Source organism: Tychonema sp. LEGE 07196, from assembly GCF_963890365.1.
In the GTDB taxonomy this organism is placed as follows: domain Bacteria; phylum Cyanobacteriota; class Cyanobacteriia; order Cyanobacteriales; family Microcoleaceae; genus Microcoleus.
The window spans coordinates 1-57,671 of sequence record NZ_CAWPRX010000145.1; the positions used below are offsets into that span (position 1 = coordinate 1).

A 57,671-nucleotide genomic window follows, 5' to 3' on the forward strand; every position below is an offset into this window, starting at 1 on the left:
CCCTCTCCCATTCTCCCATTCTCCCATTCTCCCCCTCTCCCATTCTCCCCCTCTCCCATTCTCCCCCTCTCCTTATGGCGTATAAATTAGGTTGAAGTAAATGCCGTTATCTTGCAAATTGTCGCCTTTATCGCTAATTCTCACCAAAGGAAAAGCGTAATCTACGCGCAGGTTCACCTGCGGTATCGGTTGCCAAATTACCCCCAAACCCACACCACCTAAAAATCTCTGATTCGTTAATTTATTAGGATTGTTGGGATTATTCCACACCGTACCCGCATCCAAAAAAGGCGCTAATTGAAGTTTGGGATTTCCCGAAGCATCGCGCTGCAAAGCAATCCGATCCTCGACAGACACTCGGAAGCCGTTATCGCCAGAACGGGCATTTTGGCGGTAGCCGCGCAAAGATTGTCCGCCACCAATTACAAATTGCTGGGAAGGTAACAAACTATTAGCAGACAACTGTAAATCTGATTGCAAAATTAATAAATGTTTGTCGTTCAATCGCTGTACTCGCTGCACTTGACCAAGCCAACTCAAAAATTGTCCGTCAGGGACAGAACCTTCGTTTTGAGTAGCATCAAACAAGCTAGTGCCGATCGTAAATTGCGATCGCAAGGCCCAAGCACCCTGCGGGTCGCGCCGAATGTAGTCCTGTCCCAGCTTAATTGCAGTGGTAGTGCTGACACCCTTGGAGTCCGGGCCGATGCCAAAAGGAAACGGTTCGCCGGCGAGAAAAGTTCTGCTTGTCTGATAAGTAACACCGGCAGACAGGGCAAATTCTTCGATCGGCGTTCTCAGCAGCGGCTGGCGGTAACTTAATTCAAATAAATGCGATTTTCCTGAAATATCAAAAGCGTCAAAAGGTGCTTGTACAATACTGTTGCGGTTCGGTGCCGCCCTCAGTTGCAAAGTGCCGTTCATGGCATTTAGCGGGATGCGGTAGCTGAAATCGAACAAGTCTGAATCGCCTAGCGATCGGTAATAAGCCGCCGCCAGTTCGTCGCCATTTCCTGTGATATTGCGGTGCCGCACACTCACCCCCAATCTTTCGGAACCGACGCTCGGAGGCGAGTAATTGTCAAAGCTGAAACTAGATTGAAACGGATTAGCTTCGGTAACTCTGACGATCAGAATGCTCTCGGCTGCATTATCTCCAGCCCGCAGGCTGGCTTCTACATTGTCGAATAAAGGATCGACTCGCAGCAGCCGGAGTTGGTTTTCCAATGAAGATGTGCTTAAAGGTATTCCGGCACCGAGTCGAATTCGGCTGCGGATGTAACTTTTATGCACTCTTTTATTTCCTTCTACCTCAATTCGGGCTAGCTTGCCTTCGATCACTTGAATTTTGACTACCCCAGCGGTGATAGTTTGGGGCGGCAAGATGGCTCTGGAAGTGATGTACCCGCGACTGAGGTAAATTTCGGTAATTTTGTCGGCGATTTGTTGGATCTGTTCTAGGGTGGCATAACGGCCCTCAAACGGCTTGATTAAGGCGTTAATTTCGTCTTCACTTAATATGGTGCTGTCAATTACTTCAATTTTCTGCACCTGAATTATCGTATTCGGCAGCGGCTGCGGAACTGGTGACGGGGGTTGGGGCGCAACTGTTGGTGGTGTTTGGGGAGGTTGTGGGGAAGGCTGCGGGGCTGGTTGCAGAAATCGATCGCGATTTGGATCGGGTTGAGTCGGGGGCGGTGGCAGGTTTGGAGGTGTCTGGGGTTGGTTTTGGGCTACAACATTGCAATCTAGGGGGTTATGACATTTTGGCTGGCTGTCTGCGAAATTTTTGGCTTCGGGCGACAGTCGCGTATCACAATCTGTTTGATTAATTGTAGAACAGCGATCGGGCTGATTCTCGATCGGGCTGCTTTCGGGAAAATCGGGGAGTTGATTTAAGTTTGTTGCAGTTTCATCTTGTTGGATTTCCAGTTTTTGGAGTGCTAATGCTTCGTTGTCCGTATTTGCTGAGTTGTCAGCGGCCGAAAACTGAGAAATATCATTTGTTTGGGATATAGCTTTATTGGTATAAAAGCAAGCGATAGGGAGCGCTGTTAGAAGTGAAATTCCCAACCGAAATATTGCAATATTTGCTCTCGGGCGCATAATTAATGTTTTTTGTAAAATAAGTTTGTCTTCTGCTTGACTCTGCAAGTTTACCATTTAGTATTGGGCGCAATTTTACTATAAAAATTTGAACAGTCCGGCTTTCAAGAGGCAAGCGAAGCAGAAATGCTCGCGAGCACAAAAATTTGAATTTATTCAGGACGATCGACAAACAAACCCCCAACACCCCAAAATCATCTGTGGCGCTGGCAGATACCGCCCTCGAAACCGGGTTTTTGGTACGCCGCGCACAAATAGAATTATTTTTTGGTTATGGGTGTTAACTCACTGGCGACTAATGGTGCTTGGGCGATTTTGCCGAGTTCGACCGATCTCAACACTTCTGACCACTTGGTGGCTAAACTGCTATCGCTGGGAGACTCTAGGCGCAGTTGAGCTAGAGTTGCCAGGTACTCGTACCAGAGACCTTGTTGGGCGAAGATGCTGAGCTTGGCGCGACTGTCGGGCGATCGATCCAACTGTGTTTTCACTGTTGGGGCGAGTGCGGTGCGGTTGATCCACCCGGACACGAGAACATCATCTGTATAGCTTTGCGGGCTACATTTGATAGTAAAGTACCATTGATAGTTTTTTCCCACTTCCAAGGCTGGCGCGTTGCCGTCGGAGCCGAGGCTGACACTAACGATACCGCCACGGCTAGTTACCATCCGAAAACTTTTTTTGTATACTGTTTTGTCCCTTTCGTCTGCTAACTCAAACTGAACTGTTTTGTCAACGGCTGCGGGAATGTAGTAGAAAAATGTCGGCTTTCCTGATATGGTTTGCCCCATAGTTGATTGGGGAATCAAGGCTGTGATCGGAGTGGGGCAGACTAAGCCCCTGGTTCCTCCCCCTTCCCGCCTTCCGGGTACTCCCTGTTCCGGCGGTTGAAAGTTATTCCAAGCGGCTCCGGGTTGCTTGCTGTTGGTTCTGTTTCCCGTCTGTCCGGGGGGTTGAGCTGTTTGTAAGTTGAGGGGTAGCTGCGGTGTTGAGGAGCGGTGGACGCTTTTTGCGGGGCTGTCGATCGCCTCGGCTGGTATAAAGAAACTACCGGTGCCAACTGCCTGTAAAGACAGAATTAAGGAAAGGGCGCTGGTATTGAGAGCAGACTTCCAAGCCATGATGAACCTGCCTTCTGATGAACCTAAGAACTCGATGCACATTTTTATTCTACCCAAGGTTTTGGCGGATATAGTAATCTGTTGTACTTAATTTATATCTTCAGCCAGATACGATTAGTTTTGCTGCTTCGATCGAATGGGAATTCTGTGTAGCGTTTTTCAGTGGTAGTTTAGTAGTTATACTTACTTCAATTCACAGCAGCAAGTTGGGTTGACCTTGTTACACCCAATTTTGACAATGACTAATATTCCGGGTTTTTTAACTGCGGCGACAGGCTAAAACCTGTATTTTCGTAAACAAACCCGGTTGATGCGTTAGTTTTGGAGACCGGGAATCTCGGTAATGAAGACCGGTGGATCTCAAGCGATCGGCTACAAGTCAAAAGTCAAGTTTTCTGTACAATACCGGCAAGAAATTTAGCATGAACCTCGATTCACCAGTTATCTCGGACAAACAGCCTTCGGGGCTGCGAATGGTCAGACCGATCGGTGTATCTGCACTGCACGGCATTGCTTTTTTGGGAAATCGGTTGTTCGCTGTCGATCGCGCCGAAGGGCTGCTATTGGAGATCGATCGAGAAACTGACAACACTACTGTTTTGAATCCTTATCAAACAGTTAAGTTTGCGGGCGCAACCGGGCTGGCTATTTGGGAAGATACTCTCTGGTTTGCGCGAGGTCAGGATATTTGTTGCTGTCCGGGTGCAATTCGCGATGGGGCGATCGCACAACTCAAACCGGAACATTTTGTTTCCCTTTCTTATCCAGTTGACGGGATTGCTATTTGGCAATCTACGCTTTACGTGACTTGCCAGAGATTGGGCTATATTCTGGTTTTTGACGGGAAAACTGGTCGGGAAATTACTCGATTTTTTGCTCCCGGTATCGGAGTAGAAAATATCACAATCCGGGATGAGGAAATTTGGATTTGCGACAAAACCGAGCAAACTGTTTACTGTTTGGAACGGGCCACAGGAGAAATTAAATTTAGCATTTTGACTCCCTTTGAATATCCTTCGGGTTTGGCTTTTCACAAGGATTCCCAGACCGGTGAAGAGGTTCTCTACGTGGCTTACGCGGGGGATGAGCTTTATATCCGGGATGACCCGAATTCGGAAGATCCTTTTCAGTTGACGAAGCGCGATCGCACTTTTATTCACCCTTTGTATTTTCACTACAATGAGGCAGAATGCTACGCTTTGTCAAACGGTTTTTTGATAGAAATGTCCTATGTGGAGGAACTGTCTCCTCTGGATGAGGTAGAAATCGACAATTTGGAGTGGCGGATTGCTTTACCTTCGGACACTCACCGGCAAAAGGTGAGGAAAATTACGCCAGTCGGGATGCCTTTTACTGAGGAAATTCAGGAAGGAGAACGGGTGGCGGTGTTTAAGTTCGATCGCCTGATGAAGGGGGAACGGCGAATTTTTGGCTGGAAGGCTTTGTTGGAAGTGCGATCGATTAAGTATCAATTGTCGCCTCGGGATGTGGAAAAAATTCCAAAACTGTCGCCGGAGTTTGAAGCTAAGTATTTGGTGGATAATGATAATTTGGCGATGGATACGGAGATTGTGCGATCGGCTGCGGTGGCCTCAATTGGCACAGAAACTAACATTCTCAGGCAATTGTTGAGCATTCGCAATTTTGTTTACGACCAACTTTCTTACGGGATCAGGCCTCACATAGACACACCCGATATTGTACTGCGGCGCGGCATCGGTTCTTGTGGCGAGTACGTAGGGTTGTTGTTGGCTTTGGCAAGGTTAAACGGGATTGCTTGCCGCACAATTGGGCGTTACAAGTGTCCGGCTTTTGCTGACAGAAAAGGTGTGCCGCTGGAACCAGATTTCAATCATGTTTGGCTGGAGTTTTACATTCCGGGCTTTGGCTGGGTACCGATGGAATCTAATCCCGATGATATTCAAGACAGAGGCCCTTATCCTTTGAGATTTTTTATGGGCTTAGCTTGGTACCACGTAGAAATTGGCAAGGGAATTCGGTTTCAAAGTCTCACCAGCGGGGGCGTTCCTCTGAAGAAGGAGGATGTTTCCGTGGGGACTTTGGCAATTAATCATGTCCGGTTTACAATTTTGGAAGAGTTGTTTTAAGGAAGAAGGAAGAAGGAAGAGGGAAGAAGGAAGAGGGAAGAAGGAAGAAGGAAGAAGGAAGAGGGAAGAAGGAAGAGGGAGGATTTTTCTGACCTCCCCCTCTCCTTCTCGCCCAATTCAAAACACGTCCGGTACAATAACGGTTATCAGGTTTGTAGTGAGGAATGCGAGTCTGCAGAGTTTGATGAGGACTTATATTCCTCGTTACAAGCCAATTTGATTAAATTATGTGCGATCGCACATAATCTCAAATCTAAGCCAAGCAGGAGGGGTTGTGGAATTTTCTATTGCTAATTTTCTCGTTTTAGTGGCCTTTGTACTGCTGGTGACTGTCACTGGCGGGGTTGCATATTTGACTTCGGTTGAGTGGCGCGATCGCAGGCGGTTAGATAAGGCTAAACGGAAAAAATAGTCGCTGTTTGCTATTGACAAATTGCATTTTTTATTAAATAAAATAAGACGACCCCAATAGGTCGTCTTGTTTTTTGGTTGATACCAATTTCATAAAGTAGCGCTAGATATTACCCCCCCCAACCCCCCCGCGATTTCGGGGGGGCTAAGAGTTCATCTATAGCACATATGAAAGAAAAATGGTATGAGGTATTTTGACCGCAGATTAACGGAGATTAACAGAGTTGACGCCGATCGACTATTGGTTAATTATCCATCCGCGAATCAGTTCGTTTACCTGTTCTGGTACTTCGTCGTGGGGACAGTGACCGGCTTTGATAAAGTGTTCTGTCAACTGCGGATAGTGTTGGCGAAATTTGGCGCTTCTGTCTGCAGAATTCATCCACGGATCGCCTTCTCCCCACAGCATCAGCAGCGGAGAGGTTAATTGACTCAGCAATAGGTCGATTTTTTCGCCTTGGGGCGTTCGGAATACGGAGGCGAATACTTTGGGGGCACCGGGATCGCAGGAGGGAAGGTAAATTTCTTCTACTAATTGGTCTGTGACGGCGCTTTGGTCGAGATACACTTTTTCTAGGGTTTTCCGAATTGTCGATCGCTGGCGCGCGTACTGGAACAGCAGAAAACTTGCCCAATCTTGCTGGAATAAGGTTTTAGCTACCACAGATATAGCTTTTTGCACGGGCGGGGCTTCGGGTGCGGGTTGGGGTTCGCTGAAGGGGCCGGCGCTGTTGATTAAGATGAGTCCGGCGGCTGATTCGGGACGCTGGGCGGCGACACACAAGGCGGCGTAGCCTCCGAGGGAGTTGCCGGCTAGGACGGCGGGCCGGCCGATGACGTTGGTGATGAAGTCGTGGAGTTGGTCGCGCCAGAGGTCGCCGCTGTACTGAATTTCGGGTTTTGCCGATCGTCCAAATCCGATCAGGTCGATCGCCCAGACTTCAAAGTCTTTGCTCAGGCCGCTGATATTTTTGCGCCAATGGTCTGTGGACGCGCCAAAACCGTGAATTAACAGCAGGGGAGGGCGTTCGGGATGCCGATCGCCGGATCGGACGTAGTATACTGAATGCCCCCGCCACTGCCAGTAAGTGCCGGCTATAGGGGCTGTGGTGATGGTTGGGGTGGTTTGCATAATGTAAAGAAATAATTATTTACTTTAACTATTGTATCGCGACGTTCAGATTTATAAAGTTCGGTAAACGCGCATGAGATTCGCCAGCAAAGGATTTGTCAATTTTGGCCGGTTGGGCGATCGCGGGCAATCTCACTCATTTGCCATAAGTTTTGTAACAAATATTGATTTAATCAAGACTACAGCCGTGCGATTTTTTTGCGCCGACCGGCATTGGAGGAATAGATCAGGTCTTGATGGCAACACACCTAGGTATGATGTTCGTGCCCTAAAGCGGCCAGATCGCTCTGTGGGGCGAGAGAGTCTGGCGCGATCGGCGATGGTTATAGGGATCCATGTTTTAATAGATAGTTTCCATTATTTATATATGGGGATCGTTTCGTGCCGCGACTGTTTACGGCTTGGGAGATGTCGCGGCGATCGCCCGTGAGTTGCCTCGCCCCGACATCAAAAATCTGGTGCAAGTGAAACTGATAAGTAAAATTACTGAGGGTTGCCGCTATTCGTTTCTGAGAATCGCAGAATATTTTGTGACGTTGTTTGCTTTGCTTAAATGCCTAAATACTCTAAGATAGAAATAGAGTGGCGCAGCTCAATTAATTAGCATTTTGAATACTAGGGAGCCAACTTATGCAGGGTGTGAAGTTCATCCACCTGAAAGTTAGGGAGTTTTCTGAGTGATTGCTATTTCAACCCGTCCGACCGGACGCAATTGGATTACGATTAGCTTCGCTTCTACCCTCTACCTTTGTCCTGTTTTGGATCTGCTCCTAGCAGAGGTTCCACAGCGGTGGCAAGCGGAATTGCGGTTAGGGCTTCAAGAAGCTTTGGTAAATGCGGCTAAGCATGGAAACAAGTTAGACCCCAGTAAAACAGTTGGAGTCCGTTTTTCGATCGTCCAAAACCAATACTGGTGGGTGATATCGGATGAAGGTGCTGGCTTTAAAACTCCTTGCGGTTGCGATCTTGATACCGATAATTTTGACAGTCTCATAGCAGAGGATGTTGCAGATAACTCTGCACTCCCCCATGTGGAACAAGAATGTGGTAGGGGACTGTTTATTCTTTACCAAATATTCGATCGGGTAGAGTGGAATTCTCAAGGTACAGAGTTACGGCTGTGCAAAGAAGTTTCCAGTCGCTACCGGCTGCCTCGCTTGCACTAGAAATGATGTTTTGCAGCAGTTTTAGGTTCGGCTAGACTGGCAAATTTTTTCGTTTCCCCGCTGAACCAGGGATTGAAAATTTGGATTATCTGGCTATTGATACTAGATGATAATGCAAAATTTGAGTTTTGAGTTAGAAAAGTATAAAATCTTTTTTAACTCGCAATCGCGCTGCTCGATCGAGCGGCGCGATCGTCTAATTTTTTAGCAACAAATCCGCTGTTCACCTCAAGACTCAGCGACTCACAATTATTTGCCGTGGGTGGGACAGGGAGGAGCAGAGATCGATCGATCCAGCCATCCTGCAGCTTGTTGTAAGCGTGGGAGAGCTTCTTCTGGCTGTTTTTTGAGCAAAAATACCAAAGCGGCCGCAGCTTGCTCGCCCGCGCGCGCAGAACGGTTGGCTTTGAGGCGGTGCCAATCTTTTTCGGAGATGGCGAGGCGCGCTGCTAGAGCTTGAGCTAGTTCTACCGTGCTAAGCTCGTTGAGGTTGACAGTTTGGGTTGTTTGTGCGGTTTCAAGCATAGGTGGCAATTATAGGGATTTGGCTAGGGTTTCTGAAATTTTTTAAATAACTGCACATAATAATAACAATTTAATTGGGAATCGGTTTTTTATTCTCGTCAGGTTTGCAGATCGAAATGCCTCAACAGCCGTCAGAGTTAAATCAAAAAGAGCAAGAAAACGAGTTTGTGCAGGCGCTCGCAGCAGTGGAGCGATCGCTCGCAGCCGTCAAAGAGCGTTACACTCAAATTCAGGTCGATCGACAGCGCCAAGACGAACTCGGGCACCGGCGCGAAGACGTGCGCCAGTCTCTGCGCCAAAATCCATTGCCGCAACTCAAGCAAGAATTGCGGGAAATTGAGCAAGAATTGGAAACGATCGAGTTAAATTTAGAAAGCAGCCTGTTTTCTTGGGGAAGCATAAAACAACCTTTTTGGCAAGCAGTTCGCTTTGGGGGACTCGGCATTTTGATCGGTTGGATTTTGAAATCCTACGCGGGTTGAATTATGTTGGGATTTATGATTTTTTTTACCGCAGAGGGCGCAGAGGGCGCAGAGGAAGAGAAAAGAGAGAATTTTGGTGCAAAATATTAAATAAACAGGAGTGGATATTATGACAAGTCAACGAATTGCAGCAATTTTGCGCGGTGGTGAACCGGGCGAAACTGTCACTGTTCAAGGTTGGGTTCGTACTAAGCGCGAATTGAAAGAATTCGCCTTTGTGGAAGTTAACGACGGTTCGGCGATGGCTAATTTGCAGGTAGTCATCAATGCTGATTTGCCGGATTTTGAAAATATACTCAAACAACTTAATACAGGTGCATCTTTAGAGGTGTCGGGCGTGTTGGTAGCGTCACCGGCGAAAGGACAGCGAATTGAATTAAAAGCTTCGCAAGTACAAGTTTACGGCGAAGCAGACCCGCAAACTTATCCGCTGCAAAAAAAGCGCCATTCATTGGAGTTTTTGCGGACAATCGCCCATTTGCGGCCGCGCACAAACACCCACGGCGCTGTTTTTAGAGTCCGCAATGCTTGTTCGGCGGCGGTACATCAATTTTTTCAGGAACGCGGATTTTTGTGGGTTCACACTCCGATTCTTGCTGCTAGCGACTGCGAAGGTGCGGGGGAAATGTTCGCTGTTACCAACTTTGATTTAAAGAATGTGCCGCGCACGGATTCGCAAGAGGTTGATTATGCGAAGGACTTTTTTGGAAAGCGCGCTTATTTAACAGTTAGCGGCCAGTTGGAAGCGGAAGTTATGGCGATGGCTTTCGGCAATGTTTATACTTTTGGCCCGACTTTTAGAGCGGAAAATTCTAATACTTCGCGACATTTGGCTGAGTTTTGGATGATTGAACCGGAGATGGCTTTCTGCGATTTGCAGGGTGATATGGATTTGGCTGAGGCGTTTTTAAAGTATATCTTTAATTACGTTTTGGAGCATTGCCCGGAGGATATGGAGTTTTTCAACGAACGGATTGACAAGACGGTTTTGGCTGCGGCTGAAAATATTATTAACAATCAGTTTGAGCGGATTACTTACACGGAGGCGATCGCACTTTTGGAAAAAGCCGACAAAAAATTTGATTTTCCCGTAAGCTGGGGCTTAGATTTGCAGTCGGAACACGAGCGCTATTTGGCTGAGGATTTGTTTAAGAAGCCGACAATTGTCAGCGATTATCCGGTCGGGATTAAAGCATTTTATATGCGTTTAAATGAAGACGAGAAAACCGTGCGAGCTATGGATGTTTTGGCTCCGAATATTGGGGAAATTATCGGCGGTTCGCAGCGGGAAGAACGGCTGGATGTGTTGGAGCGGCGCATGGAAGCGCAGGGTATGAATAAGGAGGAGTTGTGGTGGTATTTGGATTTGCGCCGCTACGGTACTGTTCCTCACGCTGGCTTTGGTTTGGGGTTTGAGAGGTTGGTGCAATTCATGACGGGAATGGGGAATATTCGGGATGTAATTCCGTTTCCGAGAGCGCCTTTGACTATTGATTTTTAGATGCAGACGGCGGTTGAAACCGCACCTACAAAAACAAAGTCCGCCTCTGCGGACTGAAGACAATAACATAATCTTCCAGCGTGTTCTTTAACCCGCAGAGGCGGGTTTGGTCTGTATAGACGCGGTTTCAACCGCAAGCGTCTTCTTTTCCCATCTCAAATCTAAAATCTCAAATGGTATGAGTTAATGGTTCTTCAAATCTTATCAAGTTCCACAACACCAAATGTCACTTGGGAAGCCCTACGGGCCGACTTTGTTTTACCGGACGATCCTGTGGAAAATATTCAACAACCGCCGCTTGCTGCTGCTCTCACCGATGCTCTGGGTGCCGCTGGACGCATTGAACAGATCGCCCCGATCGGTTCCCATTTTGGACTGGTAGCGACGGTAAATAAGCAGACTGTCGTCAAAGCACCGGATTGGTTTTTCGTGCCGCAAGTGCATGGAGTTGCAGAGGGCACGATTCGCCGCAGTTACACGCCGAATCTGGAGGGTGCGCCGGTATCGGTGGTGATGGAGTTTTTGTCTAATGAAGATTACAGCGAATTGTCCGTGCGATCGACTCCTCCCTACGGCAAGCTCTACTTCTACGAACAGATTCTGCGAGTGCCGACCTATGTGACTTACGACCCCTACGAACCCAAGCTGGAAGTGCGGTATTTGCTCAATGGAGCCTATGAAACGCAGGCTGCTGATGCGTCAGGACGGGTGCGGATTCCAGAGTTTGATTTGTGGCTGGGGATTTGGTCGGGGGAACGGCTGGGCCAAACTATGAATTGGCTGCGCTGGTGGGATGAAGCTGGAAATTTGCTGCTGTGGAGTTCGGAACAGGCGGAATATGAACGGTTGCGGGCCCAACAGGAACGTCAGCGGGCGGATTTATGGGCGGCTAAGTTGCGGGAGTTGGGTGTTGATATCGATCGGGTGACATGAATCGGGCGATCGGGCAAATCGCTACTCAATCCAAATTGACTATAGGGCGCTTCAAACCCAGGATTACTGCTTGAATGCGATCGGGTTCAAATTGGTATTATAGCGCGATCGCTTACCAACTAAGCATTAATTATATCGGCCAGATCGGGGGAAAGAAAGAAGTGGGGAAATAGTAAAGTCTCTAAATAGTGAAAGTTTATTCCATAAAGTTTTTTAATTTCTTTGATTTGTCCAATAATCTGCTCCTTATTGATACTGTGATTGCTTTTAATTCCCACAATCATTATATTCTTACTCGTATGTTCAGCAGCTATAAACTCAAAAACCTTAGTCTTATAGCCCGACAATTCAAGTAAAAGCGCTCTCAATCCATCAGTCACTATTTCCGATTGCCTCTCCAGCAAAATACCAGACTTTAGGAGATCCTTCAAAACCATATTCGGATGAATTTGTTTCCTAACTTGCTTGTGGCAGCATGGTGCTAGGATGATCAAAGAAGAATCAGACTGTATCCCTTTATAAATTGCATCATCTGTTGCAGTATCGCAGGCATGAAGTGCGATAGTTATGTCTGATTTTTCGGCGCTATAGTTACTGATGTTTCCTTGGTTAAAATGTAACCTTTCAAAATTAACTGATTGGGCAACAGAGTTACAAAAATCTACTAAATGTATTCTGCTTTCTATACCAATAACCGATGCTTCCTTGTCTAAAATATTGTTCAGAAAATCATATATTGCGAAGGTTAAGTATCCCTTGCCTGAACCCATGTCAACTACAGAAATATGACTTTTTTCTGCTAATTATGATGATTCAACTAAGCCATGTATGATTTCCACAAACTTATTTATCTGTCTGAACTTATCTTCCATCGTTCTTACGACATTACCTTGACTATTGGTAATGCCTAATGCTCTGAGGTATACATTATTTTCTGATTCAATATACCGTTTCTTCCTGCGGTCGTGTTGCTGCGGAGTCGTATCAACAGGATTGGTAAAAGTGGGCTTAATAAAATTAATTTTAGGGTGTTTCTTTTTCCCATATTCAAGTTGAACATCTTGCTCGATCGAGAATAATCTAATACTCATAAATTCACTGCCAATCAGGGTTTTGATTAAATCTAATCCCTCTTCGATTGGGTAATTTTTGACTGTTTCCTTAGTTTTGTAACTATAGGTAAAAGAAAGCTTTATGCTTGCTTTTAATTCTACAATTCTCACAATAATTTTAGTTAAACCGTCTTCTCCTCCTCTATACTTTCCTAAAGTTAATCTGATAAATTCTTGATTTTCTATACTAGAACCTAAAATTAACTCGAATTGCTCTTGCGTGTTGATATTCATTATATTATTCATTAGCCGTAAGGTTCGCACTCGAAAACTTATATCAAATTCGTTAGCATCGGAATAGTAAATTAACAGTTAACAGCTAACAGCTAACAGCTAACAGCTAACAGCTAACAGCTAACATTTAACATTTAACAGCTAACAGTTAACTGTTAACATTTAACATCATGTATGAGTGCAACCGCAATTGATATTACAAATTAGATTCACAATCTCACAGTGACACACCACACAATAGTCTGGTGCGTCACAGGAATCATCGATTAAGTCGCGGACGGAATTGTGATATCAACAGATTGCACTTTTACCGCCGTTCCCAAACTCGATAGTGGCGGTTGAATTGCCGCAGTATTTCCCACTACTAATGTTACCAAATTTTCCGGTTTCAAGTAAGTCTTGGCTACGCGCTGCACGTCGGCAATTGTGGCTGCTTCGATGCTGCGGCGGTAGCTAAAAATGAAATCTTCGGGATAACCGTAGTATTCGTAGCGCATTAGTCTCGACAAAGTTTGACTGGGATTTTCAAATTTGAAGATGAAAGAATTGAGGGTGGAATCTTTAGCAAAAGCTAATTCTTCGGCGGTAATTGGTTCGGTGCGGATACGATCGATCTCTGCGCGAATTGCCTTGATAAACGGTACTGTCGCGTCCGATCGCGTTTGGCCACCAGCGACAAACACCCCCGGATAGTCATATCTCGGACTCCAAGCGGCGTAAACTGTGTAAGCTAAACCTTGGCGCGATCGCACATTATTGAACAAACGCCCGCCAAAACCGTTCAAAACCCCATTCATCACGTCCAAAGCACCGTAATCTGGACTGTTGAGCATTCCGCCCAAATGTCCCATCTGCACGTAACTTTGACTCAATTGCGGCTGGTTTACAAAAAATACACCGCCCTCCTTTGCGGGCGATACCGTTGGTAGCGCTGGCACTTCTGCATTTTGAGTCGGTTGCCAATTCCCGAATTTTTGCTCCACGAGCGATCGCATTTTAGCAGTATCAAAGTCACCAGAAATACCCAAAATCATATTCTTGGGGTGGAAATACTTCTGGTAGAAACTCACCAAATCGTCGCGAGAAATATTTGCGAGGGTTTTGTATTCTACCGTGCGGGCGTAGGGACTGCGATCGCCATAAATTAACTTTTCAAACTCGCGCCCGGTAATATCGTTAGGATCGTCATTGCGGCGGGCGATCGCACCTTGAGTTTGATTCTTCGCTAAATCCAACTTTTCCTGTTCAAAAATTGGCTCTTGAATCACCTCCGCAAACAAGTCAAACACCGATTCCAAATCTTCAGCTAAAGCACTAAAATTAGCGCTACCAGAAGCAACATCAACCCCCGTTTCTACCGCAGCCGCTTGCTGTTCTAGCAACTGATTTAATTCATCAGCCGTATGCCGGCCCGTGCCGCCAGTTCGCATCACTTCTCCTGTCAAACCTCCCAGTCCAATTTTATCCGCAGGTTCAAAGCGATCGCCCGTGCGAAATAGCGCCGTTCCCCCGACTAACGGGAGTTCCCTGTCTTCCATCAGATAAACTCGGATGCCATTTTTTAGCTCGAAGCGAGTGTATTTAGGCAGTTTAATTTCTGGTACCGCCGGGAATGTTAATTCGTCATAGTGTTTTGGCCCTGCCGCGAAGGAAGGTAACAAATTAAACGTGCCCAATGAAACAGTAAAAATGCAAAGTGATAGCAGAAATAACTTTACTTTTTTTAGTTTCAATTTAGTCCTTGTCATTCTTTCTCCTAATTTTAATCTGTTGACAATTCGACGAGGTAGAGCGTCGGCATCTGCATTTCCAGGCAGAGCCTGAAAACGAGTGCTTTTTACCTTTTTAACTGGTTTAACTGGTTCCCTGGCTCTGCCTGGGAACCGATATCTAGAGGCTCTGCCTCGCTGATTTGAAATTCGACGAGGCAGAGCCTCGGGATCTGCATTTCCAGGCAGAGCCTGGAAACGAGCTAAGTTGGCAAGAAGGGGCAGAGTCGGGAAACAAATTTTCCTTCTTCCTTCTTCCTTCTTCCTTCTTCCTTCTTCCGACGGACTTACATCCGTTACATCCGTTACATCCGTTACATCCCGTACATTGCTCGTTGCCGAACTTCCTTCTTCCTTCTGATTAAAGCGACAAAAGCTTACCAATCGTGCGGTTTTCCGGGCGGAAAGTTGCCTGAGAAACTCGCTGAATGTCAGCAGGCGAAACAGCAGCGATCGCATCCAATTCCTTAAACAAATTTTTCCACGAACCAGTTTTTACTTGATAGTCCAGCAGGGAAAATGCCATGCCCATATTAGAATTGAGCGATCGCAACAAACCCGCTCTCGCCTGAGTTTTCACCCGCTCCAATTCCATAGCAGAAACCGGCTCATTTTTCAGGCGATCGATTTCCTTACTCAAAGCCGCAGCTACTTCATCAACCGTCTTGCCCGGAGCAGTTTGAGCATAAAATAACATCAAATTCGGGTACTTTTCCCCCGGATAGCCGCTGAAACCTTGAGCCGCTAGCGCCAGTTGCTGCTGCTCTACCAAAGACTTGTAAAGCCGAGATGTGCGGCCGTTGCTGAGCAAAGAACCAATAATTTCATAAATCGCATTGTCGGGATGATTCATCGCCGGCCTGTGATATCCTTCCAAATACCAAGGTTGAGTTTTTAACTTCAGCGTGACTTCCTTAGTTTGCGTTTGCGGAGGCTCCACAATTTCCAAGTCAGAAGGTGCTGGTTTCGCTTTGTAGCGGCCGAAATAAATTTGAGCGAGCCGCTTCACTTCCGAAGCTTTCACGTCTCCTACCACCGCTGCTGTTAGCTTGCTGGGGATGTAGTGAGTCTCAAAAAACTTCTGCACCTGTTCTCGTGTCAGGTTTTTAATGTCTTCGGTGTAGCCAATTACGGGGCGGCGGTAGGGATGAACCGAGAAGGCTGTGCTGGCAAAAGCTTCAACCATTTGTCCGATCGGAGAATTCTCAGTTCGCAGCCTCCGTTCTTCTAAAATTACCTGTTTTTCCTTGTAAAATTCCCGAAATACAGGTTCTAGAAATCGCTCTGATTCCAGCGACATCCACAGTTCTAATTTGTTAGCTGGGAGGCTGTAAAAATACATTGTCGAGTCGGTAGAAGTAGCGGCATTTAGTCCGACTCCGCCTGCTTGTTCGACTATTTTGCCGAATTCGTTGCGCTTGACAAATTGCCCTGCTTCTGCTTCAACTTTGTCCAATTCTGCTCTAAATTTGGCGACTTCTTCGGTTTTGCCGATCGCCTTGGCTGCTTGCATTTGCTCGAAGAGTTCGTCTTGTTTTTCTAGCAGCGGCTTTTCGGCTTTGTAGTCGGTAGTACCGATTTTTGGCGTGCCCTTAAAAGCTAAATGTTCGAGATAGTGGGCGACTCCGGTTTGACCGTCGGGTTCGTTTGCGCCTCCTACGTCAGCGTGAATTAAAAACGATGCTACGGGCGATCTGGGCCTTTCGAGCACCACGAATGTCATGCCGTTGTCGAGCTTGAATTCGGTGACTTGCTCGATTACTCGATCGAGCGACGGTTGAACAGACATTGCTGGAGAGCCGTTAGCGGGCATCTCGCGGGCGGAGGCGATTTGAGGGCAAATTCCCCACCACAGCATTACAGCAGCCAGCAGGGAGGCGATGAATCGAGTTGGGCGGGGCGATTCCCTAGGGGATAGCTTCGCCGCGCGTGGTTTTTGGAACTGCGGGGTCATTCGATTTTAGATTTTAGATTGGGGATTTTGGATTGTCAAACAAATAAATGTTGGCGATCGATGCCAGGGATGCTTTTCTAAGGATAAAGATTTTTGGAGGCATAAGCGATCTGTTGCGCCGCAGATGTTAGGCTGATACAGCCAATCTCAAAAAGAATCTGGATCTCGGCGAGGAGTTTGAAGTTTAAGATTAAAGCCGCGCACAACTTAAAACTTAACATTATTTCGCCCGCCCGTCCCAAACCCGCAATTCCAAGTCACCAATTACCGATTAAGCCATGCGAATTTTTAATCAGTCTCCTCCTTCAGAAACAGAAACCAAAAAGCGGATTTTACAAGCGGCTGTGCGGTTGTTTGCCCGCAGCGGATACGACGGTACGACAACTCGCGATTTAGCAGCGGCGGCAGGGGTGGCGGAGGGTACGCTATTTCGACATTTTGATAATAAAAAAGCGATTTTGATTCAAGTGGCGACGGAAGGATGGGTGGAAATACTGACAGATTTGCTGACAGAATTGAGTGAGATGGGCAGTTACAAAGCAGTGGCTCAGGTGATGCGCCGGCGGATGGTGAATATCCGCGCAAATAGCGATATGATGCGGGTCTGTTTTTTGGAAGCTCAGTTTCACCCGGATTTGCGCGATCGCATTCAGTTAGAAGTCATCGGAAAAATGAGCGTTGTGGCTGAGGCTTTTTTTGAAACGGCGATGGAAAAAGGAGTTTATCGGAAGATGAATCCGAAGATTGTCGCTCAGGTATTTTTGGGAATGTTTGCAGTAGCCGGTTTTAGTCAAAATACGATTGGGGAACCAAATGCTTCTCCGCAAGAAATGCAGGAAATGGCCGAAGGATTAGCAGATATTTTTCTGAACGGCGTTTTAGTTAAGGATTAGTCAGTAGTCAGTAGTCAGTAGTCAGTAGTCAGTAGTCATCTTGCCCGAAGAGCGAAGCCGAAGGGTGGTCATTAGTCATTGGTCATTAGTCATTAGTAGTTCGCGTCTTTTTTCCTTCTTTATTCTTCCATACATCCGTTACATTCGTTACATTCGTTACATCCGTTACATCCGTTACATCCGTGGAGCGAATCCGTTACCGAACTTCCTTCTTCTTATGAGCAAAGTTTTGGACTATTATATTCGGCCGCTAACGCAGGAAGACGAGCCTTTTCTGTGGCAAATGCTGTATGAAGCGGCGCACGTGGCAGAAGAAGGCGAATCAACGGTGGAAGCTGTTGTAAATCATCCTTTAATTGCTAAATATGTCAAGGATTGGGGACGTGCAAACGATATGGGCTTCGCAGCGATCGCCTGCAACAGCAGTCAGCCGATAGGAGCAGCCTGGCTGCGTTTATTTACAGGGGATGACAAGGGATTTGGCTGGGTAAACGATACCATCCCGGAATTGGCGATCGCGCTTCTTCCAGAATATACAAATCAGGGTATAGGAACGCAGTTGTTGGATCGTCTGTTGTCAGCAGCCAAAGCATCTTATCGCTCGGTATCGCTGAGTGTCCGAAGCTCAAATCTGGCCCTGAGTTTGTACGAGCGATCGGGATTTAAAGTAATTGAGGGAAACGAGACAATCAACCGCACGGGAGGGACATCATTGATTATGCAAATAGATTTTGATTGAGTGAATTATTCGTCGTTAAATTCGTACACTTGCTGTACCCAATTCTCCCGAATATCCTGCCATTCATCGGACAATACTTCCCAAGTTGTATTGCTTTCTAGTTCCAACAATAAACTTGATACTTCTTCCAGAGTCGATGCTGAATGACAGTCTTCTTTCCAACTTTTTCGGAGAAGTTTCCATTGACTCTGTACCGCTTCCCACTCGATTTCTGATTCCAATTCAATTAGATATTCTGCTAGCTGTGACGGTTCTACGGCTGCTTGCACTTCTCTCACCCAACTGTCGCGACGTTCTTTCCATTTTTTCGTGACTGCTTCCCAGGTAAGGTTGCTTTCAAACTCTAACAGTAACTGGTTCAGTTCTACCATATTAAATGTTTTATTGTTTGCAGTTTGTGCTATTTTATTACAAATTGTATTGATTTAGACTGTTTGTTTTTTATAAGGAGAGATGTGGCTTTTTGGGAAACGGCGATGCAAAAACAAGTTTATCGAAAGATGAATCCGAAGATTGTCGCTGAGGTATTTGTGGGAATGTTTGCAGTCCCGTGCTTCAGTCAAAATACGATGATGGAGCCGAATACTTGAGTCATTAGTCCTTGGGAAATCTTAGAGCCTGAAAACGCATATTTACAGGCTCTGAATTGTCGAAACTACTCCTTAAACTTGTGCATTTGCTGTACCCAATTGTCTCGATTATCCGACCATTCATCAGCCATAGCTTCCGAATTTGTCTGGGTTTCTAGTTCCAGCAATAAACTTGATACTTCTTGAACAATGGATGCTCCCAGACATTCTTCTACCCAACTGTTCCGACGCTCTTTCCACTGAATATCAAACGATTCCCCCTGCAAGTTGGATTCAAATTCAACTAGCAATTTTGCTAGATATGTCAGGTTAACTGATGCTGCCACATCGCTCACCCAACTTTCCCGGCGCTCTTTCCATTCTTTTGTGACTTGTTCCGATTTGACATTTCTTTCAAACTCTAAGAGTAACTGATTTAGTTCTACCATCTTAAATGTTGGATTTTTTGTAGTTTCTGCTACAATTATACCAAAATTTTCAATAAACAAAGTGTTAATTTTTTTTAAGATTGCGGTCGCAGTGAAACTACATAATAAATAACTGAATAATGAAGGATGAATTTACGTTAGATATGTTAGACTTTCCCAGCGCTTGGAATCGGGGGGAAGGCGACTGGGCGGGAATAGCGGCAACTATGAAGAGAGGAGAAACTGTAGAAGTAATTCAAGAAGTTGGTTCTACTTTGTGGCAAAACAGTTTACCAGACAATCATTCCTTGTATTGGGAAGGGGAAAATCTGTCAACTATCAAAGGGCGAATTTGGATTAGTTTCACCCAGAGAAGATTTGCACCGGAATCTACTTTACCAAAGGTTCAGTTGCACCCGCGAGTGTTGTGGGTAGGGATAGGTTGCGAAGGCGGAACGCCACGGGAATTAATCGAAACTGCGATTCAAAATGTCTGTCGGGGCGCTCATTTGGCCGAAAGTGCGATCGCAGGTATTGCTACTGTTGATACTAAAGCAGGTGAAGTCGGTTTGCTGGAACTTTGTGCTGGGCGAAACTGGCCGTTAAAAACCTTTGCTGCGGATATTTTAAATTCTGTCGAAGTTCCGAATCCTTCCAATGTGGTAGCGCAAAAGGTCGGGACTAAAAGTGTAGCAGAAGCGGCTGCACTTTGTGCGATCGCCCAAATTGTAACCGCCCGCCAACATCAAGAAACGCAGATATCCATCAGTCATCCGCGTTTATCTGCGTGTGGGGCTGTTTCCCATCCCCTCTTAGTTCCCAAAAAAATCTTTCGATCGGAAAAAAAACTAGGCTCTGTTACAGTAGCGGTTGCTGTTTGCCCGATCGACTATCTGGGATAATATCTTCCTAATCCAAAGTGCTCGGATTCACAAAACGACCAATCAACCCAGAAACAAACGACAAAACAATCGAACCAAACAAAGCAGGCCAAAAACCGTTAACTGCAAAACCAATATTGAATATACCCGCCAACCAGGAAGCCAAGGAAAGCGAAATTGCATTCACAACAAACAAAAACAAACCTAAAGTAATCACAGTCAAAGGAAGCGTCAGCAGTGTAATAATCGGCCTAACAACCGCATTCACCAATCCGATCACCACAGCAGCCACCATCGCCGCCGGAAAACTAACCACCGCAATACCTGGTACAATGTTAGCTGTAATCACCAGCGAAACTGCGGCTACTATCCAAGTTAAGAAAAAACTTAACATATCGCTTTTTTCATCTCCATCACTATTAATTGAGATTGTAACTGTTTGGTCGATCGACCAAAGTTCGGGATACACTACAAAATACCCACCTTGTGAGAATATCAGACTTATGAAACTCCGGCAACTAGCAGCATTCCTCTTAGCGCTAACTATCTTCATCCTCCCGCGGCCAGCCCTAGCTCAATCTAAATATTACGATCCGCCGCTGTCCTTTAGCAACGCCGAACTCACAAGACGCGATTTTTCCGGTCAAATGCTGCGGGCTGCTGAGTTTTCTAACGCTAATATGGACTTAACTAATTTTTCTAATGCCGATTTGCGAGGAGCAATTATGAGCGCTTCGGTGATGACTGAGGCGAATTTGCACGGCGCAAACTTAACTAATGCCATGATCGATCAAATTAAATTTACTAAGGCTGATTTAAGCGATGCCATTTTAGTGGAAACAATTTTGTTGCGTTCTACTTTTGATGGAGTTGATATCACCGGTGCTGATTTTACTGACGCAATTATGGATGGCGCACAAGTTAAAGAATTGTGCGCGAAAGCCAGCGGAATCAATTCTCAAACAGGGATTTCTACTCGCGATTCCTTGGGATGCCGCTGATACCATCTCCGGTCAATTACTGATGATTGTTTGTTGGGTGGGGGATGGTTTTTGAGATTGTTTGGGACGATTATGGTTGGTGAACTCGCCCCTAAGAAACCCTATTTTGTCGGGGCAGGTTCACCCTAAATATATAACGATTAGCAACAATTTAGATAAACCCGCCCCCACACCACCAATAATTTACTTTGCTTTTTTCTGTGAAGCCTCATAATTATCGCTCATTAACTGATTAACTTCTGGATTGTAAATCCGCAGATAGTTCCAGTAATTCTCAAACACCGATTTTACGTATCCTTTCGTTTCAGGAAACGGAATTTTTTCCGCAAAAGCATCCGGGTCGCTAAAGCTAAATCTCTTCAACCAATCTGCTACTGCATTCGGCCCGGCATTGTAACTCGCCACAGCTAACATCGAGTTATTCTTGTATTCGTCGTGAGTGTGATCCAAATACCAAGTTCCGAGTTTAATATTGTCGTCTATATTCTCCAATGAATATTTTTTGAGATTAATTTTCTCAGCAACCCAAGTTGCTGTCTCCGGCATTACTTGCATTAAACCTGTCGCGCCCACTACTGATTTAATACCAGGCATGAATCGCGATTCTTGCCGGATTAATGCTGTCACTAATAATGAATTTATTTGGCGCTCTTGAGACCATTTAACAATGGTTTCTAGGTACGGAAAAGGATATAATGCTTGCCAATAGGCCGGCTGCTGTCTGAGGGCGAGGTATTCGGTTCTATCGTCTGGTTTTTCGCGCTGCCGCAAACTCCCAATCATCCACAAACCGTCTAAGTTGTCTCCTACTCCAATTCGCATTAAACCGTCGGTAAATTGTTCGGAAATACTCGGTTCGATGCGGTCGATAAATTCTATTTGCCACAGCGTCCAAGCATCTCTATCTTGACCTAGTTGATAGAGTTCTTTTAATGCTGGAGAACCTGCGCTTGGTTCCGGGCGCTGAAGCGGCCGCACTACCTTGGGAGACAAATCTCGGACTGTGGTGAAGTCGCCTACTGGCCAGCCGAGAAGTACGGCCGACCGCCATGCAAAATATGATTCGGGATAGCGTAAAATGGTGTATTCAAATGATGTTTTTGCATCTTGGTCGCGGCCGAGTTGCTGCGCCCATTTCCCCACCCAAAATGCTGCTTCTGGTGCTTGTTCGCTGTCGGGATTGTTGGTGGTTAGTTCCCTCGCCCACTGCCAAGCTGATTTTAAATCTCCGGCTTTGGCATATTGTTGGGCGATCGCCCAACGTAACTCACTTGCTTTATCAGAATTACTGTATTTTGTCAATAGCAATTTGCGGGTATCTGAGGCGGATTTAGCGCTGTTTGCTTTGTCGAGAAGTTTGGATTTGTCTAGCAAAGCTTCGGGGGCATAATTGGGAAATTTGCCGATCGCGCGATCGAGCAAAACCATCGCATCCTTGGGTTCATTCAGTCGCGACAGCCGAATTAAACCCAAACCAGTATCTTCGGAATCGGGAAACGCCGCAATTAATTCTTGATAGGCAATTTTTGATTCTGGAATTTTGCCGTCAAGCCACAAACCGCGAGCTTTCCGGTAAAGATTTTTGGCGGTGCGGGGAGCTTTTCCGTAAGCAATTGCTCCTTTGCCGTAATCCTGTTTTTCCCAATATCCAAAGGCAATTTCTTCCCAATCTTCGGGTTTCAAACTAGCGCTGTTTTGCTGCACCAATTGTTCTAATAATGTACCGTAATCTTTGACATAATGACCGTGTTTTGCTACTAGCAGCATCAACTGCGGTTGGTTGGGATTTTCTTTTAACTTCTTCAGGGCAATTTCTATGCTACGCGGATGAGCGGGAAATTCAGTAATTGCCTGTTGCCAATATTCCGGTTTTGACTTGCCTAAAACATATAAAGCTTCCGCTGCTACTGGGTCGTTAGGATAATTTTTGAGCAGTTCTTGCCAAGCTTTTTGTGCTTTGCCTTTGTCGCCACTTAATTCGTAAGCTTGGGCGCGTTTTTGGGCAATATGAGAGGCTAAAACAGGATATTGTTGCTCTAAATTGTCCAATAATTCTAATGCTTTGGTGGCATCTCCTTGCTGGATTAAATCGCTGGCCAGCAGGTAGCGGGCGCGACTTTGAGGGGAGATTTCCTGCTGGGGGTTGGTACTTGCAGGCTGCAGGGTGGCGAGTTCAACTAATTTCGCCGATCGCTCCTGGGGTGAGAGCGAGACGAGCATCTTAACCGACGACGCTGCAGAATTCGCTGCATCTAGGGGCTGCTGAGCCTTCTGGAACGGGCCGACACCCATCAATTTTGCTGCAGCCACCAAAGAGCCGAGCACCATCACGCAAACTGAAACACTGATTAAAATAGAAAGTTGGGTTTTACGTTGCTTTAACATGGGAAAATTTCAGATAATTAAGAATAGAAAACCGATCTGTTGTCAAGAGGCCTCACAGGCATCCTGGCTGTTCCATGCCATCGCTGGCATCGAGCCCGTTCCACGCTGATATAGTACCAGAATTTATTTTGATGTGGAGCGGGGAATTTGTGCGATCGATATATTTACGCTCACCAAGGAAAAACCAAAAACCGCCCACAACAAAGTACAATCAAAAATCTCAAATCTAAACAGTAAATCAAAACATGGAATTTCTAGTCACCGATACGCCCCGTTCTGCTTGGACGGGAGATGCCCTAGCAATTGGTCTATTTGAGGACGCTTTGGAACTCACGGGCGATTTGGCACAATTAGACGAACAACTCGCAGGCACTTTAAAAGAGCTGATTCAGGAAGTAGATTTTAAGGGCAAAACCGGCACCAGCGCCATCGCCAGAGTCGGCGGCAACAATCCGATTCGCAAAATTGCGATCGTCGGTTTAGGAAAAGCCCCAGACTTAAAATTAGACACCGTGCGGCAAGCTGCAGGCGTTTGCGCCAAGTTAGCCAAAAAAGAGAAATGTAAAACCCTCGGAATTAGCTTTCCTGTCTGGAAAAACGCGCCGGACGCTACAGCAAGCGCCATCGTCGAAGGTGTAGAACTCTCCCTGCATCAAGACAACCGTTTCAAATCGGAACCAGACAATAAAACCCCGCAGGTCGAACAAATTCAGTTGCTCGGTTTTGCCGGTACCGAAAGTGCGATCGCCCGCGCCCGCCAAATCACTGCCGGAGTCATTTTAGCACGGGAATTAGTCGCAGCGCCGGCCAATTATGTCACCCCAATTACAATGGCAGAAACTGCTAAAAGTCTAGCTGCAGAATGCGGTTTAGAATTAGAAATACTGGAGCGGGAAGACTGTGAAAAACTAGGTATGGGAGCCTTTCTCGGCGTTGCCCTAGCATCGGATTTGCCGCCTAAATTCATCCATTTAACTTACAAACCCGAAGGTACACCGCGCCGCAAAATAGCAATTGTCGGCAAAGGATTGACCTTTGATTCCGGCGGTTTGAACATCAAACCAACCGGTAGCGGCATTGAAATGATGAAAGTAGACATGGGCGGCGCGGCAGCTACCCTGGGAGCGGCAAAGGCGATCGGACACATCAAACCAGATGTCGAAGTTCACTTTATCAGCGCCGTCACCGAAAACATGATTAGCGGTCGCGCCATGCGCCCTGGAGACATCCTCACAGCTTCCAACGGCAAAACAATTGAAGTCAACAATACCGACGCAGAAGGGCGTTTAACCCTGGCTGACGCTTTGGTATTTGCTGATAAATTGGGACTTGATGCAATTGTCGATTTAGCAACTCTGACAGGCGCTTGCGTAATTGCATTGGGCGAAGATATCGCCGGTTTGTGGAGTCCTCAAGATAGCGTCGCCGCCGAAATAGTCGCCGCCTCAGAATTGGCAGGCGAAAAGTTTTGGCGAATGCCGATGGAAGAGAAGTATTTTGATGGTTTAAAAGCATTGCACGCTGACATGAAAAACACAGGTCCCCGTCCCGGTGGTTCGATTACAGCGGCGCTCTTTTTGAAGCAGTTTGTCAAGGATACTCCTTGGGCGCATTTAGATATTGCCGGCCCGGTTTGGATCGAGAAAGAAAACGGCTACAACGGCCCCGGAGCTACAGGTTTTGGAGTTCGGACTTTGGTGCATTGGGTGCTTGGAGGCGCTTAATTAATTGTGGATTATTAATAAGCGCAAAAATTGAGATTTGCGCTGCCTTAAAAGTCCGCTAATTGGGAGCATTTCCGGCTGGGGAAAAAGCATTTTTCCTGAAAATTGCTGTCGGGAGCATCTGGTGTTTTGCATTGAGAGTGCGATCGTCCCTGCTCGCAATTACAATACGCCAGCGGGGACGATCGCACGCTCAATAAAAAAATGCTTTTTGCAAAACACCAGATGCTTCCAGTGCTGTCGGGAACTCTGGTGCTTTACAAAGCACGCGAGCGAGGAATATTGTCTACTGTTTGTTGTTTTCTGTTTGCTGTTGAAGTGCAGGGGCGAGAAACCCGGTTTCTACACAATTTACGTTTGATAGCGAGAAATATACGACGAAGAAACCCGGTTTCTGAATTCAGCGCGCATCAGCCAACTAAGTTTTTAGCTCGCAGTATGAAAACCTTGATTTTCATGCAGGCCTATCCTGTGCCTCAAGCGCCCCGAAACCATGATTATACGGTGGGATGTCCAAAAACTCTCTGAAGTGTTGTTTCACACCAACTCAAAAAAGTATATAATTATCTCAATATTTCACTCCCAGAAATCAAATAATTGTATTTGAGCAGATTTGCATTGGTACAGATAAATTTTCTTGAACTTTATGCAAGAACAATTAACAATTTTTTTTTCCACACTTCCTGTATCTTCCGCAGTTGGCTGTGACGCGCTGCGGGAGTTGCGACTGTACGCTGTTTTTGACTCGCTGACGGCTCTGGCTTATTGCTCTGTGGGGCTATCTTTAGTCTATTTTACCCGCCAAGGTTATCGCAGCAAGATTGGACGGCTGTTTGCTGTTGGTCTTTTGTCCTGCGGCGCTGCTCAATTGATGCAAGTTTGGATGCTTTGGCATTCTATTTATTGGTTGTCTGTAACTCTCAAAGCTGCCACTGCTCTAATTTTTTTATTGTTAACCGCAGCGACGATCGCTCTGATGCCGAAAGCACTGACTCAATTAACCTTAAATAAAACAAAAAACCTTCAAAAAATGCTGTTCAAACAAGTAGAAGAAAATCACGAAAACCCAGATATCCATACAGGAGAATTTGCCAAACAATCGATCGCGCTGGCCGATCCCGAAACCATTGTCAATTCGCTTAACGAACAGTTAGAAAAAGAAATTGCCGATCGCCACCGGGTTGAGGAAAAGTGGCAGTTGGCTCAATTTGCGATCGACCGATCGGCAGATGCGGTATTCTGGATCGGAGCGGACGGTAAATTTGTATACGTCAACGACGCTGCTTGCTCTTCCTTGGGATATTCTGCCGAAGAATTGCTCGACCTAACTATACACGACATCAATCCCGATTTTCCAGAAACTGCTTGGAGTTTGCACTGGAAAGTCTTAAAAAGGTGCGGTTCTGTTAATATTGAAGTTCATCACCTCACTAAGTACGGTCGCATTTTTCCGGTGGAAATTACGATCGACCATTTGGAATTTAACGGTAAAGAATATCAGTGCGCCTTTGCTCGCGACATTAGCGAACGCAAGCGGATTGAGGAAGCTTTGCGGGAAAGGGAAGAAGAATTTAGATCCTTAGTTTCTAACATTCCCGGCGCAGTTTATCGTTGTAGTGCGGCAGGGCGATCGAGCCTAACGTTTATCAGCAGCGGCATAGAAGCTATTTCTGGCTACCCCGCAGCTAACTTTATGATTCAACCGGTGCAGGCTTTTCCTAGTATAGTTCATCCCGATGATGCGGAGGCGATCGAGCAATCTATCGATCGCGCGATTCAGACAAAGCAACCTTACGCGATCGAATATCGCCTGATTCACAGCGACGGAAATGTGCGGTGGGTTGCAGAAAAAGGTCAAGCTATTTTCCACACAGACGGTCAAATGTTATCCCTCAACGGCGCTATTTTTGACATCACAGAGCGCAAAGCAGCCGAGGACGCTTTGCGGCTGTCCGAGGCGATCGCCAACAACAGAGCGCAGCAGCTAGAAATCGCTCTCAAAGAACTCCGAGAAACCCAATCTCACCTAATTCATACCGAAAAAATGTCAAATCTCGGTCAAATGGTAGCGGGAGTGGCTCACGAAATCAACAACCCAGTCAGTTTTATCTACGGCAATATTTCCTACGCCACCCAATACATGAAAGACTTGTTGCAGCTTGTGGAACTTTATCAAACACATTATCCTGAGCCAAGGGTAGAAGTTCAAGAATATATTGAAAACATTGATTTAGAATTTTTGAGAGAAGATTTATTAAAAATATTATCTTCAATGAAAATGGGTTCAGATCGAATACGCGAAATAGTTATGAGTTTGCGAAACTTCTCGCGTTTAGACGACTCGGCAAAGAAGCCGGCCAACATTCACGAAGGTATAGACAACACGCTCATAATTTTGCATAACAAACTGCGAGCCCGAGCCGAATATCCAGAAATCACAATAATTAAAGATTACGGTGAATTACCATTAGTTGAATGTTATTCAGGTCAGCTAAATCAGGTATTTATGAATCTGGCGAGCAACAGTATTGACGCGCTAGAAGATGCTTGCAACCAAAAAAGGCGCTCCTATCCGAGGGCTTCGCTAACGGGCGACAGCGACTGGACACCAACTATTCGTATTCGCACCGAAGCCCTTAACGAAAATAGTATTTGCATCAAAATTGCCGATAATGCGCTCGGCATGACAGAAGACGTTCGCAGCCAATTGTTTGACCCGTTTTTCACCACAAAACCCCTAGGAAAAGGCACAGGTTTAGGGTTATCCATCAGCTACCGAATTATTGTTGAAAAACACGGCGGAACCTTGACCTGTAGTTCAGTTTTGGGTGAGGGGACGGAATTTGCGATCGAACTTCCTTTGTGAATTAGTCCGACGGAAGTATCAAGACTTTTGCCGAAGTTATCTGTCACTATAAAGCGGGCGGTATAACTATTGAGAAAGGAGAATTTGCTGGAGTAGGAAGTGATATCAAGTTTGGTTGCACCGTCAGGTGATTGTTGACTGTTGACTGTTAACTGTTAACTGTTGACTGTTGACTGTTCACATCATGTATGAGTGCTACCGGAAGTGATATGATTTACCAAAAACCCCGCTTTGATAATTCCGAGTTTACGCTTGTTTTAACTCGCCTATCGGCAATTTAATCACCCATTTATATCGTTTCCGGTTGCATCGGAATAGCAAATTCGAGTTCATTGTTGACGGTTGACGGTTGACGGTTGACGGTTGACAGTGAACAGTCAACATCATGTATGAGTGTTACCGGAAATGATATTATTCCCATCTCCGGGAGTAGAAAAATACCGCGCCGCTCAACATGGAAGTGAAATCGTAAATTCTGTACCTCGACCTAAAGTTGAGTTCACTTCTAGCATACCGCCGTGTTTTTCAACTACAATCTGCCGCGCGATCGCCAAACCCAATCCCGTGCCTTTCCCCACGCCTTTGGTTGTAAATAAGTGGTCAAAAATATTCGCTTTTACCTCATCTGCTATCCCTTGCCCGTTGTCAGAAATGCGAATCGTCACCCACTCCTTAGACTTCATTTCTGTCCGAATCGTGATGCAATTGGCTTGGGCTTTAATCTTCTCAAAACTCCGTTCCCGATTTGATTCTTCCAGTGCATCAATGGCATTCGCCAATATATTCATAAACACCTGATTTAATTGTCCGGGGAAGCACTCAACTGATGGCAAGTTCCCGTACTCTTTCACAACTTCAATCGCTGGACGCTGTTCGTTGGCTTTCAATCGGTGTTTGAGAATCAAAATCGTACTGTTAATTCCGTCATGAATATTGAAAGGAATTTTGTAATCTTTGTCCGCGCGGGAAAAGGTACGGAGACTGGTGCTGATACCTTTGATGCGATCGCACCCGACTTGCATAGAATTCAACATTTTGGGTAAATCTTCTAAGAGATATTCAATGTCGATCTCTTCTGCTTTTTCTGCGATTTCGTCACCCGGACTGGAAAATTTTTCTTGGTAGAGTTGCAGGTATTCTGTAATATCTTTGACGGCGGCGATCGCTTCATGAATATTACCAGAAATAAAACCCACTGGATTATTAATTTCATGGGCTACCCCCGCTACTAAATTGCCCAAGGCGGACATTTTTTCGCTTTGTACTAATTGCAGTTGAGATTGTTCCACCTGGTAGGCATAGTCCTGGGCTTGCTGATACAGTCGCGCATTTTCTAGGGAAATGGCAGCCTGAGTGCAGAGGAAGTTGAGCACGAGGAGGCGATCGCAAGTAAACACTCCTTTTGTCGATCGATGTTCGAGATAAAGTATGCCAACTAAATTCCCCCGATCGAGAATCGGAGTACATAGCATACTCTGAGACTGATACTGGAGCGTACAGTCATTCATTAAACCCGGAATATCGGTTTTGCCGCCTTCAATAACCACAGTTTGCAGGGTATGTTTGACATAATAAACCAGCTTGAGCGGAATCACCGCCGAGCCATCTAGAGGTTGGGTTTGCAGTAGGGTTGTGGGTGGCTGGTTATCTAGATTGATGTGAGTTATTGCCCGGATTTGCCATTCATCCTGATGGGGCAGTAGCAAAGCACAAGTTTCGGCTCCAGAAGTTTTCAAAATAATTTGATTGAGGGTGTCGAGTAATTCATCAAGCTGAATTTTACTGGATAAAGCTTGAGCCGCTTGCACAATCGAGGCGAAATCAAGGGCATCGAAAATACTGGTGCTGCTGGTACTGGAAGTATACGAAGAGTGGCTAATCGTTGCCAGCGTCTCTAGAGGATTAAAGCGAAGTTTTGGCTGATTTAGAATAGGTTTAAGTAATGGGGGATAGCGTTGTTCTAGGTCTTCAACTTTAGCTTTAGCACCCCAACGGGCATAACAGTAATACGCTTCCTGCATATAGCTGGCGGCGACTTTTTCTTTGCCCCATTCCCAGTAGAATTTGGCTGCGTGTTCGTTGGCTAATGCTTCTTCTTGGATATAACCGTTTTCTTGGGCTCCTTGAATTGCAAGGTCGTAGCACTCAATTGCCTCTTTGTATTGATCGAGAACGCGGTAGCGTTCGGCTTCCACCAGTTGCCACTTGTGCAAGTGATTCATCGGGGCATGAGAGGCCCATTGCTGTAACTTTGCTTGATTTTCCTGCACTCGTTGCCATTGAGCGTCCCACTCAGTATTCGATTTTGAAAGTATCGCCAGTGCCATTAAAGCATCGTAGAAGTAAAAGACAGGTTCGAGAATTGTTCCCATACATCCTGTCAGATGTTGTCTGGTTCGATCCGCATCCTTTTGTGCCTTAACAATGTCTCCCAGCCAGAAGTTCAATACGAATCTGTGGTGGTAAAAGATACACAACCGAAACACATCTTTGGATGCTTGCACCTGAGAAACCAATTCTTCCTCATAAGAATCTTTCCGTAAAGTAACTTCATCGTCGGATTGACCTAACAAGATAAGAGCCGTCTCCCAGTAAATTAAATAATGCTTGGCTGTTGTAACTATGTTGAGTTCTTGCAACTGCTGGTGATAAGCGCAAATTTTGGGTTCGAGTTCATTTAGAGGTTGACCAGACCAGAAGGCATTTAAGGAAAACATTTGTACGAGGTATACAATGAATTCCAGATCGCCCACTTCCAATCCGGCTTGATAGCCCTCCTGAAAAATCGGTAATGTTTCTCTTAGATGAGCGGTGCAATGATGAACGTATCCCCCAAATACATTAAAGGTTGCAGCTCTATTATTTTTAGCATACGGCTCTCTGGCAAGCTGGTAAGCTAGTTGCCCAAACTGCTGAGTCTGTGACATTTCTTGCCACAGCATATTGAGTAGGAATGCGTAGCTAACATAGCTAATCGGAGAAAAGAGACTATTGCCAAATTGAATTGAAAGCTTGACCTGTAGTGCAACTACTAAGGGATAAAGCGGCGAACCTGTCAGGTAACACGAAGGCAGAATGCTATCAGCAATCTGCATAATGGCAAGCTTTTGAGCATCCCTCATCTTCGGCAGATGAATCAACTCCTCAATCGAGCGATCGCCGATTAATGCGTTGATTTCCTGTCTCGCCTGCAGAATATCGTCAGTCGTTGGGCTATCAGGCAGGCTGACTCCTAGCAATTGAAGGACAGATTTACCTGTCGAGAGTGCCGCTAAAAATTCATTGCGGGAGTTCAATGACTGAATTTTTATTTGATAGATTTGCATCCGATCTAAGGGAGTTTTAGTATGGTGCAGCGTCGCTTCAATCGTTCGCTCCATTCCCTCAAAATCACCACACAACCAGGCAACCTCGGCAGCTAATTCGTGCAGGGATAGGGTGATTTCGTACTGCCGTTCCCAAGCGTCTGTTCCCAGCAGTTGCAGCCCCACTGTGACATATTCGCGGGTTGCTTGATAGGCAGTTGCCGATCGGGCTTTGCGGCAAGCAATGAGGTTGAGTTGTGCTAAGTCGTCTCGTTCTGTTTGTTCTACAACCAGCGTCGTTCCGTAATTTAATTGATTGACTAATTCAAAAATGCGTTCTTCTCTAGCTTCTGGTGAAATCTGTTGCAGCAGCAGTTGCCCGATTTGATAATGGGCGATCGCGCGATCGCTTTCTGGAATCAAAGAATAAGCAGCTTGCTGGACGCGATCGTGCAAGAAACGATAAGCAACCGTTTGAGAATTAGCTTCTGAAATATTTTCTTCTACTCCTAGATAAAATTTATAAACCTCACTCTGGGGTAAAACCAAACCTTCCTGTAAACTTTTCCACAATGCGGTTGCTGCTTCCGTCTCGGAAACTTGCGAAACAATTGCTAATGTTGTCAGATCGAACTGATTGCCAATGCAAGCAGCTAACTTCAAAACAGACTGAGTTTCAAATGGCAATTTCTGCAACTGCTGCGCCATGAATTCAACCACATCATCGGTGAGCGCTGCGTCTCTAACTTTACTAATATCGCACTGCCAATAGCCAGCTTTGAGATCGAAAGTAATGAATTTATCTTGATGTAATACCTTGAGAAACTGCGTCGAAAAAAATGGGTTTCCTTTTGTCTTCCGCGCCACTAATTCCGTCAGCGGTTCCGCCAATTTAGGCAAACAAGTTAGCGTATCTGCCACCAATTGATTCAAACTGGTTCGATCGAGCGGTGCAAGTGTGATGGTATTGACAGTTGCCCCTGCTTTAGTGACTTCATCCAGGGTTAATATCAGAGGATGAGCGGGGGAAACTTCATTGTCTCGATAGGCTCCAATTAGTAGCAAGTGACTGGACTGCGATTCCCCTACGAGCAACTGCATCAACTTTAACGAGGCCGAATCTACCCACTGCAAATCATCCAGAAACATCACTAAGGGATGCTCTTTTGTGGTAAAGACAGAGATGAATTTTTGGAATAGTAAATTGAAGAGATTTTGAGCGGCAATCCCCGACAATTCTGGGGCTGTGGGTTGTTGTCCGATCATCCATTCCAGTTCGGGAATTACTTCAATAATAATTTGTCCATTGTCACCGAGGGCTGCTAAAATTTTGGTTTTCCATGATTGGAGTTGGAGCTCGCTTTCACTGAGCAATTGTGTCATTAAATCGCGGAATGCTTGCACAAATGCCGAAAAGGGAATATTGCGATTGAACTGGTCAAATTTACCTTTAATGAAATAGCCGTGCTGTCGGACAATGGGTTTGTGAACTTCATTGACCACAACAGTTTTTCCTATGCCGGAAAAGCCTGCAACGAGCATCATTTCGCTGTTACCTTGTGCTACTCGTTCAAAGGCTGCTAAAAGTTGCTGTATTTCTCGTTCTCGACCATAAAGATTTTCGGGAATTAGAAAGCGATCGCATACATCCCGCGTTCCTAAATCAAAAGTCTCAATATTCCCAGTTTCTTGCCACTGCTGCAAACATCGTTCTAAGTCATTCTTCAAGCCCAAGGCACTTTGATAGCGCTTTTCGGCATTTTTTGCCATCAACTTCATCACAATATCCGACACTACCTGTGGGATTTCTTGGCTGTTAATTGAAGGAGGTTTTTTGGCAATATGGCAGTGAACCAACTCCATCGGATCGTTACATTCAAATGGCAGTTTTCCTGTTAGCAGTTCGTAAAATGTAGCTCCCAGAGAATAAAAGTCGGTGCGGTAGTCGATGCCTCGGTTCATTCGTCCGGTTTGTTCGGGAGAAATATAGGCGAGGGTTCCTTCTAAAACGTTGGGATTTTGAATTTCTTGAGTTTCTTTCGGCAGTAGGGAGGCGATGCTAAAGTCAATCAGTTTGACTTGTTTAGTTTCGGGATGAATCAGAACGTTAGCTGGCTTAATATCTTTGTGAATGACTCTGTTTCGGTACAGTCCGTCAAGAATGTCAGTTATTTGAATGGCAATTTCCAAGATTTCTGCTAGAGTCAGCTTCCGTTCTTGGGCGTAGTCTCGCAGGGAAATGCCGCCAAAATCCTCCATCACGAGGGCATAGCTGTGGCGATAGGATTCCAAATTGTAGGGTTCAACGACTCCCGGCAGACGTAGATTTTTGGCGATGGTATACTGGTTGCGGAATTGCAGCAGTTCGCTAAAGCTGGGATAGTCTCGATTTAATAGTTTAATGACAACCGGAAGCCGATCTGTTTCTCGAATGGCTCGATAAACTAGGGTTCTCGAACCGCAGTATAATTGCTCAACCAGATGATATCCAGAAATTCGGTTTGTCAAATCCACTGCGGTACTCCTCTGGATTACTCCATCTCAGACGACATTGACTCTTATCACTAAGTATACACTTTTATCGATCTAGTCTGAGGAAAATAAAACTGCGAAATCCCCAGCCTACAAACTCTACCGCTTTTATGCTTTTTAACTTTTGAATAAAAAGATGGCGCTCTATCAAGATAGTCTGAGGGAGTATCTCTGTCGGAAAGCAGCTAAGCTAGAAATTGGAGTTTTGAGGCAGGAAACAGTAGACAGGAGGAAAGAGCAAGAAAGAAGGAGTCAAAAAAAGTGTTTTTATAAATATGAGATGCTCCCGGATAGCAGGAGACAGGAGATAGGAGACAGGAGGAAAGAGGAATAAAGAAGGAGTCAAAAGAAGTGTTTTTATAAATATGAGATGCTCCCAGACAAATCCCCCCTAGCCCCCCGAATCAAGGTGCGGACAAGAAGTTGCTCTTTCGTCCCCCGACAATCATGCAGATGCGAGGGATCTCTCCGGGAATTAACAGCTTAACAATCGCTTATTGAGTTATGACGGGGACGGTTTCAAGCAGCAAGTCAAACTTTCGTCAGCCGAAGATTGACTTGTCGATCGAGGGGTTCCAAAACCCAGGTTTGGTATCAATCAACTGTGAAACGGCACCGTCAACAAAGGCAAAAGCGTTAAAATTAGCCAACCAAAAAACCACTTATTCACCTTTAAAACTAATTCAGGCTCTGCCAACAGCGCCTCTATTCTCTCTCCCAATCTATTTTGCGAACCGACAGCACCCACCACGCAATCTACATCAAAATTTCGGTGCGGATAACTCGCCACTAATAACAAAGCTTCTGCTAACAATAAACCATCCACTCCCGCCGCCGCCTTGGCATCAGCCCGCAATTCCCGCAGCGTTAATAACTCTTCCCACAAAGCTTGTGTATTCGGCAGCCACACAGTAATTTTTCGCAGCCATCCCAACCAAAAAAACCAGAACGTATCGCGATAATAGTAGTGCGCTTGTTCGTGAGCAATTACTGCTTGCAGGTGAGCCGAGTCGAGGGTTTTTAACAATCCCGTACTGACTACAAATTCGGTTTTCCAAAAACCAATTATAGCAGAAAAAAAAGCTGGCGTGTCGATAAGTTTGACATTGATTTCGGCTATTTTTTTCTGAGGAAAAGTGCGAATTTGCTTTAAAAATAGATAGCCATCTGTCGCTAATTTTATCCACAAAATTGTAGCTGCGTTCAAAAAAGTTACAGCTAGCAAATAGCTAAACCATCCATCCCACAATCTTACCATTTGTCCCTGAGTTCCCATAAAAATCACTGCGATAGCTGTCGCAAACAACAGCAGCGGAGGAAACAAGAAAAATAAGAGCGATCGCTGCCAGCGACGGGCCCAATTTCCTTGAGGAACAGACCATCTAATTCTCAAATAACAAGCTGCAACCAACGCGGTAACAATCAGGATTAAGTGCATTATTTTTGCTCCTCCCGGGCTTGGCGGACAGCTTGAATGCGAAGGGAAATTTCTTGTAATTGTTCGACTGTTGCTTGGTCGAGGCTGTCAGCAAATGCTGCTACAATATCGGGATTGCCAACTGCTAAAAACTTTTGCAGGCGATCGTAAGCAAAAAGCGATCGGGCTTCTTCGCAAGAAACTAAAGGTTTCCAAGCGAATGTCCGTTCTGTTTTGTCGCAGGCCAGCCAACCCTTCTCTGTCAAGCGCCGCAGCACTGTTGTTACTGAAGCGTAGGCCAATTCGCGATCGGGATCGGCTAAAATGCGATCGTGCACGTCTTTGACTGTAGCAATTTCTAGCTCCCAAACTATATTTAAAATCTCAGCCTCCAAAGGGCCGAGAGAAAGTTGCTTGGGGCGATAATTCGGCAGAGGATTCATGTAATTTTAGATTTGAGGTTTGAGATTTTAGGGATAATGTAATTAATTATCGATCGACAATACATCATTAAGGCTTTTTATCGACTGTTTCTTTAGAAAGGCTTAATCAATTTGCTATTTATAAGTTTGACAAGCCGTCATTTGACAGTTGCAGCAAAAAGTGTAAAAATCAGGCCGGAATTACCTGAGTTAGTATTTTAAGTATCCCTAAATGAAAAAACAACTAATCTTGGCCTCAACCTTGGCAGGCGCAGCTATTTCGGGCAGCTTTTTGGCGATTGACAGGCATCAAGCCACAGCCGCGGAAACTCAAGAAATCGAAATTAAATTTAGCGCAACGGTAGGCGAAAAATCCTTTAACTGTGGCGAAAGCTACAGCAATTTAGGCACTTCGGCTGCTACGGTTACACCTACAGATTTCCGCTTTTATGTATCCGAAGTTGCTTTAATTGACGGTAGCGGCAAAGCTGTACCGCTGACTCTCAAACAAGACGGCAAATGGCAGCATCAAAATGTGGCTTTGCTAGACTTTGAAAATAAATCCGGTGATTGCGCTAACGGAACAGTCGAAATTCGCGATCGAGTAATCGGCACAATACCTAAAGGCAGCTACAAAGGCCTGCAATTCACCCTCGGCGTACCTTTTACCCTCAATCACGAAGACGCAAGTCTCGCACCTTCTCCCCTCAATCTCACATCCCTGTGGTGGAACTGGCGCGGCGGCTACAAATTTCTGAGGATTGACATAAAAAATCACATGGCTGACAAAAACCCCGACGGTAAATCAGGTACAGAAAGCAGCCAAATTGCTCACAACGCAGGCAATCGCGGCGGCAGTCACGGCGGCGGATTGCAGGGTTTTATGATTCATTTAGGCAGCACGGGATGCAAAGCTGAAGGCAACAATCAAAAGCCGACTAGCTGTGCCAATCCTAACAAATCACAAGTAATTTTTAGCAACTTTGATTCAACTAAAAATAAAGTCATTGCTGACTTGAACTCCCTAGTTTCTCAAACTAATTTAACAGCAAATCAAGCCAATACTCCGCCCGGATGTATGTCGGAACCGAAGGATGGCGACTGCGCCGGAATTATGAAAAACTTAGGTTTGCCATTTGGAGATCAACCTGCTGGGGGACAAACTTTCTTTAAAATTCAGTAAAATAGATATTGATTTCTCTAGGGGCGGGTTTGCCAAAGTCTCTAATAAAAATCCTATCACCCGTACCCACGCTTGGGCTGAGATATTATCATCAACCTAGCGAATTCTATCTAGTTGCAACCGACCGTTGTTTAATTATTTACATGAAGGGAAATCGACTGCTAAGTTTAAGTGCGATCGGCATTTTTTCGGGATTGCTGGCAATTAGTTTGAGTGCAGTATTATCCCAGCCAAATTTTAGTTTAGCCACTGCACCGCCTCCAACTTACAATTGGAACATTCCCGCTGGAATGCCAAAACCAATTGTACCAGCCGACAACCCGATCGGCCAAGAAAAAGTCGAATTAGGCAGGCATCTTTTCTACGAAAAACGCCTGTCAATCACAGGAGAATTTTCCTGCGCTTCCTGTCACATTCAAGCCAAAGCTTTTACCGACGGAAAAACGCTAGGAGTCGGCGCAACCGGAGAAAAACACCCGCGCAATGCTATGAGTTTAGCTAACATTGGCTACAATTCCGTGCTGACTTGGGCAAACCCGCTACAAAATAAACTCGAATCTCAGCTATTAGTACCTTTGTTTGGCGAACATCCCGTAGAAATGGGAATGGTTGGTAAAGAAGAGGAACTTTTGCTAATATTGCGATCGGATTCGCAATACCAAAAAATGTTTGCTGCAGCTTTTAGTCAACAACCCAATCCTATTAATATTAGCAACTTAGCAAGGGCGATCGCCTCTTTTGAACGCACTTTAATTTCCCTGACTTCTCCCTACGACAGATACCGCTACAGCGGCGACTCCAGCGCGATTTCAGCCTCAGCCAAGCGGGGCGAAGAATTATTTAACAGCGAACGTTTAGAATGCTTTCACTGCCACGGCGGACTAAACTTCTCAGATTCGATCGCGCACGATCGCCTAGCTTTCAAAGAAATAGCTTTTCACAATACAGGATTGTACAATCTTGACGGCAAAGGCGCTTATCCGCCCAACAATACTGGAGTATACGAAATCACCAGCGAACCCTCGGACATGGGCAAATTCAAAGCACCAACCCTGCGAAATATTGCTTTGACAGCACCTTATATGCACGACGGAAGTATCAAAACCTTGCCAGAAGTTATCGGCCACTACAAAGCGGGAGGCAGAACTATTAAAAAAGGAGAATTGGCGGGAATAGGCAGCGAAAATCCGCTCAAAAGTAACTTTGTTTCTGGCTTCAAACTCAACGTGCAAGAACAGCGCGATTTGTTGGCTTTTTTGCACAGTTTAACCGATGAAAATTTTATCAACAATCCTGCTTTTAGCGACCCATTCGTTCGCAGTGAAGACTTGAGTCCTTAAATTTGTAGGAGGACTTCAGCCCTTACTGCGAACCTATTTTATTCGCCGTAGCCGCCAGTAACCTTACCCCGAAACACAACATAATTGTAGATGTTGTAAAAAATCACGATCGGGAGCAGAACGCCCATGAACACAATCATAAATACCCAAGCGCTGGGCGAAGCAGCGGCTTGGTAAATCGTAATTTTGGTCGGAATAATGTATGGAAAAACAATTAATGCCAAGCCGATAAAACTTAGTAAAAAAAATAATATTGTCCACACAAACGGCGTTTTTTCTTCTTTTTTTGCTAGACTTTTTAGCAGCATTCCTACCAGTAGCAATGCCACCAAAGGAATCGCCACAAATACATAAACTAGCGGTTTCTCGAACAACCTGGATCTAGCACTTTCGTAAAAAATCGGAGTGGCGATCGTAATTAAAACTGCTCCGATTAGTGTTGTTACCGCCGCAATTTTAGCAGTGCGATAGTGATTTGTTTGGAGTTCTCCGTCAGTCTTCATAATTAGATAGGTGGAACCGATCAAAACATAGCCTTGAACCAGCGTCAAAGCCACCAAGATCGATCGCCAATCCAGCCAATCCCAAGTTCCACAAAATGCCCGGCCTCATCCACCGCAATGCCTTCAAGCACCGCACCGAGGGCAAATCCTTGAGCTAAAGCAGCCAAAAAACTGCCGACCCCAAAAGCATAATTCCAAAATTTTTTCCGGTTGGAATGCTCCCGAAATTCAAAGGCGACAGCCCGAAATATCAAACCAAAAAGCATCATGCAAATCGGTATGTACAAAGCAGTTAAAATCGTGCCGTAAGCGAGGGAAAACGCCCCAAACAAAGCGCCTCCCATTAAAACCAGCCAAGTTTCGTTAGCATCCCAAACGTTGCCCAGACTGGTCATTAAAATGCCCCTGCGTTCCTCGTCGTCAGCAGTCAAAGACAAGATTCCCACTCCCAAATCAAAACCGTCTAGCATGATGTAAAGGAGCAGAAATAAAGCCAAGATTACAAACCAAACTTGCGGGAGAAAATGCTCCAAAGCTTGCATAAAATCTCCTATTGTTGTGCTTCTACTGGACGTTTATCGGGAATGTGTTCTGCGGGTTGAGTTTCGATGGCGGGTTCATTGTCTAATCCCAGTACGGGCAGAGCTAAATTCGGCCCTTTGCGGATAATTCTCCTCCCAAAATACATCGCACAAACAAACAAAAAGCTGTAGATAACGGCAAAGCAGATGAGGGAAGTTAAAACATTGCTAGCGGGGATGTTCGATACACCATCAGCAGTGCGAATTTGCCCGTATAAAACCCACGGTTGTCTGCCGACACAGCGGACAATCCAACCGGATTCTACAGCAATATATCCCAGGGGCGCAGCTAATACCCAAGCGCGCATCAGCCAAGGTTGATTGCTAATATTTTCGGGCGAAAGTTTGCCTCGCAGCCACTGAATTATACTGAACAGCATCAATCCTATAAAAAAGAATCCAATGCCGGACATGATGCGGAAAGAATAGTAGATTAAACCCACCATTATTGGTCTATCTTCGGGCTTCCATTCTTTTAAGCCTAGAACTGGTTCGGATAGTTTTTGCTTGAATTCCAAAACGTATCCTAAGCCATTGGGAATACTAATTTCCCAGTCGTTTTTTTGGGCTTTTTCGTTAGGTAAAGCTAGCAAAGTCCAATCGGCTGACTCTCCGGCTGGGGAGGTTTCCCACTTAGCTTCGATTGCTGCTAATTTAGTGGGTTGATAGCGATAAACTTGTTCGGCGCTCAAATGTCCGATGAATATCTGCAAAGGTGCAACGGCGATTGCTGTGGCTATGGCAATTTTTAGAGACTTGGAAAAAAAGGCTTGGTTGCGCTTGTTAAGAATGTACCAAGCGCTAATCCCACCAATTACAAACAGTGAAGTTTCTAACGTCGCAAAAAACATATGCAGAATGCTGTTTAATGCGAAGGGGTTCATAATTGCTTGAAAGTAATCGCTGACAATAAATTTGCCGTTGACCATTTCTCCGCCCGCTGGAGTTTGCAGCCAAGAGTTGGCGACTAAAATCCAGACGGTTGATAGGTTTGCGCCGAAGGCTACCATGATTGTAGCGAAATAATGGACGATCGGGTGAACGCGCTCCCAACCGAACAGCATAATTCCTAAAAAGCCTGCTTCTAGCATAAATGCCATTGAAGCTTCAAAGCCTAAAATGCTGCAAAAAAAGTCACCGACGGCTTCGGAAAATGGTGCCCAATTCGTGCCAAATTGAAATTCCATCGGAATCCCGGAAGCTACGCCAATGCCGAAGTTGAGGACGTAGAGTTTAGACCAAAAACGAGCGTGGTAATAGTAGTCTGGATTGCGAGTTTTCAGCCACATTCCTTCAACAATTACTAGATAAATTCCCATTCCAGTAGTCAGAACTGGTCATAGCATATGGAATATTGCCGTTAGCGCAAATTGCATCCGCGATAGCGCGACGGTGTTTGATAAGATATCCATTGTTATATCCTTTAGTCAGTTCAAGAGAGGTTAGTTTGAACAATTTCCAGAATTGACGCTGGTTATAATGTAATGTAAAAATTTGTGAGATTTTGTAGAGTTGGCAATCTGTAAGGTTTTATACAGATTTGATCGGAATGATTTAACCGCAGAGAACGCAGAGAACGCAGAGAAAGAGAAGAGAGAGATGAATGATTCTGATGAAGAGCGTATATGATATTACCGAAGGTTGGGTGGGGCCGGGTTTATGAGATTGTGGGTTTTAGACATTTATTGTCGGTGAACCCGCCTCTATACTAATTTCATAAAGTAGTGCTAGATATTACCCCCCCAACCCCCCCTTATTAAGGGGGGGCTAAGATTTCATCCATAGCACATCTTTAGAAAAATGGTATTACAATATTTATGTTCGGTGATGGAAAGATGATCTTAGCGAACTGTGACTGTATAACTCAGTTTGAAGGGTTTAAAAGTAGCTTTGTTTTTGGCTGTTCCGCTCAATTCAAGTTCGTAAATACCTGCTTTGGGAAATACGAGATCGGCGCCCGGAATGCCTTGATATTTCTCTGCATATACTGCTTTTAAAGGTGGCTGCATCAGGGGCTTATCCCCCTCTTTATGCTGTTTGGGATAAACTGCTAATTTGCAGTTACACTGCTCTAGTGGGATAATTTGACCGCCCCTGCGAGTCAGGGAAAACCAAACTCTGGCGGTTTCTCCGGCGCGGGGGTTGTGGTTGGGTTCTAGGTGAAAGGTAGCGGCTACATCTCCCGATACTTCCACTTCGTGCGCCAAAACTGAAATCGAGTTTAAGTGCGGCGCATTGGGAATTGTTGCTTCAATTAGCAAGCCTAAAAAAACTAATATTCCCAAAATTTTATTTTTGTTTGACAGGCGAAACATAGAACTTCTCCAGTGATAAAATTGACCAAAATAAGCGCGATCGCACGCAGAAAACTAATACTGCAACTACGGCTAAAACGGCGGTCAGCAGTTGATTGTGCAACTTCCATTCAAAGCCGCCGAGATAGTGGGAACCGATGAGGGCTGCGTGGATGGCGGACAGCAAAAAAGCGGGGACGGTTAACAGGTGAATTCGCCGCCACAGTTTGCCTAAATAATGTTGAAGGCGATCGACACTTGTTACCGCTGCAGGTACCATTAACAGCAGCGCCGTCATCCCAGCTAGGATTCCGAACTGATGTTGCGGCAACATGAAAGACACGGCATCAAAATTCCATTTCAGCGTATGATCCAACATATGAAAGGTGTGGGCAAGGGCGATCGCGATCGCACCCACACCCAAAGCGCGCCGGTAACGCAGCAGTGCCGGCAAAAACTTGCTAACGGGACGCGCCAACAGTGCTAGCATCAAGCACAGCAGCGCTGCGTGGCCTGTAAAATCGACCATTTCGTCGGTTCGCAGCAAGGTAAGAATCCCGATCGAAATTGTCACCCACCCGCCCATCCGAAACAGTTGACTTTGTTTGTGGGCGCTCAACCTGCCGGCAAAAAAACCTACTCCCAGCATGGTTGGTAGGGTTCCCAGTCCGAAAGCCAACATCGTCGCCGCACCCAAAACCGGATTTCCCGTTTGGGCGGCTTTAATCTGGGCGGCGTAGAGGAAACCGCAGGGAATTAAACCCCAAAGCAAGCCCAAAGCCACGGGCACCCACCATTTTTTTTGCGTCGAAAGCTTGTTCATGGCTTGTGCGACTCGATCGTGCGACATTGGGTGCAACAGTGGTAATCTGGGCAGCAAACCCGGTTTGATTTGGACTACTCCGAACCAAACCAGCATTGTACCTGTCAGAAGTGCGATCGCCCGCCGCAATCCGCTACCGGTACCGGCCATTTGTCCGCCAGCAATTAACGCCGAACCCAGTCCGCCAATGGCGGCACCAACCACAGCGTAGGCCGCAATTCTCCCTAAATTCAGCAGCAAATGAAAGCGGAAAGTCGCTAATTTTTCGTTGCGGGAATTGGAGAGAGAAAACGCCACTGTCAGCGGGCCGCACATTCCCGCGCAGTGCCCGAAACTGCCGAGAAATCCCAAAGTGCTAATTAGCAGCAGGTCTAGCATTTTGCTGGTTTTTCCCTAAATAAGGCGATCGAGATATTGACAATATTTCTTGACCTCGTACAAATTTTGCTCTCAGTCGATCGCTTTTGTCAAAAGACAGGCTGTCAAACTTCTAATACCAATGAAATAAAGTAGCGCTAGATATTACCCCCCCCAACCCCCCCTTATCAAGGGGGGGCTAAGAGTTCATCAGCACATTTCTAGAAAAATGGTATAACTGTACTTTTGTGATAACCGCTATAATGACTAATCACTAATCACTAGCCTTCAACTTCGCTCAGGCTAAAATGACTAATAACCAATAACTAATAACCAATAACTAATAACCAATAACTAATAACCAATAACCAATAACTAATAACTAATAACTACTGACTACTGACTAATAATTATTTTTGTTCTGGATGCGCGGCCGCCGGCGAAGCTGAACCCATTTGATTGATAGCAGCAATTAGCTGATAAAGCCGCCCCAAATTCCGCTGGTTGAAATGCAAAGTCAGCCGCGGTAGATCGAAAGTTGGATCTCCTATTTCTGGAGGTAAAGCTTGACTTTTTGCGATTTTTCCGGTGACAACAATATCGCTAAAATCAGTATTTAGCCGATCGACATTTTCCTCAGAAAGCTCAGTTTTTAAGCGAATTACCAGTTGTTCGCGCACGTAGCGGCAGGAGTGATAAACTAGATAAAAACTTGCGATCGCCTCGCAAGCGACATTTACATCGTCTGTAATCGTGTAGAGACTGCGATCGTCAGCAGAAATCAAACCTCTGCCCCGCAATTGTTTTTGCACAAAATTATTCCAATCAAGCCAATAATCTCCTCCGGGTCGATCGATCAATACCAAAGGAGCAGGCCCGAATTTGCCGGTTTGAGTTAAAGTCAGACACTCAAAAGCCTCGTCGAGAGTGCCGAAACCGCCCGGAAACAAAGCCAAAGCATCGCTTTCCCGCAGAAAAAATAACTTGCGAGTGAAGAAATATTTAAAATTGAGCAACTTGGAGTCGCCGGCAATGAAAGGATTGGAATCTTGCTCGAAAGGTAACTGAATGTTGAGCCCGAAAGAACGTTCAGCAGTCGCCCCCTCATTCGCCGCCTGCATGATTCCGCCGCCGCCGCCAGTAATCACCATAAATCCCTGCTGGGCGATCGCCCGTGCAAAATCTCTCGCTATCAAATATTCCGGCGATTTTGGGGATACCCTCGCCGAACCAAAAATCGCGATTTTGCGAACGTGGAGGTAAGGATAAAACAGGGAGAAAGCTTTTTCCATATCTCGCAGAGACGACGAGATAATTTTCCAGTCCAGGCGATCGAGCTCCTCTCCTGCCATTTGCACTATAGTCGAGAGCGATCGTTCGATCCACTCTGAGTGCTTCAACATTGGTAGGCGATCGATTAAATCGAGCGCATCAGCTTGGAGGGACTCAAAACCTTGACTTGAAGGAACCATGAACTTTTCTGAAATGGTAACAATTTGTTGCTAAAAAAAAATTAAGGGGCAAGCCAAATTTAGAAGTTAATAGCCACCAGCAAATTGCCCTGCTGACAACTAATAACTTTTCTACTAGCTTTGCCCCCGTTCTGAAGCTGCGGCTTTCACTGCCCAAAAAAACAGTGCCACACTGCTCGGAGTTGGGCGAAACTTACTTTTTGCACCATTCTCGCTTCACAGGCTGTAGGCCCTGTTAAGCCAGATATCGAATTTCTTGTGGGGTGGGCAGTTTCAGCAACCCGCTCTTGAAAAACTTATTGGCAATGGTGCAATATTTTGGGTTAAATGTACTTTTCCAGAGTGTTGGCCAGAGTAGTTTTCGGAACTGCCCCAACCACCATATCAACCCGCTGACCGCCCTTAAATATCATCAGCGTCGGAATGCTGCGGATACCGTATTGGCTGGCGACGTTAGGGTTTTCGTCGGTATTAACTTTTACTACCTTCACTTGCCCTTCATATTGGTTGGCAATTTCCTCTACGACGGGTGCCACCATGCGACATGGCCCGCACCAAGGAGCCCAAAAATCCACTAGAACTGGAACTTCGCTATCGAGCACTTCCTGCTTAAAGGTAGAGTCGGTTACTTGCGCGGCTGCTGACATCCCTAGCCATCCTTGTAAATACTATTTCTTGGTTAACAAGTTTAGCAAATAGTGTTACCACTTGCATGACCGATTTTAACAGAACGAAGTTTGGCAACGAATGTTGTAACGGATGTAACCGATTGAACGGATTGATGTTAAGGGCGCAAGACATTCGTGCTGGGGCGATCGAGCAAAACCGAGCATGAGAAATACTTTTTTCGCTCAAAACTGAAAAGTCATCAAATCCCGTAGCATCCCAAATACGAGGGTGGCTTCGCCTCCGGCCACCATTTTGGTGATGGTAATCGATCGGACATCAGAACAGCCCTCCCCAATCTCCCCCAAAATTGGGAGCAAACAGCCTTAACCCCTTAGCCAGCAAGCAAACAAGAGCGCCGGCACTAAAAAAGGAACCGCCCGAACAGTAGTCCGGGCGGAGTGTGGTGTGAGGAGTGAACGGAAACTTTTGTCTCCGCTTCCTCTATTGTGACATCTCCTTTTGGATAATTCCACAAAAATTCTGTAAATTTTGAGACTCTCGAACAAATTTTGTCAAGATATCCTGGAATTCGATCGGTAAATCTACTTACCCATGCCCAACTGCTGAGCTTTTTGATAGACTTTACCCTCAGTCAGCAGAGAAGGAGCAATCACCACTTCCACTTGCTGCATCTCCTTAAGGTTCTTAGCACCCAGAGTTCCCATGCTAGTTTTCAGAGCTCCGAGCAAGTTGTGCGTACCGTCATCTAGCAGCGCCGGCCCCCGCAAAATTTGCTCCGCAGTACCCGTAGTCCCGACGCGAATCCGAGTACCGCGCGGCAAAACCGGACTCGGAGTCGCCATCCCCCAGTGGAAGCCCCGGCCTGGAGCTTCGGCGGCCCTAGCAAAGGGCGAACCAATCATCACTCCATCGGCACCGCAAGCAATGCACTTGCAGATATCGCCGCCGGTAATTAAACCGCCGTCAGCAATCACCGACACATATTTGCCAGTTTCGCGATAGTAGTCGTCCCGCGCGGCGGCGCAGTCTGCTACCGCTGTGGCTTGAGGAACGCCGACACCCAATACGCCCCGAGACGTGCAAGCAGCCCCCGGCCCGATGCCCACGAGAATGCCTGCAGCGCCAGTTTTCATTAAATTCATGGCGACTTCGTAGGTCACGCAGTTGCCCAAAATTACGGGTATTGGCATCTCTTGACAGAACTGGGTCAAGTCTAAGGATGCGATCGACTCAGGGGAAAGAAAAGCCGTCGAGACTACAGTCGCTTGCACAAAAAATATATCTGCTCCCGATTTAGCAACCGCCTGGCCGTATTTGCTCGCTGCAGCAGGTGTACCGCTGACAGCAGCAATCCCTCCTCCAGCTTTAATTTCTTTAATTCTGAGCTCGATTAATTCGGGCTTAATGGGTTCTGCATAGAGTTGCTGCATCAGGGAAACAAATTCGTGGTTCCCAACAGAAGCGATCCGCTCTAAAATTGGTTGGGGGTCGGCATAGCGCGTTTGAATTCCTTCTAGGTTGAGGACGCCCATTGCTCCCAATTCCGACAGCAAAATGGCCATCCGCACATCGACTACTCCATCCATTGCGCTAGCGATGATCGGGATTTCTCGATCGATCCCGCCAATCTGCCACTTGGTATCTGCCAAACTCGGATCGAGAGTGCGCTGTCCGGGTACCAGCGCGATTTCATCTATGCCGTAAGCTCGGCGAGCGCTTTTGCCCCGCCCAATTTCAATATTCACGCTGTTTCACTTCCACAATGTATTTAAATTAGATTAACAAAATCGTAGCCTGCTTGAGGGTAGCGATCGCGCGAGTGTGTTAAAAAAAATTCGGCACTAATTCTGACTCTATGGAATCCCAGGAAATACTTTTTATCAGCAACGGCCACGGAGAAGATGCGATCAACTGTCAAATAGTCCAAGCTTTGAGAGCATCAGGCGCGGATGTTGACGTGGCCGCGATACCGATTGTAGGCGACGGGGCTGCTTACGGGCGATCGGGCGTACCAATTATCGGGCCCACAAGTCCCATGCCATCTGGCGGAGTTTTTTACATGAATCCCCTGTTTTTCCTCAAAGACGTGAGGGCGGGGCTAGTTCGTTTGACTTTACAGCAACTCAACGCTATTAGGAAGCATTCTCCGCGCTGCGATTTGGTAGTGACGACTGGAGATATTGTCGCGGCGGGGTTCGCCCATGCCACAGGTCGGCCCTATATAATTTTTCTGTCAGCTCATTCTACTTATTACGAAGGGCTAGCCGATTTGGGTTTCCTCTTGAATTATTTGCTTTCCTCCGAGCAATGTCTAGCCATTTTCACGAGGGACGCATTGACTGCTGCGGACTTAAACCGACAGGGTTTCGAGAAAGCCATATTTGTCGGCAATCCTGTCATGGACAACCTCAATCCTACAGGCAAAGATTTGCAGTTAAAAGCCGGAGTTAGGACGATCGCGCTTCTCCCCGGTTCGCGCCTCCCCGAAGCCAGCGACAACCTGATTTTGCTGCTGGAATTAGTCAAAGAAATTGCAGCCACTGCTTCGCAATCAGTGCAGTTTCGGGCCGCATTAGTTCCGAGTCTAATGCTCGAATTAGATAATATTGCAGCACAAGCCGGATGGCTGCAGCGAGAAGGAAAGCTAACTTTCCCAGGAATCAAGCCGCAGGGTAGCGAAGAAGCCGAAACCGTGGAAGTAATTTGTGATTCAGATGCTTTCGCCGACATCTTGCAGCAGTCGAATTTAGTAATCGGGATGACAGGAAGTGCGATCGAACAAGCAGTAGGCTTAGGAAAACCCGTAATTACCATCCCCGGAAACGGCCCATCATTTACCTATCGGTTTGCAGAGGCTCAAAGTCGGCTGTTAGGTGGTTCCGTACAAGTTATCGGCACAGAAACAGCAACACTTGACATTATTAAAGAAGCTGATTTAGCAGTCGAGCGCACATTTCAAGACAAAAAATATTTAGAAAATTGCGTAAAAAATGGCTTAGAAAGAATGGGCGCACCAGGAGGCAGCCTCAAAATTGCTAATTACATCGCAAAACATCTAAAATGAATTGTTACCACAATCCTGTACGCATAAAACCTCCCCAACCGAATTCTTGTCATTTCTGCAAACTGTGACAAATGTTCTAGCCTGAGATGATTCGGCGGTTTCAACCGCGTCTGCACTTTGGTATCAGTTAGCATCCGCATCATTCAATTCTCTCTTTTCTTTCTCCGCGTCCTCTGCGCCCTCTGCGGTTTAATCAAATCCTCTATTATTTCAGCAACTCCGAAACAGTCTTAAACGAGTAACCTTTCGACTGCAAAGTCTTGACAATTATCTCAGTAGCTGCTACCGTTTTCGAGCGATCGCCCCCGCCATCGTGCATCACCACAATCGAACCCGGTCGCACATTATTAATCACCTGATTTGCAATATCATCTACCGTGTGAGTTTCCTCATAATCTTGAGAATCCACATCCCACATAATCAATTTTTTGTGCATTTGGGAAACCAAATAAGACAAACCTATAAATCTCCGTCCCCAAGGCGGGCGAAAATTAATACTGTCCTGCTTCACCCCATTTTTCTGCAAAAGCTTGTCAGTTTTTTCGATCTCAGAAACCAAATGTGGGTGGGGTTTAAACATCATATCTTTGTGAGAGTAGGAATGGTTTCCCAACTCATTTCCCCTCGCCACAATCATTGGCACGATTTCTGGATGTTTCTCAATATTTCGACCGACCTCAAAAAAAGTTGCTTTAATTTGATAGCGGTCTAAAATATCTAAAAGCTGATTTGTATAGGGAGGAAAAGGGCCGTCGTCGTAGGTAAGGGCAATAACTTTCTCTCCAGTATCGGCGCGGTTGATACCGAAATAATTGTGAAGATTAGTAACGTTAATTAACACAGTAGCTGCAAAAAAAAACGCTACAGTCAAAAGCAGAAACTTTTGTAAATTTTTACCGATTCGCATAGCTGCACTCGATCGAGAATGAAAGTGGACTATTTTCAGATTATCACAATTAAGGCACTGAATCCTTCAGCTATTTTATCATTAATTATTGTCCGTTCCGAGATTTTTAAGTTCGGGCGATACCCAGTAGCTAGAAGCTCCGCCAGCAAGCTAATCCGCATTTAAACTGCCTGCTTTCAATCTAGCGAAGCGGCCCCGCAACCCCCCCTCAACACATAATTTAAATGCACCACAGCTTAAGATTCTACGCTACATACAGCGCAAGTAATTCCAGAGCAAAAAAGCAACAATAAAAGAGCGGAAGTTGCAGGGCGTAACGCAAGAATTTATATTCCGAGCCAATTTACAGATCCCCTCAACCCCTCATCCCCATGTTATATATATTAATATACCAACCCTTTTAGACAGCAGTAATTCCCAACATGATTTCACTGCCAGACATCACAATTCTCAACCAAATCTACGAAAGCGCTAATTCCCTCGTATACCGGGGCATAATTAATCAAAATCGGCAACCAGTGATTTTGAAACTCCTCAAAGAAGATTACCCCACACCAGCCGAACTCTACCGCTACCAGCAGGAATACGAAATCACTCGCAATCTCAACCTAGAAGAAACAATTAAAGCTTACGAGTTGAGAAAATACCAAAATACTCAACTAATCTTGTTAGAAGACTTTGGCGGAGAATCCTTAAAAATGATTCTCAAACGCCGTACATTTTCAGTATCGGAGTTTCTCCACATCGCCATCAAAACTACCAAGGCGTTAGGCAAGATTCACAAAAAAAAAGTTATTCACCAAGATATCAATTCATCTAACATTGTCTTGAATACTCAAACCGAACAATTAAAAATCATTGACTTTGGCTTATCTACCATCTTATACCAAGAAAATCCCTGCCTCAAAAATCCTCATCTTATAGAAGGAACATTAGCTTATATTTCCCCCGAACAAACAGGAAGAATGAATCGCTTGCTCGACTACCGCACCGATTTCTACTCGCTTGGCGTTACCTTCTACGAACTGCTAACCAATCAGTTGCCTTTTGAATCAACCGATCCCCTGGAATTAGTTCATTGTCATATTGCCAAACAACCAACTCCGCCTCATAAAATCAATCCCAAAATACCCTTAAACCTTTCAGCAATTGTCATAAAATTAATGGCAAAAATGGCAGAAAATAGATATCAGAGTGCTTGGGGAATCGAGGCAGATTTAGCAACTTGCCTAGAACAATATCTAACTAATAAAATCAAAGCTTTTCCCTTGGGATACCGAGATATTTCTCCTCAATTGCAACTTCCTCAAAAACTGTACGGCAGAGAATCGCAGATAGAGTCATTGTTGGCTGCATTTGTGCGGGTAACTTCTCCAGAAAAGCAGCAAGTAGCTGCAAGCAACCCAACTACAACTCAGTCACAAAATTGTCCCGTACACGGACAAACTGAACTCATGCTTATTTCCGGATACTCTGGTATCGGTAAATCTGCTTTAGTTCAGGAATTGTATAAGATAATCACTCAAAAACGGGGTTACTTTATTGCAGGTAAATTTGACCAATTCCAGCGCGATATTCCCTATCAAGCATTAGTCGCTGCCTTCCAAGAATTGGTGCGGCAATTGCTCACCGAATCTCAACCCGAACTACAGCAGTGGCAAGATAAGATTCGACAGGCATTAGGCAGCAACGGACAAATTATTATTGATATTATTCCCGAAGTAGAACTGATTGTTGGCAAACAGCATCCCGTCCCAGAATTACCTCCAGCCGAAGCACAAAATCGGTTTAATTTAGTATTTAAACAATTTCTTCAAGTCTTTTGCCAAAAAGAGCATCCCCTTGTCCTATTTCTAGACGACTTGCAGTGGACAGACAGCGCTACGCTGCAATTACTTCAGTTGATAATCACCGATTTTACTACTCAACATCTGCTGGTAATCGGAGCTTATCGAGATAACGAAGTCAGTCCAACCCATCCTTTAATGCTGAATTTATCTGAACTCAAAAAGCAGGGAACAAAAATTAATTATATTTCCCTGGGACACTTAAATTTAAACCAGGTTAATGAATTCATTGCCGACACGCTGAAAACCGATCGCATCTCTACACAAAAATTAGCTGAGTTGGCTTGGCAAAAAACTCAGGGAAATCCGTTTTTTATTAAAGAATTTTTCAAGTCACTTTATCAACAAAAACTGCTAACTTTTGATAACAATAATCGGGCTTGGAATTGGGATTTAAAACAAATTATTACTAAAAATATTACTGATAATGTTGTTGAATTTATGGCAGATAAAATTCAAACATTATCAGGATCTGCACAAAAAATCTTACAATTAGCCGCTTGTCTTGGGAACAGATTTGATTTGCTAACCCTTTCAGTTATTAACGAAAGTTCTCCAAAAGCAGCGGCAAATGAATTGTGGGATGCCATGCAATCGGGATTGATCTTACCTGTCGGCGATGATTACAAATTCCTGAAAACCGACTTAGAGACAAAGCAATTAAAAATTACTTATAAATTTGCTCACGATCGCATCCAGCAAGCAGCCTATTCCCTAATTCCCCCAGGCGAGAAGCAAGTCATTCACTGGCAAGTCGGGCAACTGTTATTGCAAAATACACCGCCACATAACCTCAAACAAAATATTTTTGATATTGTCAATCAACTTAACTTAGGCATTGAAGCAGTTGATATTCAGTTAGAAAAAGATAAACTTGCTCAATTAAATCTGATTGCCGGTCAAAAAGCGAAGGCATCAGCAGCTTGGAAACCTACCTGGAATTACTTACAATTTGGTATAAATTGCTTGAGTGCAGATAGTTGGCTTCGTAAGTATGACCTAACTTTGGCACTGTACGTGGAAACAGTAGAAGCTGCCATCTTGAGCAACCGCGTTGAGGAAATGGAAAAATTGGCTGACATTGTGCTTCAACAAGCTACTTCATTGCTAGACAAAGTAAAAGTCTATGAAGTCAAAATTCAAGCTTATACAGCACGAAATAAACCTCTGGCAGCGATTGATACCGCACTTTCAGTATTAAAATTGTTGGGGATTCGCTTTCCCAAACAACCAACAAAATTAAATCTTTTTACGGAACTGGTGAAAACCAAGTTAAGTTTAGCCGGCAAGCAAATTCAGGCTTTAATCGACCTCCCAGTGATGACAAACCCCGATAAGCTAGCAGCGATGCGTATTTTATCAACTGTAGTTTCTGCTGCCCATTTAGCCGCACCTGAACTGCTGCCACTGATGGTGTTCAAACAGGTGAGATTATCAATTAAATATGGGAATACTTCTGTCTCTTCTTGTGCCTATGCTACTTACGGATTGATTCTGTCTGGAGAAAACGTAGGAGACATTGAGACTGGCTATCAATTTGGGCAACTTGCTCTTTTGTTGCTCGATAAGTTTAACACTAAAGAACTCAAAGCCCGAACAATATTTATTGTTAATTACTTTGTCAAACATTGGAAAGAGCATCTTAGGGAAACCTTAAATTCTTTGCAGAATGCTTACTCGATCGCCCTAGAAACTGGAGACTTAGAATATGCAGCTTATGCCGTTTGCGTATACTCCTACCATTCCTATGTATTGGGCAAGGAATTGCCAAAAGTTGAGTCAGATATGGCAATGTACAGTAATACGCTCAGCCAACTAAAGCAAGAAACATCATTTTACTACAACCAACTCAATCGACAGGTTGTATTAAATTTGATGGGACAGGCTGCAGATAAGTGCCGTTTAGTTGGTGAAAGCTATGATGAAGTAAAAATGTTACCCCTGCATCAAGAGGCAAATGCTAAAAATATTTGTCGCTCTCTTTATTTTTACAAGCTATTTCTCTGCTATCTTTTTCAAGACTATCAGCAAGCTCTGGAAAATGTTACTTTAGCCGAAAAATATAGCGATAGTTCTGTAGGTACTATTCCTTTGTACCATTTCTACAATTCTTTGGTTTATCTGGCTATCTATTCTGAGGCATCCAAATCCGAGCAAAAACTCATCCTCCAGAAGGTGAAAGCCAACCAGAAAAAAATTAAAAAGTGGGCGCATTTTGCTCCGATGACTCACCTGCATAAATTCTATCTTGTGGAGGCAGAGCGATATCAAGTGTTGGGTGAAACCACTCTCGCTATAGACTATTACGATCGCGCTATTGCCTCAGCCAAAGAACACGAATACATCAACGAAGAGGCTTTGGCTAATGAATTGGCTGCCAAGTTTTACCTCGCTTGGGGAAAAGAGCAAGTTGCCGAAGTCTATATGAGCAATGCTTACTACTGCTATTTGCGCTGGGGTGCTACAGCGAAACTCACGGATTTGGAGCAAAAGTACCCGCAACTTTTAAAGCGTTTTATCACAGTCAGAAATTCCGATAAATCGCGCAGCAGCTTGTCGGAAAACTCTGACAGTTCTGCGGCCGAACTTCTGGATTTAGCAGCATTAATGAAAGCGTCTCAGGCAATTTCCAGCGAAATTGAACTCGATCAACTTCTCAAAACTTTGATGAGAACGCTGCTGGAATGCAGCGGTGCCCAAATTGGCTATCTCATTTTAGAATCTCAAGGACAATTGCTAGTCGAAGCATCAGGTGAAGCTACCTCCGATCGGGCGATCGTGTTGCCTTCAACTCCCATAGAAAACTGCCTGCCTTTATCGGTAATTAACTATGTGGAAAGAACTCAGGAAGGAGTGATTGAAACTAATGTAACCCGCGAAGGCAGGTTTACTCAAGATGCTTATATTAAAACCCAGCAACCTAAGTCAATTCTTTGCGCTCCTCTGCTGAATCAAGGGCAATTAATTGGGATTGTTTACTTAGAAAATAATTTAGCAGATGGCGTGTTTACTTCCGATCGCCTGCAACTAATTAAACTGCTGTCAACTCAGGCGGCGATCGCCCTTACCAACGCCAGACTCTATACCGAAGTGCGATCGACCCAAAATCGCCTGAATAAATTCCTCAATGCCATACCCCTGGGCATCTCGGTGCACGACGCCAAAGGACAAATCATCTACACCAATCAACTTGCCCAGCAGTTGCTGAATATTCAAGATTTACCAAAAGCCGAAACCCAGCAACTATCAGAAACCTACGGCGTTTATCGGGCCGGTACGGCGGAAATGTATCCAGTGGAACAGTTGCCCGTAGTGCGATCGCTTAGCGGAGAAAAAGCACAGGCGGATGATTTGGAACTGCACCGCAGCGACGGAAGTATTTTTGTAGAATCTACGAGTACGCCAATTTTTGATGAGACGGGTAATGTAGAATATGCGATCGCAGCTTTTCAAGATATTAGCGATCGCAAACAAGCCGAAAAAACCCTCATCGAAAACGTCCGCTTAGAACAAGAAATTAGCCATCGCAAAAAAACAGAAGCAGAACTCGAACAGGCCAAAGAAGCAGCCGTTGCAGCCAACCTCGCCAAAAGCACTTTCCTTGCCAACATGAGCCACGAATTGCGAACTCCCCTCAACGCCATTCTCGGTTTTTCTCAACTGATGGATGGAGATACAAACCTGTTAAGCGAACAAAAAGAAAACCTCAACATTATTCATCGCAGTGGCAATCATTTATTATCTCTCATCGATCGGGTACTTGACCTTTCCAAAGTCGAAGCCGGACGCATGACCCTATCTGAAAACAATTTAGATTTCCATCAATTTATAAGTGATATCAAAGATATGTTTGCTTTGAAAGCCAAAGTTCAAGGCTTGCAATTACGATTTGAATGTGCTGCCGGTGTTCCCAAATATATTTACGCTGACGAAGTTAAGTTGCGGCAAGTGCTGATTAACTTAATCGGTAATGCTGTTAAGTTTACCCCTTCTGGCAGCGTGTCTTTAGAAGTAAAAAATCAAGTAAAAACACAACCAAACAACAACCAACAAACAAGTATTACTTTTGAAATAAAAGACACGGGAGTTGGCATAGCAGCAGGCGAACTAAAACAACTGTTCCAACCCTTCGTGCAAACAGCATCAGGTCAAAAAGTGCAGCAAGGAACGGGATTGGGGCTGATGATTAGCCGTCAATTTATCCGCTTGATGGGAGGTGAAATAACTGTCATCAGTCGCGGCAAAGCTTTCACCCCTGGAATGCCTGTGAGGGAAGTATCCGAGGAGACAACGGCTACACCAAAATCTGGTACAACATTTCAATTTGATATTTCTGTGAGCATCGCTGATGGAAGCCAAATTCAAAACCAATCCTACCATCATCGCGTCATTGCCTTAGCGCCCAACCAACCGCAATATCGCATCTTAATAGTCGATGATAAAGATGACAATCGGCAACTGTTAATTAAACTCCTCAAACCTCTGGGTTTTGAAGTGCAAGAAGCAACTAACGGCATTGAAGCCCTGCAAATTTGGGATTCATACTCACCGCACCTGATTTGGATGGATATGAGAATGCCCGTTATGGATGGTTACGAAGCAACAAGACAGATTAAAAGTACAACTAAAGGGAAAGCTACTGCTGTTATTGCTTTGACAGCTAGCGTGTGGGAAGAAGAAAAGGCAATTATTTTATCGGCTGGCTGCGATGATTTTGTGCGAAAACCTTTCCCCACAGAAGCCATCTTTGACATCATGGCTAAACATTTGGGAGTCAGTTATATTTATGAGGAGCAAAAGCTATCGTCTTCGGCTGATGATGTGACGGGAGAAACCTTAAATTTAACAGATTTCTTAGCAACCATGTCACAAATATGGATTGTCAAATTGCATGAAGCAGCTCTTGATGCGGATTCAGAATTAGTGTCTCAACTGCTTGAGGAAATTCCTGATTTCCAAGTTTTAGAACTTCAGACTCTCAGAGGTTGGCTGAATAAATTTCAGTTTGAGAAGATTCTCGATTTAACTGAGCCTTTGGTTTGTGAATCTTGATGCAGCAGATTGCAGGTTTATCAAGTAAGGAATGAAAATTTAATAACTTAAGCGATTGCTCGTTACCAGGCTTGCTCGTTACTAGGAAGAGCCTGGTAATGCTTCTGGGGCTCCGAAGAGCCTCCTTTTATCTGGCAACTTACAGGAGAGAGGACTGTAGGAGGTGTTTAAGTTATTAAGTTTTCGCTCCTAAATTATCGTTCTATCCCCCGTAACCGCTCTCTTAAGAAGGGGAGGGACAAGAGTATTCAAAGTCTCCCTTCTTCAGGGGAATTTAGGGGGATATAAACTCAGTTAATATCAATTTCATAAAGTAGCGCTAGATATTACCCCCCCAACCCCCCTTATTAAGGGGGGGGCTAAGACTTCATCTGTAGCACATCTTTAAAAAAATGGTATAAAAATAGTAGCGATTTCAACCGCCGAACGATTGTGGGGGTGACTTAATTCACTTCAATCATTGAGTTTACGGGCGACTGTTTTAACTTGGTAAGATCGCGGATGGTAATTGAGCAACCGTCTCCCAATTTCACAGCAGTTACATAACAGCATTTGCCAATGTCATCCCTTTCTAAATGCACCTCTCCGGCAAGTGATTCTCCAGTCTCTACAACCTCTACTAATAACTCAAATAATTGTGGAATCAATCTATCGAGCAGTTTTTTCAGAACGGGTTCGTCCGCTAGTTCTGTGCGTTTTTTGCCTAACAGTCTGGCAAAGACAGGGTTAACTACCAAGCAGCGAAAATCTTCAATTTCTCCAGCAATATCCGCCCTCACCGCCTCCACTGCGGCTATTCCATCCAGAGATGAGTTGAGCAAATTTGCCAAGAGGGCGCGAGATTGGTAGGCAATTTCTGCGGTTTGCTGGTGTCGATCGATCGCTTCTTGAAGCTGGCGTTTTTGGCGCTCAATAGTGAGGTGAGTTTCGAGCCGCACTAGCACTTCTTCCGGATCGAAAGGTTTAGAAATGTAGTCAACTCCTCCTACTTTAAAAGCTTTGACTTTATCAAAGATTTGGTCGAGTGCGCTTAAAAAAATAATCGGAATTTCTGAGAAATTTTCATCATTTTTGAGGACTTCGCAGACTTGATAGCCGTCCATGTCTGGCATTTTAATATCCAGCAATATAGCATCGGGGATATGATTGCGAACAGTCCTCAAGGCCATCGAACCATTGGTGACGCAGCGAACTGTATACCCGTGTTCAGTCAGAATTTCTGTGAGGAAATGCAGATTTTCTGGGATATCATCCACAATTAAAATGTTGCCGGGGGAATTTTCTAATTCATTGATGTCACTTTCTTGAGACTGATATACAAATTGGCGCTCGCTTCGAGTAAAGGCACCAGCAGTTGTGCTGTTTTGCTTCTCTACCAGAGAGCGAAAGTTATTTTTAGTAACTTTTTTTCCGATTATGTGTGAAAGGCTCTGCCACAGGACGGCAGCTAAATCTTTGATATGTCCTATACTCAGGTACAAGCTGTCAGCAACAGCATTATAAGTTGTGTTTTCCCAAGCAGCTTTTAAGATTTCTTTTTCAAGCAAACTTAATGTTCTACTCGTCTTGGACTCTAAGGCTGCTTCGATAAATTCTAGGGCTTCTTCAAAAGTCATGTACAAATCAATCTCATCGGGTAGTAAGCTTTTTCCAGTTTGGCACCCTAGCTTTGAGTTATGCACTGCAGTAAGTCGGCGGAGAACTTTCTGATAACTATTATGACAGGCTGATTGACAATTACGATCCGGGCGATCGCCCCCGCTCCTCATTTTACCTTGTCGAAGCAAAAGTAGCGATCGCGCCCGCCTCTAAGTCTTTGAGGGCGATCGGCTTAAACCCTTTTATTACAAGGCTTTTAAGTTGCTTGTCACCCTGTCAGCTCTTTGAGTTTGTTCGCTTACA

The 57,671-nt window shown here is 45.2% G+C and carries 42 protein-coding genes and 1 pseudogene; 17 read left to right on the plus strand and 26 right to left on the minus strand.

What is annotated here, in order from left to right; all coding sequences use genetic code 11:
* Window positions 1–72: 72 nt before the first annotated feature.
* Window positions 73–2,163, minus strand: coding sequence for a ShlB/FhaC/HecB family hemolysin secretion/activation protein (locus AACV78_RS16570; RefSeq protein ID WP_194074313.1), 2,091 nt, complete (start codon window positions 2,161–2,163; stop codon window positions 73–75).
* 203 nt (window positions 2,164–2,366) lie between these two features.
* Complete coding sequence (locus tag AACV78_RS16575; RefSeq protein WP_194010117.1) at window positions 2,367–3,227, minus strand: DUF928 domain-containing protein; 861 nt, start codon at window positions 3,225–3,227, stop codon at window positions 2,367–2,369.
* Window positions 3,228–3,649: 422 nt separating this feature from the next.
* On the opposite strand from AACV78_RS16575, the gene AACV78_RS16580 reads away from it, so the two are divergent.
* Together AACV78_RS16580 and AACV78_RS16585 are read left to right on the plus strand one after the other, a co-directional pair.
* A complete protein-coding gene (locus tag AACV78_RS16580) occupies window positions 3,650–5,335 on the plus strand; it encodes a transglutaminase-like domain-containing protein (protein WP_194010118.1) in 1,686 nt (561 codons plus the stop codon).
* Window positions 5,301–5,555, plus strand: a complete 255-nt coding sequence (locus AACV78_RS16585) for a hypothetical protein (RefSeq protein WP_194010145.1) — start codon at window positions 5,301–5,303, stop codon at window positions 5,553–5,555. The genes AACV78_RS16580 and AACV78_RS16585 overlap by 35 nt, the downstream gene beginning before the upstream one ends.
* A 5-nt stretch (window positions 5,556–5,560) precedes the next feature.
* Here the strand turns inward: AACV78_RS16585 and AACV78_RS16590 are convergent, their stop codons facing one another.
* Window positions 5,561–5,767 (minus strand): hypothetical protein, encoded by a 207-nt coding sequence (locus tag AACV78_RS16590; RefSeq protein WP_194074314.1) that lies wholly within the window; start codon window positions 5,765–5,767, stop codon window positions 5,561–5,563.
* Between the two features lie 217 nt (window positions 5,768–5,984).
* A complete protein-coding gene (locus AACV78_RS16595; RefSeq protein WP_194010120.1) occupies window positions 5,985–6,878 on the minus strand; it encodes an alpha/beta fold hydrolase in 894 nt (297 codons plus the stop codon).
* 677 nt (window positions 6,879–7,555) lie between these two features.
* Here AACV78_RS16595 and AACV78_RS16600 point away from each other — a divergent pair.
* Window positions 7,556–8,044 (plus strand): ATP-binding protein, encoded by a 489-nt coding sequence (locus AACV78_RS16600; RefSeq protein ID WP_194010121.1) that lies wholly within the window; start codon window positions 7,556–7,558, stop codon window positions 8,042–8,044.
* 249 nt (window positions 8,045–8,293) lie between these two features.
* Here AACV78_RS16600 and AACV78_RS16605 read toward each other — a convergent pair whose 3' ends face one another.
* Complete coding sequence (locus AACV78_RS16605; protein WP_194010122.1) at window positions 8,294–8,569, minus strand: DUF6439 family protein; 276 nt, start codon at window positions 8,567–8,569, stop codon at window positions 8,294–8,296.
* Between the two features lie 116 nt (window positions 8,570–8,685).
* Here AACV78_RS16605 and AACV78_RS16610 point away from each other — a divergent pair, with 116 nt between their 5' ends.
* The 3 genes from AACV78_RS16610 (at window position 8,686) to AACV78_RS16620 (ending at window position 11,485) form a co-directional block, all read left to right on the plus strand.
* The gene (locus AACV78_RS16610; RefSeq protein ID WP_194010123.1) at window positions 8,686–9,051 is read left to right on the plus strand and encodes a sll0565 family protein; all 366 of its coding nucleotides are present in this window, start codon (window positions 8,686–8,688) and stop codon (window positions 9,049–9,051) included.
* A 109-nt stretch (window positions 9,052–9,160) separates the two neighbouring features.
* The gene (gene asnS / locus AACV78_RS16615) at window positions 9,161–10,552 is read left to right on the plus strand and encodes an asparagine--tRNA ligase (protein ID WP_194010124.1); all 1,392 of its coding nucleotides are present in this window, start codon (window positions 9,161–9,163) and stop codon (window positions 10,550–10,552) included.
* A gap of 186 nt (window positions 10,553–10,738) precedes the next feature.
* Window positions 10,739–11,485 (plus strand): Uma2 family endonuclease, encoded by a 747-nt coding sequence (locus tag AACV78_RS16620; RefSeq protein ID WP_194010125.1) that lies wholly within the window; start codon window positions 10,739–10,741, stop codon window positions 11,483–11,485.
* A 119-nt stretch (window positions 11,486–11,604) separates the two neighbouring features.
* Here AACV78_RS16620 and AACV78_RS16625 read toward each other — a convergent pair whose 3' ends face one another.
* The 4 genes from AACV78_RS16625 to AACV78_RS16640 form a co-directional block, all read right to left on the minus strand.
* Window positions 11,605–12,270 carry a class I SAM-dependent methyltransferase gene (locus AACV78_RS16625; protein ID WP_339383691.1) on the minus strand — a complete coding sequence of 222 codons (666 nt, stop codon included), beginning with the start codon at window positions 12,268–12,270 and terminating at the stop codon, window positions 11,605–11,607.
* An 18-nt stretch (window positions 12,271–12,288) separates the two neighbouring features.
* Window positions 12,289–12,831: a hypothetical protein gene (locus AACV78_RS16630; RefSeq protein ID WP_194010127.1), complete on the minus strand. Its 543-nt coding sequence runs from the start codon at window positions 12,829–12,831 to the stop codon at window positions 12,289–12,291.
* Window positions 12,832–13,097: 266 nt separating this feature from the next.
* A complete protein-coding gene (locus AACV78_RS16635; protein ID WP_194010143.1) occupies window positions 13,098–14,579 on the minus strand; it encodes a M16 family metallopeptidase in 1,482 nt (493 codons plus the stop codon).
* 382 nt (window positions 14,580–14,961) lie between these two features.
* The gene (locus AACV78_RS16640; protein WP_194010128.1) at window positions 14,962–16,554 is read right to left on the minus strand and encodes a M16 family metallopeptidase; all 1,593 of its coding nucleotides are present in this window, start codon (window positions 16,552–16,554) and stop codon (window positions 14,962–14,964) included.
* 278 nt (window positions 16,555–16,832) lie between these two features.
* Here AACV78_RS16640 and AACV78_RS16645 point away from each other — a divergent pair, with 278 nt between their 5' ends.
* Window positions 16,833–17,447: a TetR/AcrR family transcriptional regulator gene (locus AACV78_RS16645; RefSeq protein WP_194010129.1), complete on the plus strand. Its 615-nt coding sequence runs from the start codon at window positions 16,833–16,835 to the stop codon at window positions 17,445–17,447.
* Window positions 17,448–17,664: 217 nt separating this feature from the next.
* Complete coding sequence (locus AACV78_RS16650; protein ID WP_194010130.1) at window positions 17,665–18,186, plus strand: GNAT family N-acetyltransferase; 522 nt, start codon at window positions 17,665–17,667, stop codon at window positions 18,184–18,186.
* A 5-nt stretch (window positions 18,187–18,191) separates the two neighbouring features.
* Here the strand turns inward: AACV78_RS16650 and AACV78_RS16655 are convergent, their stop codons facing one another.
* Window positions 18,192–18,557: a hypothetical protein gene (locus AACV78_RS16655; protein ID WP_194010131.1), complete on the minus strand. Its 366-nt coding sequence runs from the start codon at window positions 18,555–18,557 to the stop codon at window positions 18,192–18,194.
* A gap of 84 nt (window positions 18,558–18,641) precedes the next feature.
* Between AACV78_RS16655 and AACV78_RS16660 the strand changes: the two genes are divergently transcribed.
* Window positions 18,642–18,776 carry a hypothetical protein gene (locus AACV78_RS16660; RefSeq protein WP_339383688.1) on the plus strand — a complete coding sequence of 45 codons (135 nt, stop codon included), beginning with the start codon at window positions 18,642–18,644 and terminating at the stop codon, window positions 18,774–18,776.
* A 65-nt stretch (window positions 18,777–18,841) separates the two neighbouring features.
* On the opposite strand, the gene AACV78_RS16665 is transcribed toward AACV78_RS16660, so the two are convergent.
* On the minus strand, window positions 18,842–19,204 hold the full coding sequence (locus AACV78_RS16665; protein ID WP_194010132.1) for a hypothetical protein: 363 nt from the start codon (window positions 19,202–19,204) through the stop codon (window positions 18,842–18,844).
* 119 nt (window positions 19,205–19,323) lie between these two features.
* Here AACV78_RS16665 and AACV78_RS16670 point away from each other — a divergent pair, with 119 nt between their 5' ends.
* Window positions 19,324–20,085 (plus strand): cobalamin biosynthesis protein, encoded by a 762-nt coding sequence (locus AACV78_RS16670; RefSeq protein WP_194010133.1) that lies wholly within the window; start codon window positions 19,324–19,326, stop codon window positions 20,083–20,085.
* Window positions 20,086–20,092: 7 nt separating this feature from the next.
* Here the strand turns inward: AACV78_RS16670 and AACV78_RS16675 are convergent, their stop codons facing one another.
* Window positions 20,093–20,458, minus strand: coding sequence for a phage holin family protein (locus AACV78_RS16675; protein ID WP_194010144.1), 366 nt, complete (start codon window positions 20,456–20,458; stop codon window positions 20,093–20,095).
* A 109-nt stretch (window positions 20,459–20,567) separates the two neighbouring features.
* Here AACV78_RS16675 and AACV78_RS16680 point away from each other — a divergent pair, with 109 nt between their 5' ends.
* Window positions 20,568–21,065 (plus strand): pentapeptide repeat-containing protein, encoded by a 498-nt coding sequence (locus AACV78_RS16680; RefSeq protein WP_194010134.1) that lies wholly within the window; start codon window positions 20,568–20,570, stop codon window positions 21,063–21,065.
* Window positions 21,066–21,248: 183 nt separating this feature from the next.
* On the opposite strand, the gene AACV78_RS16685 is transcribed toward AACV78_RS16680, so the two are convergent.
* The gene (locus AACV78_RS16685) at window positions 21,249–23,450 is read right to left on the minus strand and encodes a lytic transglycosylase domain-containing protein (RefSeq protein ID WP_194010135.1); all 2,202 of its coding nucleotides are present in this window, start codon (window positions 23,448–23,450) and stop codon (window positions 21,249–21,251) included.
* 245 nt (window positions 23,451–23,695) lie between these two features.
* On the opposite strand from AACV78_RS16685, the gene AACV78_RS16690 reads away from it, so the two are divergent.
* The gene (locus AACV78_RS16690) at window positions 23,696–25,174 is read left to right on the plus strand and encodes a leucyl aminopeptidase (RefSeq protein WP_194010136.1); all 1,479 of its coding nucleotides are present in this window, start codon (window positions 23,696–23,698) and stop codon (window positions 25,172–25,174) included.
* Window positions 25,175–25,820: 646 nt separating this feature from the next.
* On the plus strand, window positions 25,821–28,040 hold the full coding sequence (locus tag AACV78_RS16695; protein ID WP_194010137.1) for a PAS domain-containing sensor histidine kinase: 2,220 nt from the start codon (window positions 25,821–25,823) through the stop codon (window positions 28,038–28,040).
* Window positions 28,041–28,489: 449 nt separating this feature from the next.
* Here the strand turns inward: AACV78_RS16695 and AACV78_RS16700 are convergent, their stop codons facing one another.
* The 3 genes from AACV78_RS16700 to AACV78_RS16710 form a co-directional block, all read right to left on the minus strand.
* Entirely contained in the window at window positions 28,490–33,859 is a 5,370-nt protein-coding gene (locus tag AACV78_RS16700; protein WP_194010138.1) for an AAA family ATPase, read from the minus strand.
* A 616-nt stretch (window positions 33,860–34,475) separates the two neighbouring features.
* Window positions 34,476–35,315, minus strand: coding sequence for a M56 family metallopeptidase (locus AACV78_RS16705; protein ID WP_194010139.1), 840 nt, complete (start codon window positions 35,313–35,315; stop codon window positions 34,476–34,478).
* Window positions 35,315–35,737, minus strand: a complete 423-nt coding sequence (locus AACV78_RS16710; protein ID WP_194010140.1) for a BlaI/MecI/CopY family transcriptional regulator — start codon at window positions 35,735–35,737, stop codon at window positions 35,315–35,317. Before AACV78_RS16710 ends, AACV78_RS16705 begins: the two co-directional genes overlap by 1 nt.
* A gap of 211 nt (window positions 35,738–35,948) precedes the next feature.
* Between AACV78_RS16710 and AACV78_RS16715 the strand changes: the two genes are divergently transcribed.
* Together AACV78_RS16715 and AACV78_RS16720 are read left to right on the plus strand one after the other, a co-directional pair.
* Complete coding sequence (locus AACV78_RS16715) at window positions 35,949–36,899, plus strand: MbnP family copper-binding protein (RefSeq protein ID WP_194010141.1); 951 nt, start codon at window positions 35,949–35,951, stop codon at window positions 36,897–36,899.
* 143 nt (window positions 36,900–37,042) lie between these two features.
* Window positions 37,043–38,239 (plus strand): methanobactin export MATE transporter MbnM, encoded by a 1,197-nt coding sequence (locus AACV78_RS16720; RefSeq protein WP_194010142.1) that lies wholly within the window; start codon window positions 37,043–37,045, stop codon window positions 38,237–38,239.
* 38 nt (window positions 38,240–38,277) lie between these two features.
* On the opposite strand, the pseudogene cydB reads toward AACV78_RS16720, so the two are convergent.
* From cydB to AACV78_RS16760, 8 genes and pseudogenes are all read right to left on the minus strand, one after another.
* Window positions 38,278–39,284: pseudogene (gene cydB / locus AACV78_RS16725) on the minus strand (cytochrome d ubiquinol oxidase subunit II).
* An 8-nt stretch (window positions 39,285–39,292) separates the two neighbouring features.
* Window positions 39,293–40,654, minus strand: a complete 1,362-nt coding sequence (locus tag AACV78_RS16730; protein WP_304941064.1) for a cytochrome ubiquinol oxidase subunit I — start codon at window positions 40,652–40,654, stop codon at window positions 39,293–39,295.
* A gap of 510 nt (window positions 40,655–41,164) precedes the next feature.
* Window positions 41,165–41,638, minus strand: coding sequence for a hypothetical protein (locus AACV78_RS16735; RefSeq protein WP_194074315.1), 474 nt, complete (start codon window positions 41,636–41,638; stop codon window positions 41,165–41,167).
* The gene (locus AACV78_RS16740) at window positions 41,613–42,818 is read right to left on the minus strand and encodes an urease accessory protein UreH domain-containing protein (protein WP_194074316.1); all 1,206 of its coding nucleotides are present in this window, start codon (window positions 42,816–42,818) and stop codon (window positions 41,613–41,615) included. Before AACV78_RS16740 ends, AACV78_RS16735 begins: the two co-directional genes overlap by 26 nt.
* 389 nt (window positions 42,819–43,207) lie before the next feature.
* Window positions 43,208–44,269 carry an LOG family protein gene (locus AACV78_RS16745; RefSeq protein ID WP_194011592.1) on the minus strand — a complete coding sequence of 354 codons (1,062 nt, stop codon included), beginning with the start codon at window positions 44,267–44,269 and terminating at the stop codon, window positions 43,208–43,210.
* A gap of 323 nt (window positions 44,270–44,592) precedes the next feature.
* Entirely contained in the window at window positions 44,593–44,916 is a 324-nt protein-coding gene (trxA, locus tag AACV78_RS16750; protein WP_194011591.1) for a thioredoxin, read from the minus strand.
* A gap of 204 nt (window positions 44,917–45,120) precedes the next feature.
* Window positions 45,121–45,255, minus strand: coding sequence for a hypothetical protein (locus AACV78_RS16755; RefSeq protein ID WP_255513001.1), 135 nt, complete (start codon window positions 45,253–45,255; stop codon window positions 45,121–45,123).
* A gap of 225 nt (window positions 45,256–45,480) precedes the next feature.
* Complete coding sequence (locus AACV78_RS16760) at window positions 45,481–46,644, minus strand: GuaB3 family IMP dehydrogenase-related protein (RefSeq protein WP_194011590.1); 1,164 nt, start codon at window positions 46,642–46,644, stop codon at window positions 45,481–45,483.
* Between the two features lie 110 nt (window positions 46,645–46,754).
* Here AACV78_RS16760 and AACV78_RS16765 point away from each other — a divergent pair, with 110 nt between their 5' ends.
* Window positions 46,755–47,963, plus strand: a complete 1,209-nt coding sequence (locus tag AACV78_RS16765) for a lipid-A-disaccharide synthase-related protein (protein WP_194011589.1) — start codon at window positions 46,755–46,757, stop codon at window positions 47,961–47,963.
* A 205-nt stretch (window positions 47,964–48,168) separates the two neighbouring features.
* Here the strand turns inward: AACV78_RS16765 and AACV78_RS16770 are convergent, their stop codons facing one another.
* Window positions 48,169–48,870 (minus strand): polysaccharide deacetylase family protein, encoded by a 702-nt coding sequence (locus tag AACV78_RS16770; RefSeq protein WP_194011588.1) that lies wholly within the window; start codon window positions 48,868–48,870, stop codon window positions 48,169–48,171.
* 422 nt (window positions 48,871–49,292) lie between these two features.
* Here AACV78_RS16770 and AACV78_RS16775 point away from each other — a divergent pair, with 422 nt between their 5' ends.
* The gene (locus AACV78_RS16775) at window positions 49,293–55,769 is read left to right on the plus strand and encodes a hybrid sensor histidine kinase/response regulator (protein ID WP_194011587.1); all 6,477 of its coding nucleotides are present in this window, start codon (window positions 49,293–49,295) and stop codon (window positions 55,767–55,769) included.
* 443 nt (window positions 55,770–56,212) lie between these two features.
* On the opposite strand, the gene AACV78_RS16780 is transcribed toward AACV78_RS16775, so the two are convergent.
* Window positions 56,213–57,385, minus strand: coding sequence for a response regulator (locus tag AACV78_RS16780; protein ID WP_194011586.1), 1,173 nt, complete (start codon window positions 57,383–57,385; stop codon window positions 56,213–56,215).
* Between the last annotated feature and the right edge of the window lie 286 nt (window positions 57,386–57,671).

Coding starts and splice junctions, on each gene's coding strand:
- AACV78_RS16570 (WP_194074313.1), bottom strand. CDS start 2,163: ATGGTAAACTTGCAGAGTCAAGCAGAAGACAAACTTATTTTACAAAAA.
- AACV78_RS16575 (WP_194010117.1), bottom strand. CDS start 3,227: ATGGCTTGGAAGTCTGCTCTCAATACCAGCGCCCTTTCCTTAATTCTG.
- AACV78_RS16580 (WP_194010118.1), top strand. CDS start 3,650: ATGAACCTCGATTCACCAGTTATCTCGGACAAACAGCCTTCGGGGCTG.
- AACV78_RS16585 (WP_194010145.1), top strand. CDS start 5,301: ATGTCCGGTTTACAATTTTGGAAGAGTTGTTTTAAGGAAGAAGGAAGA.
- AACV78_RS16595 (WP_194010120.1), bottom strand. CDS start 6,878: ATGCAAACCACCCCAACCATCACCACAGCCCCTATAGCCGGCACTTAC.
- AACV78_RS16605 (WP_194010122.1), bottom strand. CDS start 8,569: ATGCTTGAAACCGCACAAACAACCCAAACTGTCAACCTCAACGAGCTT.
- AACV78_RS16610 (WP_194010123.1), top strand. CDS start 8,686: ATGCCTCAACAGCCGTCAGAGTTAAATCAAAAAGAGCAAGAAAACGAG.
- asnS (WP_194010124.1), top strand. CDS start 9,161: ATGACAAGTCAACGAATTGCAGCAATTTTGCGCGGTGGTGAACCGGGC.
- AACV78_RS16620 (WP_194010125.1), top strand. CDS start 10,739: ATGGTTCTTCAAATCTTATCAAGTTCCACAACACCAAATGTCACTTGG.
- AACV78_RS16630 (WP_194010127.1), bottom strand. CDS start 12,831: ATGAATATCAACACGCAAGAGCAATTCGAGTTAATTTTAGGTTCTAGT.
- AACV78_RS16635 (WP_194010143.1), bottom strand. CDS start 14,579: ATGACAAGGACTAAATTGAAACTAAAAAAAGTAAAGTTATTTCTGCTA.
- AACV78_RS16640 (WP_194010128.1), bottom strand. CDS start 16,554: ATGACCCCGCAGTTCCAAAAACCACGCGCGGCGAAGCTATCCCCTAGG.
- AACV78_RS16645 (WP_194010129.1), top strand. CDS start 16,833: ATGCGAATTTTTAATCAGTCTCCTCCTTCAGAAACAGAAACCAAAAAG.
- AACV78_RS16650 (WP_194010130.1), top strand. CDS start 17,665: ATGAGCAAAGTTTTGGACTATTATATTCGGCCGCTAACGCAGGAAGAC.
- AACV78_RS16655 (WP_194010131.1), bottom strand. CDS start 18,557: ATGGTAGAACTGAACCAGTTACTGTTAGAGTTTGAAAGCAACCTTACC.
- AACV78_RS16665 (WP_194010132.1), bottom strand. CDS start 19,204: ATGGTAGAACTAAATCAGTTACTCTTAGAGTTTGAAAGAAATGTCAAA.
- AACV78_RS16670 (WP_194010133.1), top strand. CDS start 19,324: ATGAAGGATGAATTTACGTTAGATATGTTAGACTTTCCCAGCGCTTGG.
- AACV78_RS16675 (WP_194010144.1), bottom strand. CDS start 20,458: ATGTTAAGTTTTTTCTTAACTTGGATAGTAGCCGCAGTTTCGCTGGTG.
- AACV78_RS16680 (WP_194010134.1), top strand. CDS start 20,568: ATGAAACTCCGGCAACTAGCAGCATTCCTCTTAGCGCTAACTATCTTC.
- AACV78_RS16685 (WP_194010135.1), bottom strand. CDS start 23,450: ATGTTAAAGCAACGTAAAACCCAACTTTCTATTTTAATCAGTGTTTCA.
- AACV78_RS16690 (WP_194010136.1), top strand. CDS start 23,696: ATGGAATTTCTAGTCACCGATACGCCCCGTTCTGCTTGGACGGGAGAT.
- AACV78_RS16695 (WP_194010137.1), top strand. CDS start 25,821: ATGCAAGAACAATTAACAATTTTTTTTTCCACACTTCCTGTATCTTCC.
- AACV78_RS16705 (WP_194010139.1), bottom strand. CDS start 35,315: ATGCACTTAATCCTGATTGTTACCGCGTTGGTTGCAGCTTGTTATTTG.
- AACV78_RS16710 (WP_194010140.1), bottom strand. CDS start 35,737: ATGAATCCTCTGCCGAATTATCGCCCCAAGCAACTTTCTCTCGGCCCT.
- AACV78_RS16715 (WP_194010141.1), top strand. CDS start 35,949: ATGAAAAAACAACTAATCTTGGCCTCAACCTTGGCAGGCGCAGCTATT.
- AACV78_RS16720 (WP_194010142.1), top strand. CDS start 37,043: ATGAAGGGAAATCGACTGCTAAGTTTAAGTGCGATCGGCATTTTTTCG.
- AACV78_RS16735 (WP_194074315.1), bottom strand. CDS start 41,638: ATGTTTCGCCTGTCAAACAAAAATAAAATTTTGGGAATATTAGTTTTT.
- AACV78_RS16740 (WP_194074316.1), bottom strand. CDS start 42,818: ATGCTAGACCTGCTGCTAATTAGCACTTTGGGATTTCTCGGCAGTTTC.
- AACV78_RS16745 (WP_194011592.1), bottom strand. CDS start 44,269: ATGGTTCCTTCAAGTCAAGGTTTTGAGTCCCTCCAAGCTGATGCGCTC.
- trxA (WP_194011591.1), bottom strand. CDS start 44,916: ATGTCAGCAGCCGCGCAAGTAACCGACTCTACCTTTAAGCAGGAAGTG.
- AACV78_RS16765 (WP_194011589.1), top strand. CDS start 46,755: ATGGAATCCCAGGAAATACTTTTTATCAGCAACGGCCACGGAGAAGAT.
- AACV78_RS16770 (WP_194011588.1), bottom strand. CDS start 48,870: ATGCGAATCGGTAAAAATTTACAAAAGTTTCTGCTTTTGACTGTAGCG.
- AACV78_RS16775 (WP_194011587.1), top strand. CDS start 49,293: ATGATTTCACTGCCAGACATCACAATTCTCAACCAAATCTACGAAAGC.
- AACV78_RS16780 (WP_194011586.1), bottom strand. CDS start 57,385: ATGACTTTTGAAGAAGCCCTAGAATTTATCGAAGCAGCCTTAGAGTCC.